This is a genomic window from Marinobacter sp. AL4B, from assembly GCF_019916045.1.
In the GTDB taxonomy this organism is placed as follows: Bacteria; Pseudomonadota; Gammaproteobacteria; order Pseudomonadales; family Oleiphilaceae; genus Marinobacter.
Genome location: NZ_JAILWZ010000013.1, coordinates 629,885 through 687,555 on the forward strand (window position 1 = coordinate 629,885; position 57,671 = coordinate 687,555).

49 protein-coding genes (2 of these 49 running past the window's edge) are annotated in these 57,671 nt (G+C 55.5%); 10 read left to right on the forward strand and 39 right to left on the reverse strand.

Annotated features, from left to right (window positions below):
- On the reverse strand, positions 1-1,258 hold the 5' end (the start) of the coding sequence (gene acnA, locus K5L82_RS13240; protein ID WP_223134460.1) for an aconitate hydratase AcnA. It extends 1,511 nt beyond the left edge of the window; only the first 1,258 of its 2,769 coding nucleotides appear in the window; the start codon lies at positions 1,256-1,258; the stop codon falls past the left edge of the window.
- Between the two features lie 265 nt (positions 1,259-1,523).
- Here acnA and K5L82_RS13245 point away from each other — a divergent pair, with 265 nt between their 5' ends.
- On the forward strand, positions 1,524-2,750 hold the full coding sequence (locus K5L82_RS13245; RefSeq protein ID WP_223134461.1) for a sensor domain-containing diguanylate cyclase: 1,227 nt from the start codon (positions 1,524-1,526) through the stop codon (positions 2,748-2,750).
- A gap of 82 nt (positions 2,751-2,832) precedes the next feature.
- On the forward strand, positions 2,833-4,287 hold the full coding sequence (locus K5L82_RS13250; RefSeq protein WP_223134462.1) for a hypothetical protein: 1,455 nt from the start codon (positions 2,833-2,835) through the stop codon (positions 4,285-4,287).
- A gap of 24 nt (positions 4,288-4,311) precedes the next feature.
- Here the strand turns inward: K5L82_RS13250 and K5L82_RS13255 are convergent, their stop codons facing one another.
- Entirely contained in the window at positions 4,312-5,763 is a 1,452-nt protein-coding gene (locus K5L82_RS13255) for a rhomboid family intramembrane serine protease (RefSeq protein WP_223134463.1), read from the reverse strand.
- Positions 5,764-5,993: 230 nt separating this feature from the next.
- On the opposite strand from K5L82_RS13255, the gene K5L82_RS13260 reads away from it, so the two are divergent.
- The gene (locus tag K5L82_RS13260) at positions 5,994-6,434 is read left to right on the forward strand and encodes an OmpA family protein (protein WP_223134464.1); all 441 of its coding nucleotides are present in this window, start codon (positions 5,994-5,996) and stop codon (positions 6,432-6,434) included.
- Between the two features lie 70 nt (positions 6,435-6,504).
- On the opposite strand, the gene K5L82_RS13265 is transcribed toward K5L82_RS13260, so the two are convergent.
- The 5 genes from K5L82_RS13265 to K5L82_RS13285 all read right to left on the reverse strand — a co-directional run bounded on the left by K5L82_RS13265 (position 6,505) and on the right by K5L82_RS13285 (position 10,703).
- On the reverse strand, positions 6,505-6,906 hold the full coding sequence (locus K5L82_RS13265; protein ID WP_223134465.1) for an MAPEG family protein: 402 nt from the start codon (positions 6,904-6,906) through the stop codon (positions 6,505-6,507).
- A gap of 1 nt (position 6,907) precedes the next feature.
- Positions 6,908-7,150, reverse strand: coding sequence for a GlsB/YeaQ/YmgE family stress response membrane protein (locus K5L82_RS13270; RefSeq protein ID WP_133007138.1), 243 nt, complete (start codon positions 7,148-7,150; stop codon positions 6,908-6,910).
- Between the two features lie 69 nt (positions 7,151-7,219).
- Positions 7,220-7,939 carry a lysophospholipid acyltransferase family protein gene (locus tag K5L82_RS13275; RefSeq protein WP_133007137.1) on the reverse strand — a complete coding sequence of 240 codons (720 nt, stop codon included), beginning with the start codon at positions 7,937-7,939 and terminating at the stop codon, positions 7,220-7,222.
- 47 nt (positions 7,940-7,986) lie between these two features.
- A complete protein-coding gene (locus K5L82_RS13280; protein WP_223134466.1) occupies positions 7,987-8,568 on the reverse strand; it encodes a class GN sortase in 582 nt (193 codons plus the stop codon).
- Complete coding sequence (locus K5L82_RS13285; RefSeq protein ID WP_223134467.1) at positions 8,565-10,703, reverse strand: marine proteobacterial sortase target protein; 2,139 nt, start codon at positions 10,701-10,703, stop codon at positions 8,565-8,567. Before K5L82_RS13285 ends, K5L82_RS13280 begins: the two co-directional genes overlap by 4 nt.
- A 179-nt stretch (positions 10,704-10,882) precedes the next feature.
- Between K5L82_RS13285 and pdsR the strand changes: the two genes are divergently transcribed.
- Genes pdsR through K5L82_RS13300 form a run of 3 tightly spaced genes read left to right on the forward strand, consistent with a single transcriptional unit; the run spans position 10,883 to position 14,925 of the window.
- Positions 10,883-11,584: a proteobacterial dedicated sortase system response regulator gene (gene pdsR, locus K5L82_RS13290; RefSeq protein ID WP_223134468.1), complete on the forward strand. Its 702-nt coding sequence runs from the start codon at positions 10,883-10,885 to the stop codon at positions 11,582-11,584.
- A 3-nt stretch (positions 11,585-11,587) separates the two neighbouring features.
- A complete protein-coding gene (locus K5L82_RS13295; protein ID WP_223134469.1) occupies positions 11,588-13,621 on the forward strand; it encodes an ATP-binding protein in 2,034 nt (677 codons plus the stop codon).
- Positions 13,618-14,925, forward strand: coding sequence for a DUF3422 family protein (locus K5L82_RS13300; protein WP_223134470.1), 1,308 nt, complete (start codon positions 13,618-13,620; stop codon positions 14,923-14,925). Before K5L82_RS13295 ends, K5L82_RS13300 begins: the two co-directional genes overlap by 4 nt.
- A gap of 6 nt (positions 14,926-14,931) precedes the next feature.
- On the opposite strand, the gene K5L82_RS13305 is transcribed toward K5L82_RS13300, so the two are convergent.
- Entirely contained in the window at positions 14,932-15,711 is a 780-nt protein-coding gene (locus tag K5L82_RS13305) for an ATP-binding protein (protein WP_223134471.1), read from the reverse strand.
- 104 nt (positions 15,712-15,815) lie between these two features.
- On the opposite strand from K5L82_RS13305, the gene cysK reads away from it, so the two are divergent.
- Positions 15,816-16,787, forward strand: a complete 972-nt coding sequence (gene cysK / locus K5L82_RS13310; protein ID WP_223134472.1) for a cysteine synthase A — start codon at positions 15,816-15,818, stop codon at positions 16,785-16,787.
- Positions 16,788-16,837: 50 nt separating this feature from the next.
- Here cysK and K5L82_RS13315 read toward each other — a convergent pair whose 3' ends face one another.
- From K5L82_RS13315 to K5L82_RS13325, 3 genes are all read right to left on the reverse strand, one after another.
- Positions 16,838-17,416, reverse strand: a complete 579-nt coding sequence (locus tag K5L82_RS13315) for a porin family protein (RefSeq protein WP_223134473.1) — start codon at positions 17,414-17,416, stop codon at positions 16,838-16,840.
- Between the two features lie 75 nt (positions 17,417-17,491).
- The gene (locus tag K5L82_RS13320; RefSeq protein ID WP_223134474.1) at positions 17,492-17,803 is read right to left on the reverse strand and encodes a hypothetical protein; all 312 of its coding nucleotides are present in this window, start codon (positions 17,801-17,803) and stop codon (positions 17,492-17,494) included.
- Positions 17,800-18,711, reverse strand: coding sequence for an esterase/lipase family protein (locus K5L82_RS13325; RefSeq protein WP_223134475.1), 912 nt, complete (start codon positions 18,709-18,711; stop codon positions 17,800-17,802). Before K5L82_RS13325 ends, K5L82_RS13320 begins: the two co-directional genes overlap by 4 nt.
- A 225-nt stretch (positions 18,712-18,936) precedes the next feature.
- On the opposite strand from K5L82_RS13325, the gene K5L82_RS13330 reads away from it, so the two are divergent.
- Positions 18,937-19,536 (forward strand): ATP-dependent zinc protease, encoded by a 600-nt coding sequence (locus tag K5L82_RS13330; RefSeq protein ID WP_133007127.1) that lies wholly within the window; start codon positions 18,937-18,939, stop codon positions 19,534-19,536.
- A gap of 10 nt (positions 19,537-19,546) precedes the next feature.
- Here the strand turns inward: K5L82_RS13330 and K5L82_RS13335 are convergent, their stop codons facing one another.
- The 9 genes from K5L82_RS13335 to trxA all read right to left on the reverse strand — a co-directional run bounded on the left by K5L82_RS13335 (position 19,547) and on the right by trxA (position 27,082).
- Positions 19,547-20,434: a DNA ligase gene (locus tag K5L82_RS13335; protein ID WP_223134476.1), complete on the reverse strand. Its 888-nt coding sequence runs from the start codon at positions 20,432-20,434 to the stop codon at positions 19,547-19,549.
- 50 nt (positions 20,435-20,484) lie between these two features.
- The gene (locus K5L82_RS13340) at positions 20,485-20,922 is read right to left on the reverse strand and encodes a YtoQ family protein (protein WP_133007125.1); all 438 of its coding nucleotides are present in this window, start codon (positions 20,920-20,922) and stop codon (positions 20,485-20,487) included.
- Positions 20,923-21,045: 123 nt separating this feature from the next.
- Positions 21,046-21,723: a type 1 glutamine amidotransferase domain-containing protein gene (locus K5L82_RS13345; RefSeq protein WP_223134477.1), complete on the reverse strand. Its 678-nt coding sequence runs from the start codon at positions 21,721-21,723 to the stop codon at positions 21,046-21,048.
- 50 nt (positions 21,724-21,773) lie between these two features.
- Entirely contained in the window at positions 21,774-22,802 is a 1,029-nt protein-coding gene (locus tag K5L82_RS13350; RefSeq protein ID WP_223134478.1) for an NADP-dependent oxidoreductase, read from the reverse strand.
- Positions 22,803-22,818: 16 nt separating this feature from the next.
- Positions 22,819-23,976 (reverse strand): iron-containing alcohol dehydrogenase, encoded by a 1,158-nt coding sequence (locus tag K5L82_RS13355; RefSeq protein ID WP_133007122.1) that lies wholly within the window; start codon positions 23,974-23,976, stop codon positions 22,819-22,821.
- Between the two features lie 168 nt (positions 23,977-24,144).
- On the reverse strand, positions 24,145-24,909 hold the full coding sequence (locus K5L82_RS13360; RefSeq protein WP_223134479.1) for a hypothetical protein: 765 nt from the start codon (positions 24,907-24,909) through the stop codon (positions 24,145-24,147).
- A gap of 176 nt (positions 24,910-25,085) precedes the next feature.
- Positions 25,086-25,679, reverse strand: a complete 594-nt coding sequence (locus K5L82_RS13365; protein WP_223134480.1) for a TetR/AcrR family transcriptional regulator — start codon at positions 25,677-25,679, stop codon at positions 25,086-25,088.
- A gap of 110 nt (positions 25,680-25,789) precedes the next feature.
- On the reverse strand, positions 25,790-26,725 hold the full coding sequence (locus K5L82_RS13370) for a LysR family transcriptional regulator (RefSeq protein WP_223134481.1): 936 nt from the start codon (positions 26,723-26,725) through the stop codon (positions 25,790-25,792).
- Positions 26,726-26,758: 33 nt separating this feature from the next.
- Positions 26,759-27,082 (reverse strand): thioredoxin, encoded by a 324-nt coding sequence (trxA, locus tag K5L82_RS13375; RefSeq protein WP_133007118.1) that lies wholly within the window; start codon positions 27,080-27,082, stop codon positions 26,759-26,761.
- A 260-nt stretch (positions 27,083-27,342) separates the two neighbouring features.
- On the opposite strand from trxA, the gene K5L82_RS13380 reads away from it, so the two are divergent.
- Positions 27,343-27,921 (forward strand): biotin transporter BioY, encoded by a 579-nt coding sequence (locus K5L82_RS13380; RefSeq protein ID WP_223134482.1) that lies wholly within the window; start codon positions 27,343-27,345, stop codon positions 27,919-27,921.
- Between the two features lie 16 nt (positions 27,922-27,937).
- Positions 27,938-29,032 (forward strand): rhomboid family intramembrane serine protease, encoded by a 1,095-nt coding sequence (locus K5L82_RS13385; protein WP_223134483.1) that lies wholly within the window; start codon positions 27,938-27,940, stop codon positions 29,030-29,032.
- A 59-nt stretch (positions 29,033-29,091) separates the two neighbouring features.
- Here the strand turns inward: K5L82_RS13385 and K5L82_RS13390 are convergent, their stop codons facing one another.
- The 19 genes from K5L82_RS13390 to tssB form a co-directional block, all read right to left on the reverse strand.
- The gene (locus tag K5L82_RS13390) at positions 29,092-30,414 is read right to left on the reverse strand and encodes a hypothetical protein (RefSeq protein ID WP_223134484.1); all 1,323 of its coding nucleotides are present in this window, start codon (positions 30,412-30,414) and stop codon (positions 29,092-29,094) included.
- A gap of 95 nt (positions 30,415-30,509) precedes the next feature.
- Positions 30,510-31,568 carry a hypothetical protein gene (locus K5L82_RS13395; RefSeq protein WP_223134485.1) on the reverse strand — a complete coding sequence of 353 codons (1,059 nt, stop codon included), beginning with the start codon at positions 31,566-31,568 and terminating at the stop codon, positions 30,510-30,512.
- Positions 31,558-35,604: a hypothetical protein gene (locus tag K5L82_RS13400; protein ID WP_223134486.1), complete on the reverse strand. Its 4,047-nt coding sequence runs from the start codon at positions 35,602-35,604 to the stop codon at positions 31,558-31,560. The genes K5L82_RS13395 and K5L82_RS13400 overlap by 11 nt, the downstream gene beginning before the upstream one ends.
- 39 nt (positions 35,605-35,643) lie before the next feature.
- Positions 35,644-36,183, reverse strand: coding sequence for a DUF4123 domain-containing protein (locus K5L82_RS13405; RefSeq protein WP_223134487.1), 540 nt, complete (start codon positions 36,181-36,183; stop codon positions 35,644-35,646).
- A gap of 18 nt (positions 36,184-36,201) precedes the next feature.
- On the reverse strand, positions 36,202-38,325 hold the full coding sequence (locus K5L82_RS13410; protein ID WP_223134488.1) for a type VI secretion system Vgr family protein: 2,124 nt from the start codon (positions 38,323-38,325) through the stop codon (positions 36,202-36,204).
- Between the two features lie 102 nt (positions 38,326-38,427).
- Positions 38,428-42,021, reverse strand: a complete 3,594-nt coding sequence (gene tssM / locus K5L82_RS13415; protein WP_223134489.1) for a type VI secretion system membrane subunit TssM — start codon at positions 42,019-42,021, stop codon at positions 38,428-38,430.
- Positions 42,022-42,045: 24 nt separating this feature from the next.
- Positions 42,046-43,485, reverse strand: a complete 1,440-nt coding sequence (tssA, locus tag K5L82_RS13420) for a type VI secretion system protein TssA (RefSeq protein ID WP_223134490.1) — start codon at positions 43,483-43,485, stop codon at positions 42,046-42,048.
- 10 nt (positions 43,486-43,495) lie between these two features.
- Positions 43,496-44,137, reverse strand: a complete 642-nt coding sequence (gene vasI / locus K5L82_RS13425; RefSeq protein ID WP_223134491.1) for a type VI secretion system-associated protein VasI — start codon at positions 44,135-44,137, stop codon at positions 43,496-43,498.
- Positions 44,134-45,699 carry a sigma-54 interaction domain-containing protein gene (locus K5L82_RS13430; protein ID WP_223134936.1) on the reverse strand — a complete coding sequence of 522 codons (1,566 nt, stop codon included), beginning with the start codon at positions 45,697-45,699 and terminating at the stop codon, positions 44,134-44,136. Before K5L82_RS13430 ends, vasI begins: the two co-directional genes overlap by 4 nt.
- Before the next feature lie 77 nt (positions 45,700-45,776).
- The gene (tssH, locus tag K5L82_RS13435) at positions 45,777-48,449 is read right to left on the reverse strand and encodes a type VI secretion system ATPase TssH (RefSeq protein ID WP_223134492.1); all 2,673 of its coding nucleotides are present in this window, start codon (positions 48,447-48,449) and stop codon (positions 45,777-45,779) included.
- Positions 48,415-49,236, reverse strand: coding sequence for a type IVB secretion system protein IcmH/DotU (gene icmH / locus K5L82_RS13440; protein WP_223134493.1), 822 nt, complete (start codon positions 49,234-49,236; stop codon positions 48,415-48,417). The genes tssH and icmH overlap by 35 nt, the downstream gene beginning before the upstream one ends.
- A gap of 3 nt (positions 49,237-49,239) precedes the next feature.
- On the reverse strand, positions 49,240-50,574 hold the full coding sequence (gene tssK / locus K5L82_RS13445) for a type VI secretion system baseplate subunit TssK (protein WP_223134494.1): 1,335 nt from the start codon (positions 50,572-50,574) through the stop codon (positions 49,240-49,242).
- Positions 50,574-51,107 (reverse strand): type VI secretion system lipoprotein TssJ, encoded by a 534-nt coding sequence (tssJ, locus tag K5L82_RS13450; RefSeq protein WP_133007103.1) that lies wholly within the window; start codon positions 51,105-51,107, stop codon positions 50,574-50,576. The genes tssK and tssJ overlap by 1 nt, the downstream gene beginning before the upstream one ends.
- Complete coding sequence (tagH, locus tag K5L82_RS13455; protein ID WP_133007102.1) at positions 51,107-52,396, reverse strand: type VI secretion system-associated FHA domain protein TagH; 1,290 nt, start codon at positions 52,394-52,396, stop codon at positions 51,107-51,109. Before tagH ends, tssJ begins: the two co-directional genes overlap by 1 nt.
- A 17-nt stretch (positions 52,397-52,413) precedes the next feature.
- Complete coding sequence (gene tssG, locus K5L82_RS13460) at positions 52,414-53,430, reverse strand: type VI secretion system baseplate subunit TssG (protein WP_133007101.1); 1,017 nt, start codon at positions 53,428-53,430, stop codon at positions 52,414-52,416.
- Positions 53,394-55,166, reverse strand: a complete 1,773-nt coding sequence (gene tssF / locus K5L82_RS13465; protein WP_223134495.1) for a type VI secretion system baseplate subunit TssF — start codon at positions 55,164-55,166, stop codon at positions 53,394-53,396. Before tssF ends, tssG begins: the two co-directional genes overlap by 37 nt.
- Before the next feature lie 81 nt (positions 55,167-55,247).
- Positions 55,248-55,685 (reverse strand): type VI secretion system baseplate subunit TssE, encoded by a 438-nt coding sequence (gene tssE / locus K5L82_RS13470; protein ID WP_223134496.1) that lies wholly within the window; start codon positions 55,683-55,685, stop codon positions 55,248-55,250.
- Between the two features lie 3 nt (positions 55,686-55,688).
- Positions 55,689-57,170 (reverse strand): type VI secretion system contractile sheath large subunit, encoded by a 1,482-nt coding sequence (tssC, locus tag K5L82_RS13475; protein ID WP_223134497.1) that lies wholly within the window; start codon positions 57,168-57,170, stop codon positions 55,689-55,691.
- A 63-nt stretch (positions 57,171-57,233) separates the two neighbouring features.
- On the reverse strand, positions 57,234-57,671 hold the 3' portion of the coding sequence (gene tssB / locus K5L82_RS13480; protein WP_223134498.1) for a type VI secretion system contractile sheath small subunit. Its footprint extends 60 nt past the window's final position; only the last 438 of its 498 coding nucleotides appear in the window; the start codon falls outside the window, past its right edge; its stop codon occupies positions 57,234-57,236.

Consider the following 57,671-nt stretch of genomic DNA (forward strand, 5'->3'; position numbering starts at 1 on the left):
ACTCCAGCTTGGAATCACGCTTTTCAGTCGCATCAGGGGCACCTTCGTTGGTCTCCATCAGCAGCTCAAACGCCGCTTTCATGTTCTTCAGAGCAACCCGGTCCTGCGGCCGTTTCGGCCCCGCCAAACTGGCTTCGACATCGCCCATGTCGAGCTCCAGTGTGGCGCTGTATACCGGTTCATGACCAGGCTCACGCCACAAACCTTGCGCTTTTGAATAATTCTCGACTAGGTCGATCAATTCATCATCTCGGCCGGTCAGGCGCAAGTATTTCAGGGTTTGCTCGTCTACGGGGAAGAAACCACAGGTGGCGCCGTATTCCGGTGCCATGTTGGCGATGGTGGCGCGGTCGGCCACCGGCATGTCTTTCAGACCATCGCCGTAAAATTCCACAAACTTGCCAACAACGCCCTTCTCACGCAGCATTTCAACCACGGTTAATACGAGGTCAGTAGCCGTAATACCTTCTCGCAACTTACCGGTCATTTTGAAACCAACCACTTCCGGAATCAGCATGGATACCGGCTGCCCCAGCATCGCAGCTTCGGCTTCAATACCGCCAACACCCCAGCCCAGGATGCCGAGGCCGTTGATCATGGTGGTGTGGGAGTCGGTCCCCACCAGCGTATCGGGATAAGCGATGGTCTTGTCGCCGTCCTGCTTCTGCCAAACGGTTTTACCGAGATATTCCAGGTTTACCTGGTGACAAATACCGGTTCCGGGCGGCACCACACGGAAGTTATCAAACGCTTGCTGGCCCCAACGCAGAAATTCGTAGCGTTCCTGATTGCGCCGCATTTCGATTTCGACGTTTTTATCGAACGACGATGCCGAACCAAAGTTATCCACCATGACCGAGTGGTCAATCACCAAATCGACCGGAGACAACGGATTGATCAGAGCCGGGTCGCCGCCCGCCTGCTTGACTGCTTCCCGCATGGCCGCAAGATCCACCACACCGGGTACGCCGGTAAAGTCCTGCATCAGCACCCGGGCCGGGCGGAACTGAATTTCGGTATCGGATTTGCGGTCTTTCAGCCACTGCACCATGGCGTCTATGTGGGAACGATCAACGGTCACGCCATCTTCATTGCGCAGCAGGTTTTCCATCAACACTTTTAAAGAGAAGGGCAGGCGCTGCAGATCGCCCAATGATTCTTCGGCCTTTTTCAGACTGTAGTAATGAAACGTCTTGCCACCGGCATCGAGGGTGGAGAGAGTACTCAGGCTGTTGGAACTCGACGATTTATTCGACATGCGTTGCCTCCTCTAATTACGCTCTCGATTTTGTCTTTATCCTTAACTATCGCATCGAAAACTCAGACTTCAACCATTGGTCGGTAAATACTCATACATCCGACGACAATAGCGACACAACAATAATCATCCTATTATTAACACCAAACGCTTTGATCAATACTGCGAGGTGTTAGCCTAAGCTAACGAACTCTTCGAAATGGTAAACACCTTGCGCCCAACGGATCCCCACAATCTTCCCGGCCTTTCCAGCCAGGATTCGCTCATGCTGTTACGGGCAACCGCTGAAATTTCGTTCAATTCCATCGTAATCACAGACAAGCAGCACAACATTGTGTACGCCAACCCGGCGTTCTGCCGGATGACGGGTTACTCGCTAGACGAACTCCGGGGCCAGAACCCCAGAATTTTGCAAGGCCCGCTGACAGACCCCCAAGTCATCGAAAAACTACGACATGGTCTGGAAGACAGAGGCTTCTTCTCAGGCTCCACGATCAATTACCGTAAAAACGGCAAACCGTACCTGCTGGAATGGACCATCACGGAAATTAGCGACGATGCCGATGAACCTCGCTTTTTCCTGTCCGTTCAGAAAGACATCACGCAACTGGATGCCGAACAAACCACCGGCAACCTATTCGCGAAAGCCATTGATGCAGCCTACGACGGCATTTTCATCACCGATGCCGAAGGCTTGATCGAGTTTGCCAACCAAGGTTTTGAAATCATTACCGGGTACACCCCAGCCGAAGTCATCGGCCACACGCCCTCAATACTGAAGTCAGGTAAACACGACGAAGCTTTCTACGAGCGACTGTGGCGATACCTTCATGAAGGATTACCGTTTCGGGCGATGGTGATCAACCGGCACAAAGACGGACGAGAAATCCACTGTCAGCAAACCATTACTGCGGTCAAAAGGGCCAACGGGACCATTAGCCATTACGTAAGCATCATCAAAGACATGACCGATCGAGTGTTTGATGAGCTTAAACTTCGGGAGCAAGCTTCACACGATGCGATGACGGGTTTGTTAAACCGCCGGGGCGGCGAACTCGAGCTAGAGGTTTCGTTAATCCAATGCGAGGAAACCAGTTCGACCTACTGCATAGTCATGGCCGACATTGATAATTTCAAAGCGGTGAACGATACCTATGGTCATCCCCGGGGCGACGAAATCATCAAAGCAGTCGCCGATATCCTTATCGAAAACACCCGTAAGTCTGATAAATGTATACGCTGGGGCGGTGAAGAATTCATCGTGCTATTGCCGTTCTGCGACATGGATAGAGCAACCAGGATTGCCGAAAACATCCGCACGGATCTAGCAGCTATGACGTTTGAAGAAATTGGCGGTGTTACCCTGTCACTGGGAGTCACTGACTACACGTCAGATGATACGCCGAAAACAATACTGGAGCGGGTCGATCACCTGCTTTACCAGTCCAAGCGCACTGGCAAAAACCGAGTATCCAGCGAGCAAATCGCTTAGTGATTTGAGAACAGAGCTGATGCGGGCTTTTAGCACATCTGTCATCATTACCACTGATTTCTGACGGACCAGGACGTTTGCCTTGAAACACGATTGTCATTACCACCCGGGCGACCCCGCCAAGTGGCACTGCGGCGAGTGCCAGATGCACTATTGCAGCCGCTGCATGCCCGATGCCGATACGCGCCAGCGCCAAGGCCTGTGCCCGAAATGTAGTAAGGCTATGCGCTACCTGGGGGCCGCCACGGAAGTCGTGCCCTTCTGGCAAAGAATTGGTGCCTTCTTCCGATACCCGTTCCATAGCGACCCACTGATCGTTATTGCCATCTGCACGCTGGTGCCGGTCGTTGCACCAGCCAACCTAATCGGATTGATCATTTGGGTGGTTTTGGCACTGGCTCTGTTCAAGTACACCTACGCGGTCATCAATCGAACGGCCGAAGGGCATTTGAAGCCACCCCCGGTGTCTGAAGCGTTTTCAGGCAGTGGTTTCAACATCGTGCTTCTACAGTTGCTGGTTTTTGTATTGATGGGTGCCTTGGTGGCCGCCGCTGCCATGCTCGGCGGCTCTATTTTAATGATGCTGGCCATCGCGTTTGTGGTCCTGGGGTTACCCGCCAGCATTATGGTTCTGGCCATGGAACGCTCGGTTGGCGCAGCGGTGAACCCGCTCAATCTGGCGGTGCTTATCTCCCGTGTCGGTACGCCTTATTTCTTGCTGTATGGGTATTTGATCCTGCTGACCCTGGCCTCGGGTGCCGCTCAGGATTTTGCGGTTACTCACTTTCCCTTGTGGGTTGCGCAGCCTTTGGCAGGCTTTTTAAACAGTACGTTCACGCTGATTCTTTTCCACATGCTGGGTTACCTGCTGTTCCAGTATCAGGAAGAGCTAGGCTTTGCTTCGGACATCCAGGATGAAGACGATCTGGCCGGCCATCAGCATCGGGACCGGTCCAGTCGACTGGATGCGGATCTGGATATGAACCTGAAAGACGGCAACTACGACCGCGTTCAGGCGATTCTCAAGGAAGCGCTCAAGAAAGACCGGAATGACCCACACCGGCTGGGGCAGCTGTACCAAATACTCACCGCTCGCAACGATGTGTCCGAATTGTACCGGTATCATCCGCGGTTGATGACCTGGCTCGCCGACCGTAATGACGGTGACGGACTGAACGAGCTAATCCGAACATTGCAATCACTGGAGCCGAACTTTCAGATAGACGATGCCGATCTGGCGTTGGCCTGCGCGACGGCCTTGTACCACCGGCAGCATTTCAAGCCCGCGCTTCGACTACTGCAAGACTTCCACAAACGGTTTCCGGACAGCGAGCAATTGGCACCGGCTTACCTGTTGGCGGCACAAGTGTTGGCGAACGGCCTACAACAATGGGAAAAGGCGAGTGCGTTCCTCAGCTATGTACAAAAACGCTGCAGCGGCCACCCGACCCACAAGCACATCGATGTCTGGTTAGAACAGGCGCAAAACCGAGAGCCGCTGAAAGGCCCGAAAGCCAGCTTTCAAATCGCTGAATAAGCCTGCGGAAGAAGAGCCTGACGCTTAGCTCAGGCCCTGAAGCAGTTGACGGTAGTGTCGGGCTTTCGGCCCCATTTGTAACTTATCAAACTCACTGACCAACAGCTGGCAGGCCTCGTAGACCATTTCAGGCTCAGCCCGCGTGCGCATTCGCTCAAACGCTTTCTCAGCCGCCTTCAGGTCATTGTTCTTCAGGCTAGCAAACAATACCCGATTGTGGTCTTCTCCGGCCAAAGGATGATGTGCTTCACCCTTGCTGAGATATTCCTGCCAAACCGATACCAGCTGTTCGGGTTGGCGGCGAGCCAGTGCATCCGACATCAACTCGGTGGTTCGATCCCGAAACGCCGGAAGATCTGGCCTAAGTTTGGCGAGCTGATAAAGATGTTCTAGCAAAACCGAGCGTTCAGGGTAATGCTCTCTAAGCGCCTCGAACTGGCGCCTGGCCTGATCAAATTCCATGCGGCCAAGGCTCGTCATCGCCTGCGAGTAGCCAGCGGTAAAACGGGCATCCTGTTCATCGGGCTCTGGCTCGTAGAATTCTTCTTTCACCTGCAGCCAGCTTTTGCCCAGCAGCCAAACCAAACCTGCACCGGCCACCAACCCGCCTGCGTGAGCCATGTACGCAACACCGGTGGCACCCGCAAACCAGTAATCGTAAACTTCTTTGCCAAGCCACACCGGCAACATTGCAATGGCGGGGGCCCGGAAGTAGTTGAAATAGACGCCGAGGAAATAGAAAAACCGGATTTTTTGCAGGCCGTAAATGGCCACGTACATGCCCATCAATCCGGAGATGGAACCCGATGCGCCAACCAGCGGTATCTGGCTGCCGGCGGAAAACGCGGTAAACACCAAACCCGACAGCGCACCACACACCAGATACGCCACCAGAAACCGCCCCGGCCCCAAGGCTCTCTCTACCGTGAACCCCAGCAAGAACAGGAACACCAAGTTACCAATGATGTGGCCCCATCCGCCGTGCAGAAACTGGTAGCTGATGAGGGTATAAAGCGACAACTCGGCGGGCACCAAACCCAGCTGAAACGCACTCATCTGACTGATCCATTGGTCTTCTATCGCCGTGCGCTGCTCCAGCCACAACCGACGTTCTGTTGGAGCCCAAATAATGTCGGTGTTGTCTTGCAGGTATTGGTAATACTCCCGGTCCATTAGCAGGGTAACGGCTTGCCAGAGTTCATTATCCTGCTCCCGCAGCTGTTGAAACTCCTGCAATTCCAGCACGCTTTGCTGATCGCCCTCGAAGCGAATTGCCCGTTGCAGATAGTCCTCATAAGCCGGAGCTTCAAGTTGAAGTAGTCCGCTATCGATGTACTGCTCGAGTGCGTATTCCAGTTTCTGGTCATCGCCGCCCTGATAGAAAAGAAACACCAGCAAGCACGCCATGATCAGGCTCAGCGTTACCCAAGGAGGGCGTTTCCAGTTAACGGCATTCTCGGCAGGGATAATCAACATAGGCGGTCACTATTCATCACAATCGGTCCTTGATAGGCTGCTTTTTACCACAGCGGTGCCTTATTTTCGCGGTGTAATGTCATCAGGCGGTCATACAAGCACTCTTCAATGGGTAGCCGTACCCGCGGATCTTGTATCGACTATTCGCCAATTGCTGTTATTGCTCTATAACTAAATAGTACCTGAGCAATAACAAAAAGAACCTGACTTTGATTGCAAGGATACTGCAGATGACGACTCTCGTTTTAGACAACCCTGAAATGCTGGCTCAAGCCGCGCTGCTTTCCGGACTTAACGCAGCCCAGCAGTGTCAGGAGGCAAGTCGCCCTCACCGCACTCGCTTTCACTACGGTTTTAACAAGCACACGCTGGATGAGGCAGATACCGAGATTCTCAAACAGCACGCAGCGTATTTGAAGCGCCACCCAGGCTCGCGGGTCAAAATCCACGGCCACTCTGACAACTTCGGCTCCGGCGACTACAACCAGTTTCTGGCCCGCTTGAGAGCTCATTCAGTGGCGAGATTGCTAACGCAGGAAGGGGTTTCCCCGTCAGCCATGATCATGGCAACTTGGGGATCTGACCGGCCTCTGGCAAGGCCCGAGGACCGCGCTGCCAATCGCAGGGTTGAATTGGAATACCTGTCGATGGACATCGCTCAAGCACTTTGAGACCTGAAATCGACCATCCCACGAACAAAAACGGGGCCTGACAGAGGCCCCGTTTTCATTTCAGTCAGTTTTAACCGTAGACCGCGCCCACATTCCACAACAGCAAAATCGCCGCGATAAGAATCGACAACCAGGTCAGCACCATACCAAGCACCCGTGCCGTGTGAGTTCTGCCCTTACCTTTTATCATGCCAAAGGCATGCAAGATTCGCCCTACCACCAACGCCATTCCAGTCCAGTAGATCAACGTTGATGACACGCCGTTCAATTCGGCAATGGCCAGCATGATCAATCCAACCGGAGCGTACTCCACCAGATTGGCGTGGGCTCTTACGGTGGCCTGAAACACGGGGTCATCGTTTACCCCCATGCCAATCTGATACTTCAAGCGGAATCTGACCGCCAGCACGGACAGAACCAACAACAAAATGCCTATGACCGAAGCAAAGACAGCCGTAACGGGTATGATCATGTCAGCCCTGCTTTATCTTGTTGACGACAGCAAGTAGCAGTACCGCACCAGCCGTCGCTGTTACCAGCTCTCCGACCATGCTTTTTACCGCAAGCCCCAGCAGGCCGAAAACCACCCCACCGATCACAGACCCCACAATACCGATACCAATATTCGCCAGCACACCAAAGCCTTTACCTTTCATAATCAGACCGGCTAGCCAGCCAGCAAGACCGCCAATAATCAGAAACCAGATCAGACTCATCTATCGGTTCTCCTGTCGTTTAGTCGTTCAACCGTATGTGCCAAAGACTGCCCTGTTTATTGAGGCGGTTCAAGCAGTTCCGGATGTACCTGACAACTCGCTTACCGCCTCTGCCATTTGCTTATGGCAACGCTCCATCAGCTCGGTGACATCAGCGTTAGTCAAACCGGCGGTTTCGATCGGCGGAAGTATGCGTACCGGCACGGACCCACGGCGGCCCAATACGCCCTCGGTTTTACCGTGGTAGTTGGCCACACACACCATGGTGATCGGCGCACCCGCAGCAATGGCCATGTGGAACGCGCCTTTTTTAAAGCGTCCTAGCCCTTGACCCCGGCTGCGGGTGCCTTCAGCAAACACCCAAATGCTTTTGCGGTCTTTGTTAATGGCATCGCTGGTGGCTTTCATGATGGCCACGGCTTTATGAGACTGGCGTCGGTTAAGAATGATGTTGTCGCCCAACCAAAAGACCTGGCCAAAGAACGGAATCCACAATAGATCGGATTTGCCCACGGCAACGGTCCGAGGCGGCAGCAGATCACCCACCACCATCAGATCGTCGTTTTCCTGATGGTTTGCCACAATCACGGTGGGCCGGTCTTGTGGCATGTTCTCGGCGCCATACAAAGGACGCTCCATGCCCAGCACACGCCGACAAAAGCGAGCAATAAACCCGGCTAACAAGCGATTGTTGTCCGGGTTAAAAGGACGTGCCAGATACAGCACCAATGACAATAAGCAGATAACGGCAACCGACAACCATGCCAGTATTTTTCGTACAACACCCATACTGTGCTTCCGGATCTCAAAATTTTGGCGTACAAGTGTACGCCAATTTATAAAATCGCAACAGTATTGCTTGGTTCCATTTGAGGCACAGACTGTGCCTTTACAACATAGCGCAAGGGTCCTCTGGCATCCAAGGTGTCAAAGGGGTAACAGGTAATTAGAAGCACCGAATCCTCTGGGAGCTGGTGCGTATCGATTGCCTCCGTGCGACTGTCCACAATGGTCACATCGGTCACCTCATATTGCCGCCAGCGCTGGCTCTGGTCTTGCACGCGAAGCTGATTGCCCGGCTGCACATTCTGCAGGTGACGGAAGTGGGTATCCCGGTGGCCCGCCAGAATAAGCGGGCCACGCTCGCCACCAAATACCCTGCCCGGGCCAAAAGCCAGGCTTTCGCCGTGGCCTCCCTCCAACACAATCATGGAAACCCCTAACTCCGGGAGTTCAAGCTTGGCCACTGGCCAGGTATCAGCCCAAGGCCAAGGCCTCAGCCTTGTTTGTTGTGCCTGACTATCAGACCAGGCTTTCTCCAACAGTTCCTGAGCCACCAAGGCCTTGAATGGTATCCATAATCCAAACATCAGCAGGATAAGCGAAGCACTCATCAACAGCGCCAGGAAACGTGTCATGCGATTGCCCTCCGGTTCAGCATCGCAACCGCCAGCGCAAACATCAGGCCCACCAAGCCCAATGCACTGAGCAGCGGCCAAACGGTGGCAGTCTGTGGATAACGCAACATGCCCGAACGACTGCCTGCGGGCAGCAAGGTCGGTAACTGCTCACTCTCCATATTCTCAGTGGCGGGTCGTACCGGTTGTTCCTCCACGGCAACAAAACTGGTGAACGGCGACATCACCTGATGTGCCACCGACAACTTAATGATGCTGGATTCGTTTGGCGACTCTCCATTCAGGCTGGCCGTATCCATCAGCTCGTCAATCCGGCCTCTGGCCCAGTGTCGGTTTAAGCCGGTCGCTGGTGCCGCATGGCTAAGGTTCAAACGTGTGCTCCAACGACGACCGCCCGGAAGTTTGCCTGACACTTCTAATTCGCCGGCTGCAGGCACTCCTTGAATCGCTTGCACCAGCGGTCGACCCCGAAACAAATCACCGGGTTTTGAGGGCACCGCATTCGGTTCTGCACCGTGGAGCGGCCAGCGCACGTTCATGTCGGTCATTACAGGCGCATCCATGGCCGAGAACAGCTTGTTCAACGCCTGATTCACCTCACCGCTGTTGTGGATAGCGGTGTACTCCCCCCGCCCCCAGCGGGCCGCTTCCCGCAGAAAGTGCATATTGGGTGCCGAGCCAATGCCCACCGTAAACAGACGACGATCATTCAGGCCCCGGCGAATTTTCTCAAACAAAGCCGTTTCATTGCCCACGGCACCATCTGTGATGAACACCATTTGCTGCACCAGAGCCTCTACCGGGGCCTTGTTCATACTCATCGCCAACGACAAAGCACCCGCCATTTCGGTACCACCGTCGGCCTGCAGGTTGTGCACATAGTGACGGGCACGAGCCAGATAATGTCGTTCCGCCGGAACCGGTTGAGCAAACAACGGGTGGGCCTGGCTGTTGAACTGGATAACATTGAAATAATCGCCCGGGCGCAGAGTATCGAGGCCACGCAACAAGGCATCCCGCGCTTGAACCATAGACTCGCCCGCCATGGAGCCCGAGGTATCGATGACAAATTGCAGTTCACGGCGCAAGACCGGACCGGTGCTTTCCGGCGGCAGCACCATCGCCATCAGAAAATCCTGCCCCTGCCACTGTTGGTGAAACACCGCCGCGGTCGGCTCCCGGCCTGCCACAGCACGCCAGCGCACGACAACATCCTTGTTCATCAACACCTGATCACCTTCAGGCGTCACGGTTACCCGGGTACCATCAATGTTTGTGTGCAGGCTATGGCTCGGACTGGTGACTTCTGCCAACGGAAAACCGCTTTCAATCTCCAGCGTCATAGTCGCTCTGTGGCTTTGAGGCGATACATCGTTTGCCCGTACCGTGAAAGGGCTGATCTCATTGGCATCGGGCACCTGATCGGTCGGCATGGCCCAGCCCGAGTGCCAGTTCTTCTGAGTATCGGCGACCGTCTCACCCGGCATGTAACGTGGTGTTAAGGTGGTGGGGAGGCGCAGTTCAAACTCGCCGAGCCGATAACTGACCGGCTGCTGATAGCTAATTTCTACCTGAACCGTTTCGCCCGGTGGGATGTTAGCAACTCGGCTGGTGAATACGTTTGGCCGTTGTTGCTCAACCGTTGCAGCATGCTGCCCCGCAGCTTTGGCTTTCTCATAGGTTTTGCGAGCTTGCGCTTTCGGCTCGAGCCGCCCGACCACCCGGCGCTCACCCACCGTCATCACCAAACCGTAGACCGTGGCTTTGTCCGGCAACGGAAACACAAAGACACCTTCTTGCCATTGATCGCTGGTGTTTTTAAATGCGCGGGTTAGGCGTGTTTGTGCCAGCAAACCCGACACCTGCACGTCAAAATCGCTGTCGAGAATCAGCGCCGGTTGTCGCCAGGCACTTTGCCCATTCATAAGGTACAGCTGCCCAGCCCCGTCTTCGCCGCCCTCATTGGCTTCGGCATACAGCGGGTGCACAAACAGCATCATCAAAACCGCCAGCCAAAGGCTGACACCTTCGGCGAAACGCAGCCTTTTTCGCGTATCCCATTTCGGCGTTAACCGGCGGGTGGCACTATAACCGGCTCTGGCGGCCGGATTCGCAAACAACGGTAGCAACATCATCGCGTCATCCTTTTTATGGCAGTGAGTGATGCCATTACAACAGCCGGATACGGCCTAGCCGTGGCAAAAGCAGGCAAACTGGCGGAAAACTATGATGAATTGTGGCAATCACGCAGCCCTTACTTGAACCGGTCCTTGAGCATGCTTTAATAGGGCGACATATCGCTAAACGACGGGTTATGAAAAAACACATTGCACTGATAGAAGACGAACCAGGCATCCGCGACAACTACCGGGCAGCGTTCGAACGCCGGGGGTATCACGTTTCTGCCTACGGCGACCGGCCCTCAGCCTGGCAGGTACTGCGCCAACGACTGCCTGACCTTGCAATCATTGACGTCGGGCTAGGCGACGAACCGGAAGGCGGTTTTGCTCTGTGTCAGGCACTACGTGACCAATCAGCAACCCTGCCTATTATTTTTCTGACCGCCCGGGACAGCGACATAGACACTGTTCACGGCCTGCGCCTGGGTGCCGATGATTACGTCACCAAAGACATGAGTCTGGACCACCTGCTGGCTCGGATTACAGCCCTGCTTCGCCGTGCCGAGGCTTGGGCAGAAGCCCTGCAAAAACCCGATGAGGTGGTGCAGCGGGGGCGCATGGAAATGAACGTAGACCGCATGACGGTTAGCTGGGAACAACAACCTGTTGACCTGACAGTGACCGAATTCTGGATGCTGCACTCGCTGGTGCAACACCCCGGCCATGTTCGAAGCCGTGAGCAACTCATGGAAGCGGCCAGCACGGTACTCGACGACAACACCGTGACCTCTCACATCAAGCGCATCCGGCGCAAATTCGTGCAACTGGACGCCAGCTTCGATGGCATCCAAACCGCCTACGGCATGGGTTATCGGTGGAACGCTCGTGAGGTTTGAACCGTGAGCCTCAAGCGCCAGTTATTTCTGGCTAGCGTGTTGATGTTGCTGATCCCGTGGGCCGGTCTGAAATTTGTGTTGGAGCTGGACAACGCTCTGCGCGCGCAAGCCCTGCAGCAACTGGAAGAAAAAGGCATCCGCCTGGCCGAATTGGCTGGCGATTTCATGTTGGGCGCGCCCGTAGTAACAAGCGGTGATGCACTTTATGCTGACAGCACCACACAGTTCCCGAAGGTGGACGGGTTCACTACAACCTGGCCGGGCTTCCGTGATCACGAAGAACAGCTACCCTGGCAATCCCGGCCCGGTCAGGAAAACCTGCGATGGCTGGCCACCAGCAATAATCGTTACCTCTATTTGCTGGTACAAAATCGGAATCACGGTCTGCGCCCCTTCAACCCCAGCCAGCCAGAACAACCTCATGACCGCGTTGAACTGGTGTTGGTACCTCCTCCGGGCCAACTGGAATCGAGCCAACCAAAGACATGGATGATCAGAACGACAGCCCCGGGCACCCACGTTCCCGCCTTGATCGACGGCAACCCCGCTCAAACCGATCGGCGGATCGAAGTGGCTTGGGAGGATCTCGGATCCCGTTGGCAACTGGAACTGCGGATGCCTATGCCCGCGCCGGGCAGCCGGTTGGGTTTCCAAACCGGACAACCGGGCGAAAGCGCTGACGGGGAAGGCACATCTCTTGCGCCACCACCGCTTTTGGTGCAGCGCAATACCGCCCTTGAGCGCGCGCTAGCACGACAGCTCAGCGATGGCCAGCAGGTAACCTTGCTAGAACCCGCCGGATGGATCGTGGCTAATAGCCAAGCAGAAACCCCGGCGCCAGCAACCGATTTCGATGATCTATCCACCAGCCAGATCCTGGAACAAATCACCCTTAACGCGCTGCGCAGCCTGGTCAGGCTGTACCAACCCCAGCCCAAGCCTTTGGCGACAACGCACCATCAACTGCACACCGGTGGTTTACCTGAACACCATTTGGTTCAGCAGGACGGCACCGTCTGGCTGGCCACGGAACACACGTTCTTCGGTGGTCGAACACTATTTCTCAAGCAGTCGATGGAACAACTTCTCAGCGTTTCCGGCTCTGCTTTGGGGAGTGTATTGGCTCGTAGCCTGCTGATCATCCTGGCACTGACACTGGCCTTGCTCGGATACGCCAGCTGGTTGTCCTGGCGTATCGCACGCCTGCAACAACTGGTCAGCGCCAGCGTTGACGACGATGGCCGCATTCTCGCCCCCCTTCCCCCAGCCCGATCCCGGGACGAACTGGGGCAGCTGCAGCAACATTTCGGGCACATGGTATTGCGCCTGCAGAGCTACAACCATTATCTGGAAAGCTTCTCTCGCAAACTATCCCATGAACTGAAAACACCGGTGGCCGTGGTTCGCTCATCGCTGGAGAATCTGGCGCACTGCCACGCCGAGCAAGAACGCCAACAGTATCTGGAACGCGCTTCGTCTGCCGCCGAACGGCTCAGGCGTATTCTGAACAGTATGAGCGAAGCGGCCCGGTTGGAGCAGAGCTTCGATCAGGCCGACAAGGAGCACTTCGATCTGGCGGAGGTCGTTAACCAGGCCTGCGCGTCATACCAACAAGTTGACCCACACCACCGGCATCATTGCGACGTGCCCGACACCCCCTGTCCGCTGCTCGGCTCGCCGGAAATGCTGGTGCAAATGCTCGACAAATTGGTTGATAACGCCCGAGACTTCACACCCGAAGACGGCCGAATTGCCGTGCGCCTGGAACAGAATCCGGAGCACTACATCATCGTAGTGTTCAACCAAGGTTCTAGCCTGCCGGTCAACCCCGGCGTGGACATTTTCGGGGCCTTTGTTTCCAAGCGAGAAGGCAAGGCTGAGGGTCACCTGGGCCAGGGGCTGCTCATCGTTCGTTTAATTGCCGAGTTTCATAGTGGCCGAATTGACGCCCAAAACCAGTACCTTAATGGCATTGACGGTGTCGCCTTCCGCGTTATCATCCCGAAACTTCCCAACGAACCAAGGACTGCCCCGTGACAGCCAAGCCCATCGCTTTGGATTTTCACCCCCTGCGAGCCGATCTCTATCAGGAGCTGCATTCACGGCCGTTTCAGGTGTTACCGCCTCAGGCGCGAGTGACCCACATCGCGGTCGTGACTACACCGGAGCAGCGCCAAAACCAGTTCAAGCATCTGCAAAGCCTGCACCGCATGCTGGGGGAGCCCTGGCCGGAAGAAGAAGTCACCTGCTACGAACAGACCTTTGATCAGCTGCGAATCCGCCGCGAAGTGCACATGGAATTTACCGCGTACACGTTCACCAATCTGGCGCCTTCGGACGCCGAGCCGTTCGAGGAGACCGGGATTAGCGCGCTGCCACATGGCTGGCTAAAACAACTGCAGGGGACCGTAGTTGCGGCCTTTCATATTGACGTGAGCCCCTCGTCGGCTCACGCCCGCGACGAGCCCGCGTTCATGCGCCGGCATTTTGAAGGCATGAGGCTGGTGGGCAGCAGTCCGCAGGAAGGTGCCGCGCGCGTGCTGGGGACCTTCCAACTGCACAGCGACAATTTCGGCCGCTTCATGGTGATCAATGACAGTATGTCGGACAGCCAGTTGGGCCGGCTGGTGCAGCGTCTGATGGAAATAGAGACCTATCGACTGATGTCGTTGCTGGCTTTGCCGGTCGCGCGAAAAATCACTCCAGACCTGAACGACATGGACCAAAAACTGGCCACCATCACCCAGGCTTTAGCGGATAACGAAACCCTGGATGAACAAACCATTCTGGCCAAGCTCACCCATATTGCCGCCAAAATCGAAGCCTTCCGAGCCCACTCGACCTTCCGGTTTTCCGCCACCAAGGCCTACCATCAACTGGTACTGACCCGGCTGGAAGAACTGCGGGAAGACGAAGTGTCCGGTCACCTCACCATTACCGAATTCATGACCCGGCGGCTTACTCCTGCCGTCAAAACCTGTGAATCGGTGAGTGTTCGGCTGGAAGATCTGTCGCGACGGGTTGACCGAGCCTCCGACATGATGCGTACCCGGGTGGAGCTGGCGATTCAAAGCCAGAATCAGGAACTGCTCAGCTCCATGGACCGGCGCTCGCGCATTCAGTTGATGATGCAGCACACGGTTGAGGGCTTCTCGGTAGTTGCGATCTCTTACTACCTGATTGGCTTACTCAGTCTCGGGCTGAGCGCACTGGCAGGGGCCGGCTATTCGATCAACAAACCTGTGGTGCTTGGCATCGCCATTCCGGTGGTTTTGGTGACGGTGTTTGTCGCCATCCGGCTGATCCACCATCGCTTTATTCGCATGGCAGACCGCCAGTAACACGCCTTAGCTGAAGCGCGGGTCGCCCGCGAACTGGCGGAAGAACTGCTGGGCCGAGCGGCCGTTGCGTACGCCTTTTCCGGTTGCGAAACGAACCGCTTCAAGATGCAATTGCTCGCGATCCGCCACCGAGGGAAACAGTGCATCCACCGCCTGCAAATAGATGTCCTGAGAGAAGGGATAAAAAGACAACTGCAACCCGAACCGGTCCGCCAGCGATACTTGTTCCTCAATGGCTTCCGCAGGGTGCAACTCACCGTCACGAACCCCGCTTTTCAGGTTATCGCTCATAAACTCGGGCATCAGGTGGCGGCGGTTCGAGGTGGCGTACACCCGCACGTTTTCCGGGGGCAATTCTAGCGAGCCTTCCAGCACGCTTTTCAACGCCTTATACCCCGATTCGCCCACATCAAAGGACAAATCATCGCAGAAAATCACGAACCGGAACGGCAGATCGCAAATGTCGTCGACAATTTCTGGCAGATTCACCAGGTCGTCTTTATCCACTTCGATCATCCGCAGGCCCTCGCTGTGATAGCGGTTCAACAAGGCTTTAATCAGAGACGATTTGCCCGTGCCACGAGAACCCCATAGCAACACATTGTTAGAGGGCTGTTTATTCAAGAAGCGCTCAGTGTTGCGCTCCAGAGCGGCCTTTTGCGAATCAATTCCCGTGAGGTCATTCCAACTGATAGGGTCTAGCCGGTGAATCGCTCTCAAGCCTGACCGATGACGACGCCAGAGGGCCGCTAGGGTATTTTGCCAGTCAAAAGAGGTCTCACTCATAACCTTACTCCATTTGGTTCTTAGGTTTGCTTGCTTACGGTCTGGCCTTTGCCAGACCCTCGGGGGTAGGATCTACGAATCTTACCAGACACCAGGAGCAAAGCATGGCACGTATCTACGACGACAATTCCCTTACCATCGGTAACACCCCGCTGGTCAAACTGAACCGGGTCAACGATGGGGCTACCATTTGGGCAAAGATTGAAGGCCGCAACCCGGCATACTCGGTCAAATGCCGAATTGGTTCAGCTATGATCTGGGATGCCGAGAAACGTGGCGTGCTCAAACCCGGCATGACCATTGTTGAACCCACCAGCGGTAATACAGGTATTGCCCTCGCCTACGTGGCCGCCGCCCGTGGCTACAAGCTAGTGCTGACGATGCCCGCATCCATGAGCCTCGAGCGTCGTAAGGTACTGAAAGCGCTAGGCGCAGACCTGGTACTGACCGAGCCAGCGAAAGGTATGCCCGGCGCCATTGCCAAGGCGAAAGAACTGGTGGAAGCCGATCCCGAAAACCACTTCCTGCCCCAGCAGTTCGAGAACCCGGCCAACCCCAAGATTCACGAAGACACCACCGGCCCGGAAATCTGGAACGACACCGACGGCGCAGTTGACGTGTTCGTTGCTGGCGTAGGCACCGGTGGCACCCTGACTGGAGTCTCCCGTTACATCAAAAGCACTCAGGGCAAAGCGATTACCACCGTCGCGGTGGAGCCGACCGACTCGCCGATTATTGGCCAAGTAAAAGGCGGACAGGAACCGAAGCCAGCGCCCCACAAAATCCAGGGCATTGGTGCCGGCTTTATTCCGGGCAACCTGGATATGGACTTGGTGGATCAGGTGGAAGCAGTATCCAATGAAGATGCCATGGCCATGGCGCATCGCTTGATGCAGGAAGAAGGCATCCTTTGCGGTATTTCCTGCGGAGCCGCTGTTGCTGCAGCCGTCCGTGTGGGGCAACAGCCGGAACACAAAGGCAAGAACATTGTGGTGATTCTGCCAGACTCGGCCGAGCGCTACTTGTCCACCGCTCTGTTTGCCGACACCTTTGGCGAACTGGAAAACCAGCAGTAACAAAAAAGGCGCAGCCGGTTTCGGCTGCGCCTTTTTTTAACGTTATCGGATCAGAACTGGAACTTCAGACCCACCCGACCGGTATCAAAGTCCGGACCACTGTTGTTCACTTGACCGTTAAAATCGTCTTTATCAATGTCTACGTTATAGCGGTTGTATTCCGCAAAGGCGGTGAGCTGTTGCGTCACACGGAAGTCCACACCAGCGCCCACAAACGGGTTCACTTCGTCATACGTTTCACTATCATCGAACGCGTCTACATCAAACGCGGAAGCAAAGGCACCGGCCTTGGCATACACACCAAAGCTCTGGGTTAAGGGCAAGCGACCTATAGCACTTAGCCCGACACCTTTGAGCTTACCTTCCACTTCGTCGTCACCAAAGTTACCAAAGTCGATATACTCGGCCTCCAGCGCGAAAAACTCGTTAAACTGGTATCCCAACCCGGCGCCCAGCATATCGTTTTCATCATCAAAGTCTCCGCCATGAGACTTGTAGCCACCGTAACTACCACTGATATACGGGCCGGAGCTGTCACGGCTGGCATTGTCTTGCGCCCAAACGGCCGGTGCGGTCAGTACAGCAGCGCTCAGAACTGTGACGCACATAACATGAGGTTTATAACTCATAACACGTTTCCTCCGTGGTTTGGTTCAGTGCTTTCACCCTACCAAGGAAAATCGCGTGCTTGGGTTACCTCCTGACTAAGTTTTATTCATACTCTCGTCACCTGTTTGAGCGGCGCTACCTGCTCTGGGCGTAACACCCGCCAGCCCAACCACCGCTCGCCCGGCCAGTGACACACTGGCATAACTCAGCGTAGAAATACCGTGGTGGCAAGCCCTGACTATGCGGCTTGCGGGGCGGGTCACCGGGATCGTGTCCAGCACCTGAAAGGTCTCATCCGCAACCGATAAATGCACACGTTTGAGCTGCTCCGCACCATGCTGCACACCGTGGCCGAGGACATCCGCCAAGCCACGCCACCATTGCAGGTTATCATTCATATGGGTCATACCAGCCACTCCTGTAGTTGTTTGCTCACTAACGGATGATGAGCCAGACGGACATGATCCACACCTGGGAAATTCGCGCTGGCGTTCAATTCCCAACCCTTCCTGCGAGCCCCATGAGCACTGGACCGATGCACCAGTGCATCGCCAAACCAGGTATTCACCGGATGACGTTCACCTTTCACTAACAACCCACTCACAGCGAAGTGGCGCGCGCCAGACAACAAGGGCTGTTCATCGGTGCCAGGTTCAAAAACCTCGCCACGCGAGAGGTTTCGAATACCTTCGCTGCGCAGGTCAATCACCTCACCCACCACCTTCACGTAATCTCTGGGGATTTTGTTCAACTGAGCCGCCGCTTTATGGGCACCAATCGCGAGCCAGGAACCATCATGGGGCGAACCTATGTAGACACAGTCCAGTGATGCTCCGACCCATCGGTGGCCTTTCGTCAAACCGTAATGGCAGGCACTACGGATCAATAAGCCGCCCATACTGTGCCCCAAAAGAATGAGGCGTTTTACGGCCACAGGCCAGTTCACCACCAACCGTTCTATCAGGTCAGCCAGGTCCTGACCATTGCGATAAATCGGTCGCCCTGAATTGAAACGCAACTTCACCGGTGTGGCATCTCCTATGGCGTGCGCCAGCTGAGTGCCGTAATGCTCATCGCCCCGGTCGGGGAAATCCCAAACTGATTCCAACTCCATCAAACCATGAATGGACAGGCACACCGTTGAGCCCGGATCAGCCACCTCCGGCTTAGACACATCCAACGCCTGGCCACCGGCAAACGCCGTCATGGGCACTGCCAGCCCATTACCACGAGCCTCCAGCCAATCGCCTAAAAACCCACTGGCGATGGCCGAAATGTGTTGTTGAACTTTTTCAGCTGACACCGATAACACCATGAACGTCTCCTCGTTATACTGCCAGTGTACGCTCTTCCCCAACTTCCGATATGGCTCATATGCGGCCTTTCTGCGCGCGCAAAGCAAACACTCGGACCGTAACGATCCAGCGACATCAACTATTATTAATAACGTCGCAACCTTCCTATCAGAACAATGCTGCTAGCCTTACAACGAGTCACTCACGAATACAATCTAATACCGTTCAAGCTCAGGAGTTGATGAATGCGTTCTGCCTTAATGATCACCACCCTGATGAGTATGTTCTCCATCACGGGCACTCTCGCAGCCACGTCATCGGATAGCTCAACGAATGACCCCGAAGTGCTTGGTTTTGTGGAATGGGTGGTGATGGACGACACCGAAGTCAAGCTGAAGGCAAGGCTCGACACCGGAGCTAAAACCTCCTCCCTGCATGCCGTCGATGTAGAACCTTTTGAAAAAAACGATGAGGAATGGGTCAGATTCAAGCTGCCTCTAGGGGACCATGAAGACCAGCCGAGCGAGGGTAAGCTAAACCACGAAGATGTGATTCTGGAATTCGAGCGCCCGGTGCACCGTACCGTACTGATCAAGCGCAAAGGCGCGCCTTCGCAACGTCGATACGTGGTGAACATGGAGTTCTGCATTTCCGGCAACTTGCACGAAACCCAGTTTTCCCTGACAGATCGAGGACGATTTTCCTACCCGGTATTGCTAGGCCGCCGGTTCATGCGCGACGACAACATCCTGACGGATTCAGCTCAGAGCTTTATGGCGACTAAGGCGTGTGAATATCGCACCTTAGAAGAGCTCGCCGAGCGTCCTGAAGCTTTGAAACACTGACGCCGGCAGTTTATTGAGCCGCTTCAGGCTCGTCTTTCCGAACCCTGAGGAAACTGGCAAAACGGGGCAAGCCGGTTGCAGTATGCCCGCGATAGCGAAAGGTCACCGTTGCCCCGAGCGACGGCGGGATCCGCCGGTCGGCATCGCTGAACCCTGTTCCGATACGAAATCGGCGGCCATTCGCAAGCACCACTTCCAACGCGCCCATCAGGCCCTGATACTTGCCTTTACCGGGCCAGTGGCCAACGACCACGGCTTCGGCATCTTGAAAGGTTTTCACCTTGAGCAAATCATCCGAACGACCGGCATGGTAGAGGCTAGCTTTTCGCTTCAGCATCAACCCTTCACCGCCAGCAGCAACGGTTGCCTCTAGCTGCGCCATCAAATCTCTATGGCGGGTGATTGGATTCTGCTCAACTAACACCAGAAAGCGCGAACGTGACTCTTCCACCAACCCCTTCAATCGCTGATAGCGGATAGTAAACGGAGTGTTCTTTATGGGAAGGTCAAAGGCATGGAAACGCACAGCCTGCCATTCTTCTGTAACCGGCTGCCGTTTACGAACCACGCCTGATAGATCCGCGAATTGCCCTCGCCCGCTCCATAACTCGCCGTCCAGAGGGTGATCCGGGAATCGCTCAGTAAACCACGGCGGGGCCGCGTAAACGTGCCCGCCCCGGGACCAGAATTGTTCACCATCCCAATAGGCACGCACGCCATCCAGCTTCTCGCTGACCCAATAGGCCTGAAGGTCAACGCCTTGCTGGTACACATTCGCCAACGGAATAGCCGGAGGCTGCGCTCTGGTTAACGAGGGGAATAAACACGAACCAAGAAAAACGATAAGACCGACTGCCAGCGCCCAAGCTCTGGCAGGTCGGATGGTGAAAAGTGGCATGATCCTTTGCCTCAAAACGTCCTGTTAGCATGGCTCCAAAGGAGCAGCAATTACGCGGTAACGTACTTCAACAACTCAACGACCTGCTCCGGCGTTTGCGCCCATGCCATAGCCGCGGCATCCACTTCTTTCAGCGGGTGCACAATGGTTTCATCGTGTAGCGTCACGTAAGGCGTACCCATGGCAGCGCAATAACCGGCATCAAACGCGGCGTTCCACTGCTTGTACTTGTCGCCGAAGCGAATTACCGCCAGATCACACTGCTCTAGCAGGGTCTTGGTGCGGATTGCATTCACCTTGGAAGACTGGTGATCGCGCCAGAAGTTGTTCTCTGGCTTGCCCAGAAAATCACCGGCCGCATCGCTGGATTCGTGGTCAGTATTGGCAGACACAAATTCTACCGGCAAGCCAGCGGCTTCAGCACCGGCGGCAATCTGCTCACGCCAGTCTGTGTGAATTTCACCAGATAGGTAGACAGTCCAGATCATTATGCTCTCCTGTAGGCATTGAAAGGCTTTGAACCGAGGATGATACGCCAATACCCGGCGATGTTCACTGCGGGTTACCCGGCACTGGCCGCCAACCCGCAGTCCGGTTCACAGAAGAGTGCGTCAGGCCATCAACTTCAACAAGGCTTCTGCAGCCGCCGCCGAAGACGCCGGGTTTTGACCGGTTACCAACCAGCCGTCGGTGACCACGTATGACTGCCAGTCACTTCCTTTACTGTACTGCCCACCGTTGTCTTTCAGCATATCTTCAACCAGAAACGGCACCACGTCGGTCAGACCAACGGCGGCTTCTTCGGTGTTGGTAAACCCGGTTACTTTTTTGCCGGACACCAAAGGCTTTCCATCTTCGCCTTTGACGTGGCGCAACACGCCCGGGGCGTGACAAACCGTCCCTACCGGCGTGCCCGCCTTGATCGCGTTTTCGATCAACGCAATGGACGTTGGATCTTCCGCCAAATCCCACAGCGGGCCGTGGCCGCCCGGATAGAACACAGCATCGAAGTCTTCGAGCGATACATCCGCCAGTTTGGCGGTCGAGGCCAATGCGGCCATGGCTTCAGCATCAGCTTCGAAGCGATCCGTGGCTTCGGTCAGCGCGTCTTCTTGATTGCTGTTCGGATCGAGCGGCGGCTGGCCCCCCAGGGGTGACGCCAGAACCACCTTGGCCCCCGCGTCTTTGAACACGTAATAGGGAGCTGCCAGCTCTTCCAGCCAAAAACCAGTCTTTTCACCGGTGTTGCCGAGTTGATCATGGGATGTCAGTACCATTAATACGTTCATAGTCTTTCCTCACCTGATCTGAATGGGTCTGTGGGTCGGAATAGTGAAGGCTAGGCCCCGAAATCCACCACCACTTTGCCGAAGTTCTTACCTTCCAGAAGGCCGATGAAGGCTTCCGGGGCGGCTTCAAAACCTTGCACCCGGTCTTCCTTGATACGGATCTGGCCCGCTTGCAGCCATGGGGTCATTTCTTTGGCGAAAGGCGCGTAGCCGGTTTCGTAATGGTCCATGATGATGAAGCCCTGCATCCTGATCCGCTTTCGCAAAATCATACCTGCAAGCATGGGCACGCGGTCCGGCCCCTGCGGCAGTTCCGTTGCGTTGTAGTGGGCGATCACGCCACAGACCGGAATGCGGGCAAAATCGTTGAGCAACGGCAACACAGCATCGAACACCGCACCACCCACGTTTTCGTAATACACATCGATACCATCCGGTGCCGCTTCGGCAAGTTCCGCCTCGAAATTCGGCGAATGCCTGTCGAGGCTCACATCAAAGTCCAAGGTATCTTTTACGTACTGCTGCTTGTCGCCACCACTGGTGATACCCACCACCCGGCAGCCTTTCAGTTTTGCGATCTGGCCAACCACCGATCCCACTGCGCCGCTGGCTGAAGCCACCACAACGGTTTCACCGGGTTTTGGCTCGCCAATGTTCAGTAAACCGTGGTACGCCGTGAAACCGGGCATGCCCATTAAACTCAAAGCGTAGGAAGGCTCGGGCAGGCCTTCAACAGACATCAGACCGGTGCCGTCGGATACGGCGTATTCCTGCCATCCGCTACCAGCCAGCACCCGGTCGCCTTTGGCGAACTTCGGGTTTCTGGATTCAACCACTTCAGAAACGGTGCCGCCAACAATCACCTCGCCAATGTTCAACGACGGCGCATAGGACGGCGCGTCGCTCATTCGGCCACGCATGTACGGATCCAGCGACAAGTAGCGTGTTTTCAGCAGTATCTCACCCTCGTTCAGGCTCGGGATATCGCTCTCTACCAGTTTAAAATCTTCGGGCGTTGGGGCGCCGTTCGGACGCTGGTTCAAAACCCACTGACGATTTTTCAACGATGCATTCTCCATGATCTTTTCTCCTCCGCTACAGGCTGGCTTCAAGGGCACGGCGGCTGATATCCGGCGTCACATCGCCGTGCTCACCGAGCTTCGTCATACCATGGCGTTCAAGCTGACCGATGATGTCGTCGATGGAGCTTTCATCGAGTCCGTAATCTGGCAGTCGGGTCGGAATAGACAAGCTTTCAAAAAACTGACGAGTCGCCTGAATCGTCTTTTCAATACGCTCTTCATCCGAGCCTTCGCGAATGTTCCAGACCCGCTCACCATACTGTAGCAACTTTTCAGCTTTGGACTCGCGACGCACATCCAGCATGCCTGGCAGCACAATGGCCAAGGTGCGGGCATGATCAATGCCATACAACGCCGTCAATTCGTGGCCGACCATATGGGTTGCCCAATCCTGAGGCACGCCAGCGCCAATCAAACCATTCAGTGCCTGCGTGGCCACCCACATCAGGTTCGCTCTCAGATCGTAGTTTTCCGGGTCTTCCAATACTTTCGGGCCGATCTCAACGAGCGTTTGCAGCAGACCTTCTGCAAAGCGGTCCTGAACCATGCCATTGGCCGGATAAGTCAGGTATTGCTCGACAATATGGGTAAATGCATCGGCAACCCCGTTGCTGATCTGCTTCGCTGGTAGCGTGAAGGTTTTGACTGGGTCCAGAATCGAGAACGCGGGATAAACTAACGGGCTGGAGAACGGCAGTTTGTCTCGCAGCGCCTTGTTGGTCACGACCGCGCCATTGTTCATTTCGGAACCGGTTGCCGGCAACGTCAATACAGAACCGTACGGAATGGCGTGGGTGATATTCCGCCCCCGCTTTTCCAGAATGCTCCAAGGATCACCGTCAAAACCAACCGCAGCAGCCACAAATTTGGTGCCGTCGATCACCGAGCCGCCACCAACGGCCAGCAAGAAGTCGAACTGGTCCTGCTCAATCACAGCGACCGCTTTCATCAGAGTTTCGTAGGTCGGGTTTGGTTCGATACCACCAAACTCGCCAATGTGTCGGTCGCCCAGAGCCTGTTTGACCTCGTCTATGGTGCCGGTTTTCTTGGCACTTTCACCGCCGAACAACAGCAACACCCGCGCGTTTTCGGGTACCAGCTTATCAAGACGTTGGATCGTGCCTTCGCCGAACACGATGCGCGTTGGATTGTAGAACTCAAAATTATTCATAACACCTCACTCTTAGACCAGTCGTCTAGTGGCCAAATAAATAAAAAGCTGATCAGGTCAGCCTATTCTTTTCAATGTTGATTTTCAGTCTAAACATGACTAGACCAGTCGTCTACACTCATTAAGAAAATATCATCACTCTGAAGCGCCCTGCAGCCTTCTCTCGGCTTAGAACATCGACACTAAGGCCATCAGCCCAAAAAACAACCCGAAAATAGCCGCCATCGGCAACGCATCTTCATACGCCCGGGCAGGCTTCAAAAAGCTCCGCTTCAACGCTTTCACAAAGCGCTTGGGTGTATAAATGTTTTTCCGGTAATTCGCTCGGTAGTAGGCCTGCGCTGTGCTGGGCATGCTGTCCCGATCAAATCGATACCAGAGCTTCAGTACACCCATCCGATCCTTCTTGCGAGCCCAGTCCCCGGCGATTCCTGGCAATAAACGGAAAAACACCGCAGACCCGAAATCGATGATCTTGGGGTCGCCTGATGCTCCACACAACACATTGCCCGAGTTACCCAGATCGAAATGAACCACTCCGCTTTTGTGCAGTTGCTGCACCGAGGCATCAAGCTTCACAAAGAAGTCTTCCGGAACACCACCTCGCTTCCCCAGCTCTTTTAGCGGCACTCCGTCAACGTGCCGATACTGAATGGCTCCGTGGCGGTCCGTGCACCGGTACACATCGTTGGGGGTAAACGACAGGCCTTCAACGGCCTTGAGCATTCTGTATTCGTGCCTGGCCAGCGCTCGAAAGTATTGCGTCAGTGGAAAAACAAAGGAGGGATAAGTTTTCACCACCTGTTTTTCGCCTGCCGGATTCTCGACGACAAAGGTTGCCGGTTTATGCCAACGCTGGGCACGCTCACTTTCTCCACCCTGTTGCGCACTGACATCGAGACAATCGAGAAAGTTGCCACTACGAGAACTCATGACGCATTCCTTTAAATGGATCTAACCGAGCAATATCGGAGGAATGGCTATTATTGGTGGGCAGGGGGATTTTGAATAATTCGGAGGTCGTATCCTTCACATCACTGCTGGTGATACGAGGGTCAGAAACCGGCCGTCTTCTGTATCTTCGGCAACCGGGTTAGATTCAACGCGACTTAAAGGCCGAGCATTTCTTTGGTTGCCGCCAGCGCGCACTCCATGGGCTCGCGATCGCGTGTTATCTTGCTGCGCAGACTCGCACCCAGCCATAACTGGTACAGAGTTGAAGCCGTTACCGTGGCATTCAGAGACGTTGGCAAGGAGCCATCAGCCATACCCTCTGAAACCGTCTGCGCTAACCTTGCAACGACCCGGGACGTTTCCCGAGCCAAAACAGCTCGCATGGCTTCGGACAAATCACTGACCTCGGCAGCCAGCTTAACGGTGAGGCATTTTCCTTTCGGGTCACAGGCCGATTGGGTTTCCAACCAAGTCTCCCAGTATCTGATCAAGCGCTCGGCGCCCGTCAGGCCCGGGCGTGACAGTACGGTATTCAGTGTCTCTTGGTAATCAGCAAAATAACTCTTGAGCAACTCTTCACCAAACGCTTCTTTGGAGCCGAAATAGTGGTAAAAGGAACCTTTCGGCACTCCGGCAGCCCGCAGAATCTGATTTAATCCCACAGCACTGAAGCCCTTGCCACTGATGATGACCTGGGCGGTGTCGAGAATGTGGCTGCGCACATCTTGAGTTGCTACTTTTGCTTCCATGGTGAAATTCTAAGGGGGATTAGACCAATTGTCTAGAAAGCGTAAATAAGGCCTGCCCAAGGTTTTCATAGCTCAAAAAACCGGCCTTAACCGACCCCAGAACCTGAAACTCACTGAGAAGAACACGGCGAGGCTGTCATAATTTCTTGCCAACGCTCCTGAAGGAGTCGCTCAAGGTGGCTCCTCATCCAGATGACCCCGGGGTCTCGATCGTGACGGGCATGCCAGATTAAGTAGAGGCTGGTGGGATCGACTTTGAACGGGAGCTCGCTCATCCACAGTCCGTTAATGAAGCCGCAATCCTGACTGATCAGTTCAGGCACTGCGGCGATGAGATTGGTTTCTCTTAACAGTTCAGGGGCAATCGAAAACTGGTTGACCGTTGCCGCAATTCGGCGGCTCTGGCCTTTCTGGTCGAGATAGCTGTCCACAAACCCGTGAACATCTCCGGACATAGTCACCAGCAAGTGACGGGCTTCCAGAAATTCCTCCAACGTGATGGGCCTTCCGGCAAGGGGGTGATCTTCGCGCATCGCCAGCACGAACCCACCTTCAAACAGCCAAGTGCTTCGCAAACTGTGGTCGTGCTGCTGCAACATCCCCACCGCCAAATCGACGTTCGCTTCCCGAAGATCGCCATGGGTGCCCTCGGGCGTATAGGGCACGGCATAGACATCGACACCCGGCGCCTCTTGTTCAAGCAGCTTGACCAGAGGCCGCCACACCATCTCTGCAATGACATCTGTCACCGCCAGCCGGAATTTCCGCTGAGAGGTTTTAGGGTCGAACTGCGTGGCACTCACGGCATTCGTCAGTGAAAACATGGGCCCGCCTACCTGGTCCCAGAGGCTCAAAGCGTAGGATGTGGGCTCAATATTTCTGCCTTTGCGAACGAACACCGGGTCGTTCCAGATCTGGCGCATTCGGGAAATCGCATTCGACACGGCGGGTTGGGTCATGGAGAGGCGGTCAGCCGCTCGAGTCACCGACCGCTCTGTCATGATGGCATCAAAAATATAGAGCAGCTGGAGCTCTTGGGTTTTCATTAACGGTAACCCCGGTTGGGTTTATGTAGACGTTTATAAATTACCTTTTACAAAGGTACGAAGCTCGCTCAGACTGCCAGCACCAGTTTGTCGAGCAATGGCTGCACCGTCTCGAAAGAGTGCCAGAGTCGGGATCGCCCGAACGCTTAATTTGGCAGCGGCTTTCGGGCTATCATCAACGTTTACTTTAGCAATGGTCAACTGCCCATCAAACTCCTCGGCCAGTTCTTCCAGCAGAGGCGCTATCGCTTTACATGGACCACACCACGGCGCCCAAAAATCCACCAACACGGGCTGGCCACTCTGCAAAACAGCTTGATCAAAATCGACATCGGTTACATGGATAATGTCAGTCATCGTCATTTCTCCTAAAGAATATACTGCAGACCGATACCTTGCGACTGAATGACCGGCAATACCAATTTCCCAAACGCATGATCCACATTCACAAATCTGATACCAGGTTTGCCCCTTAACAACGGCTGGCTACGTTTTTCTTTTGCATCTAGGCACCAAGGGCAGCGCGTCTTTTTCCTTCAATTTTATTGGCTCCCAAAAGCCGACTCCGCTAGAGTTCTAAACCAAAATCCCGCGCTCTAGATAAGGTAAGAAAAATAATGTCTGAATCCAGCCGTAATACCAGTCCCGCTGGCCTAAATACTCTGTCAGCAGGCTGGAAGCTGGCGCTTATCGGCATCGCCGTGGTGTGCCTTTCCATCGCCTCGTACATCGAAATCCCCATGGTGCCGGTACCTATCACCGCGCAAACCTACGTGCTGTTGACCGTTGCCGGGGTACTAGGCTGGAAGCTGGGCACTGTTTCGACGGTTTTATGGCTGGCGCTCGGTGCTGTGGGACTACCGGTTCTTGCGGGTGGCGGAAGCGGGCTGGATTACTTCTTCGGACCAACAGCAGGCTACCTCTTTGCCTTTCCCTTGGCCGTTGCTCTTGTTGGTTTACTCTTTGCACGTGGGTGGAACACAAAACACCTCAAGCTTGCGTTCCTCGCGATGCTGTTGGGCCACGCCGTATGCCTTGGCTTTGGTGGGATATGGCTCGCCTTTACCATCGGGCCAACTGCTGCATTCCTGAAGGGCGTTCTGCCGTTCTTGCTCGGGGGCGTTATAAAGTCTGCCCTTGCAGTTGCTACCGTCGTTGTTGTTAATCGTCTTACCGGACAGAGTGCTTCCCGCTAAGGGAAACAGGGACCTCATGCCTAGAACACGTGCTTATAACTGCCCTTCATGCTCCAACTCTGCTCTGGTGGCCACCGGTAATCCATCGATCTTTAACTGCCGGCACTGTCACGGCATGTGGTTTGAAGACGGTGCGCTGAATCAAGCCATTGCTAACCGGCATGACCACATCGACCACTACGACCATGAGCAACACTTAGGCTCTGCTTTACGAACCAGCGACCGACAATGCCGACGCTGCCGGGTTTCCATGGTCCATTACCAACTGCTGAAACACTACACGACCGAAATCGACTGCTGCCCGAGTTGCGACGGCGTCTGGCTGGATAAGCACGAAGTCGACCAAGTGATGCACTCCCCGGAACTGAAACGGGCTTTGAACAATCTCAATGAAAAAGTGAACTGGAAGTCTTGGCTATTTCAGTTTTTTACAGCCATGCCCGTGGAATACAACATCAAGCCCCACCGCACGCCTTGGGTCACCCGGGCATTAATTGCACTATGCAGTATCGTGTTTATCGCCGGCCTGCTCTCCCCTGAAATTAACGACTGGGTGTTCGCATACTGGGGATTCAATTCTGAAAATCAGAGCCCTGCACATTTTGCCGTCCAGCTCCTCACCTACCAGTTCATCCATGGCGGTTTCATGCATTTGGCCGGCAACATGTATTTTCTGTGGATCATAGGGGACAACCTGGAAGACGCCCTTGGTCACGGAGCCTTTCTGGCACTGTACCTATTCGCCGGCGTTATAGCGGCTTTGGCAGAATGGCTGTTCTTCAATAGTAGCCAAGGCCCACTGCTGTTGGTTGGGGCCAGCGGGTCTATCGCTGCGCTATTCGGCCTTTACTTAATGTGGTTCCGCCACGCCAGCCTGACCTTCATGTTCTTTGTCTACCAGAAGAAACTCGCGCCCCATTGGTACTTCCTGATCTGGAGCCTGATCAATCTGTTTGGCATGTTCTCTGGCCAAGGCGGTGTGGCCTGGGTGGCCCACTTGAGCGGCTTTGCGCTTGGTTTGTTGTTGGGTTATCTGTTGCGGGATTATGTGTTCAGGAAGAATCCGCTGATTGCGCTGCTGAATCGGCCGGAGGCTGAGTTGCGGCGTTAGGGTTTCGAGTGAGGAAATCGAGGCCCCTGTCAGCATGGTTCTCCTTGCGCGAGTGATATTCAGGCCCGGAAACGACCTCTCCCCCGCTTTTGTTGTTTCTTCTCCTCACGACCCGCTTGCCATTCAGACACAGGCCCCATCTGAGCAAACTTCAGACCACGATCGTAAGCACGGGTGAGCTGTTGATTCAGGCTCTGCAGCGCCTCGGATGATTTGGCCCATTGCTCTTTGGGCAAAGGCGCGGACCATGCCTTCAATTCTTCTGGCAAGCTCTTCAGGGCCAGGGTCTTGATGCGCCGTTCGGTGATGATGTGGGCCAGATAGCGCTGGAAGAACCAGTCGCCCACCTTCTTGCTCAGCCAAGGCAGCAGAGGCATTTCTTTTCGTGCCCGGCGGCATTTGGCTTTGTAATGGGCCAGGGTTTCATCTTCTTTCGGATCCGGGCAGGCCTCGGGGCCGTTTTCCATGAACTGGCGAATACACTCCCACTGGGCCAAGCCAGCTGTTTCATGACCTACGTTGATGCTGGCTGCGGCCAAGGCCGATTCCGGATCGTCGGGTTTTGGTATCGCCAAGGTGAGCACCGTGTGTGTGGCCATCAGGCTAGGGCCGATGTTTTGTTTCGTCTCAATATAGGCGACCAGTTTTTCCCAGGGGTAGATTTCGTAGACGAGTTTGGGGTCATGTTTTTTCTTTAGGTGGAGGGCAAAATAGAGGTAGACTCCGACCATTAAGACTTCGATTACCAAAGCTATTAGCAAATAATCTCGTACACTTTGGACATATTCTGGAGGATTGTTTTTGAGGCCCACAGGAGCATATAGAGTGGCGGCGATTGTGAAAGCAATTAGCATGTAAGCAAATCCGGCGGCATTTTCATTCCAAAGTGGTAGCTTGAATGCCTTCCCCTCTATCCAGCGTGGCATAGCCACTTTCCGGCGCTGCCGGTTCAGCCTCACCGGAGGCGTTTCTTTCACGGCTTTATTGCCCAGGAAATGCATGTACAGCCCCCAAGGCAGAGAGACCAGAAGGTTTCCGACAAGCATGAACAATGGCGCCTCCCAATCCCAGTTGCCCAAATGATCCGGTCCCACTGCGAACATAAGACCAAACCCCAAGAAACCAATGGATAACAAACTCAAGCTCAAGAACATCAAGGAAAACTCAGCGCCGAACAACAAGTTGCCATGCTGTAAATCCAGCCAGCCGTCGGTTTTTCGTCGAATCCAGGAATTCACGTCCACCGCCCGCTCACCTGTCGTTGCCGGTTCCGGACTCAAGGCCAGTAACCGACTGTCTTTGGTGGTTCGGCGTACACCAGCTTCCCAACTGGGCTCAGACAGCGGCTGGTTGGATAACGGGCTCTCGTTGGCTTTGGCCATAGTCATTGCTTCTATTCAGGAGCAACGAGCGCTGCCTTGCGCCCGTGTATTGTAAGCCCACTGGTTTTCATCGGACTTCCGGATGTTCGACAAGCTCACGAGGCGTAACTCAACTTCTCTTCCATCAAGTTCGGCCGCTGCGCCGTGTTAATGATGGTGACATCTGTAAACATCCGGTCCACTTTTTTCTTGAAGGTCTGCTCGTCCATGTCCCGCCAGTAGCGAGGAATACGGCCGGTTCGCAGGTCGTGTTCCGCAGTGACCGGATCCAATGGGCGGTACTTCTCCAGCATGGGCATCTCTGGCAGCGGTCGGGTCACATCCATGTAGTTCTGGATGAAGTCCCAGTAGGCGTAGCACATGGTGGCACTGCCGTGGGCACCCAGAATATCGCCAACCGTTACGTCCAGCATGCTGTAGCGATGAGACAGCACCAGATCAAACAAGGTGCCAAACCGGTCAGCGCGGGCACAGCACCAGGCGTCGAATTCATAGAAAGGTTTTTCGATGACGACTGGGGGTTTTCGGGGCAGGAAAGGGAGTTTCCGGGAATATTGCCAGACCTTGATCATGCCGGTGCGTCGATTGAACTCCCACTCGGGGCCTCGGCCGTTTTGGTGAAGCCATTTGGGGAAGAGGCGGAAGATTAAATCGGAGAAAAGCATTAAAGCCCAACCGCCCAACAAAAAAACAACTTCCATCGGGATTAAACTTTGCAGGAATTCCGTCCAAGCTTGCCCTCTCGCACCAAATAAAGGTGAAACCAAGATTAAAACAACCAAAACGATAGGGGACACGATGTAAGCCCACACTTTTCCTGAAACATATATCGTATCGAAAAAACGGGCTTGGAACGCCAAAGGCGCATGCCGAAAACACTCGTGACTGTTCTCAACGTATAGACCGAGCTTGTCGGCCAGGTCTTCTTTCTTCTCCAGCTTACGCAGTTTCTTAGGAGGGTCATCGGACATAAAGCAGGGTGGCATAACATCCCGAGTATTACCCCACGGCAGGCGCAAACTGGCAGACCGATCCAGGCCGGTGCGGTTCAATTCCTCCGTCTGATTTTTCTGTGGAGGAATGGAATCGGGACGGTAGGCAAAGGGGCCATAGTGGGCCCTGGTATTGGCGTCGCTGGAATGATTATTCAACATTTTCCTGAACTCTTTGGGTATACCAGTACGGCTGGCGTTTTTGCTTGAAATTCGGTTTGCTATGCAGGTCGTTGTCTTGGTCGAAAGTCAAAGGATCTTCCGGAGGTGGGGCTGGGAAAACCATCAATAAACCGTCGGCCGTCTTTCTTGCCTGAACCTGAACCTTGGCCTGCCACCGGTAGGTTTTGGTTTCCCATACATCGCGCTCCCAAAACCAACTATCGAGCTGCCGTCGCTCATTGGCAGGAGCGTTCAGGTAGATGTGCGCACCGGTTTCCGACTGCTCAGTCAACAGGCGATACTTCTTAATATCCTCGCCAGAGAATTTGTTCACCCACACCTGGCCCCGACCTCGTGTAACAGCGATCGTTTCAAACAGTTGCAGCTCAACCGTAACTTTGGCAAACATCCCGGAACTGAATAACCCCGGGATGGCACTGTTGATTACCAGGCGCTCACTGGCATTCGAAAGCGCGGCTATCCGCTCAGCCGTTTCGCCTTCCAGGCTTCCCTCACGAGCCTTTTGGCGAAGCGGGTTATATTCCATTCGCACAGACACGCCCATCAACAAGCTGATCAGGCGATGGTAGGCTATATCTGGTTCTTTCAGATATGGCTTTTCAGCCATCGACCCAAAAGGCCCGTGCCTCATCCAGATATCCAGCGGCTCGTCAGTGAATGCGAACACAGTAGCCAGGCCGGCCACTGCCAGCACCACACCAGCGACCAGCCAGCCTTTCGGTCCGAGCACCAACAGCAAGCCCGGTTTACCCACCAAACTGGCGAAACCGAAAGCTACGCCACTGCCAGCAATCAAACCATAGCCAACTGCCGTCGCGTTGTTACCCATGCGATATTCGTAGTAAGAATCGAATCCTGCATCCAGCGCCATCAAAAAGCCAGCTGCCGCACCCAGCCCACTTCTTATAGTTAAAGGGGCTCCCAAACGGCGCGTAAATGCTTGCCCAGGCTTGCCTGACAATTTTAAAGACAAAACTTTTGATGGGCCCAACATCCATCGTTCACTGATTGCGGTACCTGCAGCTATGAGATCCGTTCCGGCACTGAACATTTTGATATTGCCGGACCTGCTGCCCTTTACTCGTGATTGATAATTATATGCAGCCCAAACACTCGAAGCGTTATGAAGCTCCATCAACCCCACAAACAGTGGGAATACCGGCTTGTTCAACACACGGTACAGCCGACTAGTGCTTTTACTGTCAATTTCTGCCTGATCAATCTGGTTTGCAGCATCATTGGCCGCTTTCAAGTCACCTACGTATTGCTCTTTTTGGCGAGTCAGATCCCTTTGGTTGGCCGCGTCCTGCTCAAAAGCCTTCAGCTCCTTTTTCGCTCTTTCCATTTCTTCTCTGGCAGAGGCTAGTCTGCCAGTCGCGATCGCTGCCGCCGCAGCCGGGGTGTCAGGAAAGTTGTTAACCAGATTATCCAGCTCAGAGAGCTTGTGCACAGAGTCAAGGAACCGGGACTCTACAGCAGAGATCTCTGCAATCATTTTGGCGATCGCTTCGGTTTTCGGTATCACCAACACATAGACATCCTCTGCTACATCAGAGGCAATAGCCGCTGCCTGACTTCTCCTTTTGTTAGTAGACGCAAGGATTTCCTTGCTGCCTTCCTGCTGAATAAAATCCCCGAACAGTGCAATAGCCTTTCTATCACCAAAGGATCCCGGCCGATGCTTGCTGATTTCAAAAACGAAGTAATCTTTCTGCAGGGCTTTGGAAAAACGCATAAGCTCCATGTTGCCCAGCAGCTCCGGCAGCGATCGGCGCAGTTGCTCTAGAGAGTTTGAGTACAGTTTCATCCTCCCAAGAATCGCACTTTCTGCAAGTAACTGTTTCTGCTGTGCTAACCGATGATACTGAGTTTCCATCTGGCTCAGCTTATTGCGAATATCTTCAAGCTCAACCTTCTGTCCCTTGAGGTTAGTAATTCTCCGCTCAGTCGCCCAACGCTGGTTTTCAAGCTCGGCTTTTCGCAACCGCAGGTGTTCCAGCTCTTTGTTAACAACGGCAAGCTCTCTGTTTCTTGCCTGAATCCCGTGGCTGGCATGGTGGATTGCTGCCCACATATTGCCGTGGACGCTCATTAATACCTGACTGCCCATCCTAAGATTAGCGGTCAACAGCGTGGCGTAAGAACCCGCAGCCGCTTCAATGCTAATTTCCAGCCCATCTATGGTTTTGAGGTCATCGATTTCCAGCAGATCCGTTTCCGCCATGGCCGCAAGTTCTGTATCCCGGAATCGCCCATTTCCTCGGTTAGCCTGCGGTTCGGCTGGGGGCTTGTATGGTTTCTTCAGGTCTTCCGCGCTGTAACGTGGAAACAGCAGCGAACGCAACACTCTGCTGTGCTGGCCGTTACACAAACCTTCTAGCCACTGCTTACCCTTATCATCCACGGCACCTTCAACGCCTATGCTGAGGACATCACATTCGGCAGGCTCGGTAACCAGATTCATCATCAGAGTGGTGACAAAGTTGAACGCGCCCGCATAGTCATAACTATAATGCGTGAACAAATCCGTAAGCACATGATGGGTTCGTTCATCAGACAACCGGACCAGCAAATCGGTGTGGTTCTCTTCCAGATAACGTCGGGCCAAGGCGCGCTCAGACAGCGCAAGAGATCGTTCCAACTCCTTTCTTCCGTAACCCGATACTTCCGCCATGTGTTTATGAAGGGAATTCGGTTTGGATGCTACTGTTTCAGGCTCAAGAACCGAGTGGACCAATAGCGCCGAGTCGAAGTGCGGCCGTGCCTTGGCCCTACGCACTGCAGCATTCATGAACCAAGCTGCAACCTGTCGGCGCCGCTGATTGTAACGAAGTTGGTATATTGGATCATCCAGCCTTATTACACCGATACCACGGGCTTTGGCTTGCTCAGTGCAGTCAGCAACACAGGGCTCAACTTCTGCCCATGAAAAGGGCTCCGGTTCATTTGGCCTGCACTCTTGCAGACGCTCTGCAGCATCTTGATTTAGCTCTTCCAGCGTTTTGTGCAAGCAATTTGACAGTGCCGTCATCTCCGCGCGCTCATCGTTAGCAATGGGATCCTCTGGATCAGGATCCTCATGCCGCTGGTGTAGCAATAAAGCCGCTTGCTTTGCCGTATCCGCATAACTCCCGCTCAAATCCAGCAGGTAGTTCTCAGGTCGATCGAGCTGCCATTCAACCGCTGGTTTCCTCGGTCTTTGTGGTGCCAAGTGTTCTGTCAGGAATGCGGCAGTGTTGCCGTTTGATATACGAAGATTAGACGTATCCTCCCTACCATCGCTATCAAACTGCATACTGACGAGATTACAACGATGGCCCCGGTCATGATCTGACAGTTCAAGGTGGTTCACTCGCTCTCCCGGCCACTGGGATTCGCTGTAAGCCGCTTGCAGATTTAACCAGCTTCCGTTTATTCTCGCTGGAAGCCAGATTTCCTCAATCCCGACTCCAACAACATCCCGGTAACCGGCTTCCAGTTTTCCATTGCTCTGACGATAGTCATTGAGCCTGACATCGCAGTACTTGGTTACTCCACTTTCATCGATCCGTATCTCAAGCTCCCGCCACAACTTGCCCTCGTGGAACAGATAAAGAAATCCCGCTCTCGCAAGCACATGATGTACCGGGTTATTTCCCTGCAACTCAACGCCAGATATCAGAGTGGCGGGAATAATGGGGAGAATGACATGCTGTTGCTGGTCAATTTGACGATCAATGCTGCCCGCACTTTCAAGAAACGGCACTCTGATCGGGCCACCCTCAGCTTCGATTTCTATCCAAACATTTCTGTCGGGCTGCCCCTTCCAGGGCCAGACATGAAGAATGGAATTTTCAAGAGGTTCTATTTCAACCTGTTTCTCCAACCACTCTTGCTGTTCATAGTTGATTTCATCAAAGATTCGAAAAGCATGCCCCTCCGGGTGCTCTTTGCCGATAACCTCGATAATCAGCGATTCGTCCTCGCAAGTCGGGCTACAACCAGGCGCCGACTGCTTTGCACTATACTCAGACATCCCTGTCATTCCTTGCGTTCTAAACGTATTAATTCGGTCTCAGGCATCAGCCGTATTCAATGCCTGCCACTGAGTTTCTGACAGCGTTGGTACGGGCAACATGGTGAACGGATTTGGTCTGTCGGTGGTATGCCAACGTTCCTGACCACTTTCTCCGTACCAGTATATAACTCGCTCAATGACATCCGCTTGGTCCAGAGTCACCGAGGACAAGCGTTGCCATACCTCAGGGTCGTAAAGTCGAAGTAGACCCTGTCGCTCTCCGTCAAAGCGCACTTTCAAACGCGCCCTTAGCCAACTAGTCACAGACTCAAGGCTCTCAGAGGACTCCAGAATCAGACCGACAAGCCGCCCCTCCTTCAATCCTTTCAAAGCCCACTGATACTCCGGGCTCTGCTGTTTAGCTTCCAGAACAACGGGGCTTTCGGCCAAGTACTGTTGCCAGTCAGTCTCAGCAAATAGATAAAGCCACTTCGGAACGTCTGTTTGCTCATACAAAGACCGCAAAACCGTTGATTTCTGCTGCGCCTCCAGCACTAAAAAACGCAGCTTGTCAGTCGAGGTTTTTGCAAATGGCACAACCGGCTCCTTCACGTATCACGCTGTCTGATTCTTACCGCAAGGACAGTTCCCAAGCGGACAGGTACCATCAGATTGCTGTTGGCACTGCTCAACAATGGCTGTTCTTTGCATGCGGGCTTGCTTCAATCGATGGGCCAAAATCGCTTTGGGCTCAGCATCTTTCCTTTGCCCAACCTCCGCCAACGCCACCGGCGCCACAACCCCACCGGCAGCACCCACCAACCCCGGCATCTCCGGCACCTGCACCTTCTGTCCACTGCCCTTCCCGGCTGCCCCACCCGCATTCATCTTGATACTCGCGCCACCGATAGCCACACCGGCGGGGTCGATCTTTACGAAGCTGCCGCCGGCCTTCAGGGTGATTTCGGCGCCGGCTTCAATCACTGCTTTCTGGCCAGCCTTAATGTGCAGTTCGGTGCCGGAGTCACTGAGCCAGGCGGTGCCGGCTTTCAGGTGAAGGGTGCCGCTTACGTTGAAGCTGTGGTCTTTTCCTGTCAGCTCGCGCTTCTCGCCATCTACGGTGTGGTGGCTGTTACCTTTAGTGTGACTGAAGCGGTTGTTTTCGACCGTCAGGTGGCTGTCGTTTTTAACCACTTCCGTGCGGTTGTTTTCCGTGAGCAGGTCCAGATCTTTCTGGGCATGAACGTAGATCTGTTCTTCGCCGGCTTCATCCTCAAACCGCAGTTCGTTGCTGCCTTCGCCCTTGTGGGTTTTCGTTTTTAACGTGGTGCGGGTTTTGTGTTCCGGCAGCGCGTAGGGTGGCGTATTCGTAGCGTGGTAAGTGCGGCCGGTAATGATCGGCTGGTCCGGGTCGCCATCGAGAAAGCTGACAATCACTTCGTTGCCGATTCGGGGCAAGGCCATAAAGCCATACTGGCCGCCAGCCCAGCCTTGGGATACGCGCAGCCAAGCGCTGCTGTGTTCATCATTCTTTGAATAGCGGTCCCAGGGGAATCGCACTTTCACACGACCGTATTGGTCACAGTGAATCTCTTCCCCTTCCGGGCCGGTCACGATGGCCATCTGGGGGCCGTCCATCATGGGCTTGTGTTCACAAAGGGCGCGCCACGTTTTGTCGGCCGGAATGGCGGTAAATTCGTTGGCATAACTAGTGGGGTCGCTGCCGCCCTCTTCTTCCAGCGCTTGCGGTTGTTTGCCGGTGTGGGTGATGGCGGTCAGAAGCCATTCCCGGTTCAGGCTTTGGCTGTCATGGTCTTGCAGCTCCACTTTGGCTCCGGCGGTAAAATCCGGGCGGTTGCTTTTACCTGTGGCAACGGAAGCATCGTTTCTGAGTGCGTCTAATCGGGTCTGGGTAAACGGCTGGCCGCTGGCGTCGGCTTTGTAGCGGCCAGGATAGTCATAGTGTTGGTAGTCTTCCCGGTGGTTCACGCCACCGGCACTCTGTTCATGCATCAGAGCGTAAGCAGGGTTCTTGAAGGTGTAGTCTTTCATCGCCACCGATGAAGCCCGCACCCTTTCTTCGTAGGCGAAGCTGTAGATGCAGGCCTGCTGGGTACTGCCGCCGGCTTTGGTGTTGCATTCTACCGGGTCTAGTTTGGGCGCATCACCGTGATGGTCGGCGATGATTAACGCCGGTTGTTCTCCACCGTCCAAGCTGCCGTGCTGGTAGCGGTAGTGCCAGCCTTCTTCGACAGCGAGTCGTTCCAAGAATTTCAGGTCACTTTCCCGGTGCTGGACGCAGTATTCCCGTTCTTCAGGGGAACGCTTTAAATCAAACACCGTATCCACAATGCCCCGCTCTTCCAACAGCGTGCGCACAATGGCATCGGTGGTCTGTGCCTGGAAGATACGGCTGTTATGCATGATCCCCAAACGCCACACCGGGGGTTGGATCACCACTTCGTAATGGGTGCGGCGGTGGCCGGTGTCGCCCCGTACAAATTCGTTTACCACGCCGGTAAAGCGTCGTAGGGGCTGGCCGTCTTGCCAAACCACCAGATCAACCGACTGTTCCAGTACATCCGAAGCTTGCACGTCCGGGTCGGTGCTGGCCAGTTTCAAGCGGCCATGGGAGAGCGTGGACAAACCTTCGGTGAGCACAAAGCTGGCGACCACGAAGTGGTCTGAGGGGAATTCGCCAACACGGGCGGTGAACTGCAATCCGCTTGCCTGGGGCATAACTTCAGTCCCTGAAGAATGAACATTTCCTTTTCAGCCAACGCCATCCGGGTGCCGGCTCCCGCCAACCCGAGCGTTCATGCCCGGGCGACGGCACACAGTCTAATACAAGCTGCGGGGTATTCGGTACCCTGCAAGCATCTGCTGTGTGAACGGGTTGGTATTACTGGCCGCGTGCAGGCGGTAACGCATCTCGCCATCGTCCACTTTGAACATCACATCCACCGCATTACTGCTGACTCCGGTGATTTCAGCTTTGTTCAACAGCCGGAAGAGTGCCCAAGGGCCGCGTTCGGAAATGCTGCGCGGTGAGCGGTTCACCTGTATCGGCACCAGCGTAATACGGCTCTCGACACTGTCACGCAGCGTGTTCGGCCAGACCAGCGGGATGCTTTGGCGAGGGCCATGGGAGAACTCCACCAGTTGCCCGTCGATATTCACCACGGCGCGACGCTTGTTGTTGGTCAGGTTCAGCGGCTCTAACGCGAATTCAACATCCAGCGTGCCACTGCGGGTGAAGAACGCCTGGCGAATCTGGCGGGCCCGTTCCAAGGCTGCGCGTACGTCTCTGCGCACCAAGCTCGCGCGGCGGGCATCGCCCACCTGTTCGGGGTGGTCTTCCAAAAACAGTTTCAGGTTATTGTTGTAGAAGGCCTCCAGAATACCGTCCGGGGCGAAGAAACGCTCAAAGTCCTGCAACGCCGCGTCCCGGTTTGCGTCTGCCGCAAATGGATAATGTCGGGCAAGGGTTTGCTGAAACGGCTGGTACACTTCCCGGTACCACTCCCGCTCAAGCTGGGCCACGGCACGATCAAGCACCACTCGCCAGCTTTCAGTAGCCAGTCGGCTTAACAGGCGGTTCAGCGGCTCGGGCTGATGACCGGCCATACGCTGGAGCGTGAAAATGGGATCGGAGCCCTGCAGGGCCATACGAGCGCGGGCAGCACTCAGTGCGGCTTTGCCGGAATCCGGTGATTCCTGAATGCTGCGCATGTATTCGTGTAACTCGGCTACTACCACCATGACTTCTTCCAGACCACTGGGCTGATCGCTGTTTTCGCGAGTCAGCCGGTTCAGGTCGTCGAACTGGCGCTCGATATCCTGCAGCATTCGGTAATGCGGCGATTCTTGCAGTAGTTTACGGGCTACTTCCGCTTCACCTTCACCGGCAGGAATTAGCTTGGTGTTGGCCTGTATTTGACCCAGCAAACGAACCAAAGGCTGGTGGCCGCTCGTTAAGCTTTCAAGGATACGCACGCCGTGGTTCAGGTCTTCAAAACGATGCACATCGATACGGCTCAACGAGGTTCGCCACACGTTGGCGTAGTTCTCGGCGTACAAGGTCTGCAAGCTCGACAGCAATTCAGCCTCATCGGCTTTACTGAAATCCACGTCGTTCCTGCGCCCTAACACCCAAGCATCCACCAAGGCCAGTTCCGTCACCGAGCTTGATTGACGCAAGAACCATTTTTCCAGACCGTCCCGCGTCAACAGTGCCGGAATGGAGAGCGGATCGTCCTCTGCAGGCAAGGCATCACCCTGAGGCTCGCCGTAGGCATCCACCCGTGTAAACACGGTGGCGAAGGCCGGGCCTGTGCTACGCGCCAGCTCCAGCGGCGACTGGAAATCCCGGTCGGCTTCTACCTTCAGATCACGGTACACCCTGTCCGGGGTACTGATCCGCCCCAGCTCGTGCTGCGCCCACTGCACACGGCTTCGAAAAGGCGCCAGTGCCATAGTCGCCGCTTGATCACCTTCGGCGGCCATGCCCGCAAGATTGGTGTGCGCCATCGCGTACTGCAAATGACTGTGCAGTCGGTTCTGCACTTCCCGCTGCCCGGGGAAACGAGCTTGCCAATACTCGCGCATGTATTCCGATACGATGTCGCCACGGCGGCCGCTTTCGTCGTAAATCATGCGTAGAACCCGCAAATGCTCCAACCGCTCGGTGCTGCTATCCGGCGCTTGCCCCATCTCCTCCATAACACCGAACATCAGCGTCGGGAGGTATTGGTAGGCCAGCATATCCAAATAGGCGGCATCCACTTCCGGCCCCACTTTGTGACCCTGATATAGCCCCATATCGGTCACCAGCGGCCACTCTTTACGGTAGTCGCCGAACGCCAATGTGGCTTCTCGCAACTCATCCAGCGGCTGGAGCAGATTGCGGCCAGTTGTATCCGGCTCGTAGCCTACGGGCTGCCAATCGTTCAGGAATGCGTTAACCCGGTTTTCCACCTGCGCTGCTGCTTCGGCATTCTTGATGAAATAGTGCTGCCAACCGGCGGTCATGCCCGCACCGGCACACACAGCAATAATTGAAGCCATCGCGACTTTCCGGTGGCGCTTTTTGATCACCTTTCGGTTGTCACCCGCCAGACCGGCCTCCCGATAGATCACACCCGGGAATAGGTTTTTGGTGAACAAACTGACCGACTGGGCAGTTCGCTGGGCTGGTTGGATCGGACCGGTCATTTGATAATTGCGAGCAGCTGCTGCTACGAAGGCATCTTCAGGCACCCCTTCTTGCAGAACGGAGGTGAAATAGGTACCCCGTACCAAAGCCGGTGTCGAGAATGCGTCAGCGGACAGCAAGTCGCTGAGGAACTGTTCCACCGCCGGCTTAAGACCCGCCAGCTGGCGCGTGAAAGAATAAGCCGCTGCCCGTTCTTCAGCATCCCGGGTATCGGCGAGCACGTCTGGCAAACGCTGGCTTAGCTCGTCCACTAATTCGCTGTAACGCTCCGCGAACTGTTCGAGCCATTCGTCATGATCTTGCTGGCTATCCAGCTGGAAGGTGAAGCCGAGCGCTTGGTCTTTTTCGGCCTTCGACATGGCTCTAACAAACGAGGCAAAGCCGTACATCAAGTCCATTTTGGTAAAGGTGACGTACACCGGTAGCCGCGAGCCCAACTGCTCCATGAGCTCCCTTATCCGGGTGCGTAATAAAATGGCGTGGGCTTCTCGCTGTTGCTCATTGGCCGTGCTCAATCGCGCCAAGTCTACGGCAAGGATCAGGCCGTTCAGTGGTCTTTGCGGACGACTGCTTTCCAGCCAGCCGATGAAGTGGTTCCACAAACGGTTCTGGACTTCACCCGAGGCCCCTTCGCCCTGATTCTGACTCAACAATTCACCGTCTGGATCAATCAGAACACCGTTATCACCAATCCACCAATCGAAACCGAAGGGGTTGCGATCACCCCGGTTATTGCGGGTGACGTTGGTCAAGGTGTAAGTTTGCCCCGAGCGCTGAATCAGGCTTGTTTTACCGGCGTCTTCAAGCCCCATCACCAAATACCACGGCAGGCGATACAAACCTTTTCGGCCCGGCAAGTTGCTCTTGAGTGCCTGTAACTGGCGATCCAGCAACCGTTGTTGCCGGCGTGCCATGGGCAGGATCGGGTCTTCTTGCTCTTGTTGCTCGGCCGCTTTGGCCTTATTGACCTTGCCCAACCGGCGAGCCAGCACCAGACCCCAGAATATGACCACCAGCAGAACAACGCCGAGAGTCACCAGCGCCCGCATCTGCCAGGCCACCAACGGGTACTCGCCGTTAATTTCCAGCCGTGGCCCTAACCACCAAGTCGCAACTAACAGCGCGATCACGCCCAAGGTCAACGTGACCGGGGCGGCGTTACGAAGGTATGGCAGCAGCCATCGGCCAATGAGTAATGCTTTTCTCCACATGGTTTCCATTCCTGCGTTTAATGCGTGTGGCGGTTACGCCAGCCGTTCCATTTGTTTGATCAAAGCCGGCTCCCAGTCTTCCAGAATCAAGCCGTGAACCTGCCCTTGTAGGTCCTGTATCTGTTGTGCCGCCATGGCTTTCAGGCCGCTTTCTTTCATTAGTTTTGCCGTCGTCAGGCGCCAGTAGAATTTCTCTCTGGGCTCACGGGCGTCGGCCAAGCCTTGCTCCAGTAGTTCCAAAGCAGACGACAACTGATTCTGCTGCACCAACTCCAGTGCGGTTTCCAGAGCCTGCTCCCAAGGGTTTGAACTGCCCCCACCGGCTTTGGCAGAAGCCGGGGCGGTATACATCCACTCCGTCGCTTGTTCACTGAGAAACGATGTTTGGTCGTTGAAGGTCAACTCGGCGAGTTGGGGCAATTGCTCCACAAATTGTTTTAAAGCGTCTCGGATTGCTTCTGCGCAGCGGTTATGGCCCAAAGCTTGAGCGGCGCGGGCGCTCAGCCAATGGCCATCGAGCCAGAAAGGACTCACCGACAAGCTTTGCTCAATGCGCTGCCACAAGTCGTTATCAGGTGCTCTTTCCAGGGCTTCTTTGTAGTCCGCAACCCGGTCTGCACTGACCGCGGCCAAGTCGGTACGAATGCCATCCCGTGTCGGCGGTAGGCTGGTGATGCTTTGCCAAATGGCATAGCGGCGCAGTTGATAGCCCAAGGGGTTACCCGGCTCGGTGCTGGTCAATAACTCCGATACTTTCAGCAAGCTTTGGCGGGTTGCTCGTTCGTTGCCCGGGTCCAGAGTGAGATTGCCCAAGGCCGCCGGAGCCGCAGTTGACTGTGCCGGCGATTGAGCAGATTGCGGTTGTGCGGGACTTGCCGGCGCAACCGTTGAAGCCAGTTGCTGGCTGCTGCTGTGATCCGGCTTTGGCAACTTATCCAAAGCCCGTTTCAACTCGAACAGCGGGTCATCCGGTAAATCCCGGTTCCGCGCCTGCTCATCCAGCTTGGCAATCAGGTCCAGACAGAACTGCCGTCCATCACCCACGCTGGCATCAAAACCCAGACCGTCCACGCTTTTAACCGCACGCTGCACAATCTGGGTGAACAGCATTTTGCGGGCCCGCTGCCCCTTGGCACCCGGATAGGGCCACGCATTTTCCCACCAGTCATCCAACACCCGATGCAACAGATACAAGGACAGGGCGAAGTGCTCGCCATCTTTTCCCTGCTGCAAACTCAACATGAAAAAGCCAAGCACTTTCAGGTCCTTGCTGCGGTCTGCCAGCAATTGCAGAGATTCGCTCTGCACTTTCTGCCAATTGATGTCGTTGTGAGCCAGCGAGCCCACTTTCATCACTTCGTCTTCCAGAAATTCCAGTACGGAATCATCGGCAAGGCTATCACCCACACCGGAGTCTCCTGGAATGGCGGTGAGAACCTGATCAACGTATGGATGCTGTTCAATCACTTGCATAGCACTCTCCTCACCAGCCACAGGCTTGTCGCAGAGGGCTAATGGCGTCGCGGTAACCGGTCAGGTCAAACAATAAGCCATCCAGCTCCGGTACGTCTGCCTGAATACGAACATCTGGCTGGTGCACGATTTCAAGCACCGAACGTATTGCCGGCAGGCCGCGGCCAGCACTTACCACTAGGCCTTCATCCCGCACCCGCCACTGGCTGGGTGCCGATGCCAGCGCCACGTCTACACGCTCCCGGCTGATCGGTTTGGGCAACATCACCGTCAGTTCCGTGATGTTGTTGTGGCACTGAAGTGTCAGTACCGGCCTGGGAGGCTGAGCCCCCAAAGCGGCTACCGTGACCATGTGCCCGGCGGCCGAGCCGGTATTGCGGTAGATCGGACCACTGGCATCGTTTTGACCCGCTTGCGAAAAGGCCTGGCGCCAACGTTCGGGCTGGCGAATCACCGCACCGCTGGTGCCGGTTTCGTATCGCGCCAGGGGGGTAGCAAACACCTCATCAAAACACGCCAATCGAGCCAATCGATTGGGCTCCTCGGTACAGGCCTGAGCATCACTTAGGCGGACGTCCGCTTGCCCGACACTGCTCATCAGCAGAAGCACAAGGCCGGTAAGCCCGGCTCGAGTTTGGTCTTTCAGGGTCATAGGTCGGTTACCTGATACTTCAGACATTTATGGGCCAGCGTGCGCTTGGGTAACCCCAAACTCTCGGCAGCTTGGGCCCGGTTGCCCCGGTATTGCTGCAGGCGCTCGCGAATGATGGCCGCTTCGAATGCCTGCGCGGCGGCTTTCAGATCTCGAATTTCTTCGGCCATGGGGATCCCCGGAATCGTCACCGGCTCCGCTACCGCAGGGGCTGCGGGCCCGGCGTCCATCAGCAGGTCATCCAACCGCAAGGTCTCGGGCTGGATATCGCCGTTGGCGGCGGTTTGCAGACACGCCAGTTCAATGATGTTGCGTAATTCCCGCACATTGCCGGGAAAGTCATAGCCTGCCAGTCGCTTCAATGCGTGGCTGCTGATACCCAGCGGCCCACTGCCCTCCCGTTCAACGTAGAGCCGGATGAAATGCCGGCTCAGCGCTTCGAGATCGTCGGTACGTTCGCGAAGGGGAATCACCCGCAGCGGGAACTGATTGAGGCGGTAGAACAGATCCCGGCGGAACAGACCTTCATCGATGCCTTGCTGCAGCGGTTGGTGAGTTGCAGCCACCAGGCGGAAGTCGGAAAACCGCTCTTCACGAGCGCCTAGGGGGCGGAACTGTCGGCTTTCCAGAACCCGCAATAATTTGGACTGCAGGGCTATAGGCATGTCGCCGATTTCATCGAGGAACAGGGTGCCGCCATTGGCTTGAGCCAGTAGCCCTTCTTTGGCTTGATCGGCACCCGAGAACGCGCCTTTGGTGTGGCCAAAGAGTTCGCTTTCCAACAGGGTGTCCGGGATAGCAGCGCAGTTCACCACGACCATCGGGCCCGTTGCGCGTTCGGATAGCTCGTGAATGCCTCGGGCGACCACGTCTTTACCACACCCGGTTTCTCCTTGGATCAGCACCGAAAGCTGGCTGCTGGCAGCGCGCACGACTTGTGCCCGGAGGTTAGTCATAGCTTCGGAGTTGCCCACCAAGCTGCGGGATAGTTGCTGGCAGCGCTGGCGCACGCTTTCGGCATCGTGCAGGTGGTCCAGTGAGCGTTTGAGCATGCGCCGCTGCCAAACCTGGTCGCGGGTTTGCAGTTGGCTGATCCATTGATGCACCAGCAGTTGTTTCAGGCCGATGTACAGGGATTGACCAACGATGGCTTGCCAGTCGTCGTGGTCGCCGCACAGGGCGAGTACGCCGAGGGTGCGGCCGTCTGCGCCGGTGAGCGGTTCAAGCCAGAGGCTTCTCGGGCGGTCGCTGTGTTCGAACAGGGTTTGGAAGCCGGTGTGGTCAAGCCGGTAGCTGGCAGCGCGGGTGAGTTCGCGCGGCTTTCCGGTTTGCAGTACGTGAGCGAAGGGGTGGCTGAAGTCGCCACAGTCGAATTCGCTGGCATCACCTAACTGGCCACAGTGGAGTGTTCGGCCACTGAGGTCGAGTTCTAGGGCCCAGCATTTGCTGAGGCCAAAGGCGTTTTCGAGTTGGCGGGTGGCTGTGTCGAACAAGGCAGGAAGTGTGTCCTGCTTGATCAGTGCTACCGCTAGTTCTATGCCGGTGTGCAGTTCCCTCTGCATCCGTCCCATTGCTATCGTTCCTTCTAAATGGAGATCGCTGCCCGCACACCGTGGGGTTGAGCTACTTCACAGTTAACCTAAGCCACTATTCCCGTGAACTTTCCGTCGTTCACGCCCAAGGTGACCTTGGTCACCGGCTCTCTTGCCGCCAGTTTTTCCAGCAGCGCCAAGGATACCGGTGGCAGCAATTCACCTTCGATGATCGATTCCAGCATCCGTGCACCGTTTTCGCTTCGGGTGGCGCGGCTTCGGATGGCTTCTACCAGGCCGTCGTCCAACTCTACTTCGGTGTGGTAACGGGCCGTGATTTGGTCAGCCAGGCGCTGGAGTTTATCTCCCACGATGCGGTTGAGGGTGTCTTCGCCCAACGGCAGGTAGGGCACCACTTCCATGCGCGCCAGCAGGGCCGGTTTGAAGAAGTTGGCCAGTTCCGGGTAGAGCGCTTCTTCGATCTTTTCCGGCTCTTCGGCGTGGTTAACGATGGTCTGGTAGCCAAGGTTGGAGGTCAGGAAGAAGACCACGTTTTTGCAGTCGATCAACCGTCCTTCCCCATCTGCCAGTTCGCCTTTGTCAAAGGCCTGATAGAACAGGTTGAGGACTTCCGGGTGGGCTTTTTCGACTTCGTCCAGCAACACCACCGAATAAGGTTTCTGGCGGATGGCTTCGGTAAGGATGCCGCCTTCGCCAAAGCCAACGTATCCCGGGGGTGAGCCAATCAGGCGGGAAACGGTGTGTTTTTCCTGGTACTCAGACATGTTGATGGTGGTGAGGAACTGTCGGCCGCCGTAGAGCAGTTCGGCCAGCTGCACCACGGTTTCAGTTTTCCCTACACCACTCGGGCCAACCAGCAGGAAGGCACCCATGGGGCGGCCGGGCCGGCGCAGGTCGGCGCGGGCGGTCAGCAGGTGCTGATGCAAGCAATCGATGGCGGTGTCCTGGCCTTTGATGTGGGCCTGCAGGTATTCCGGCAAGTGGGTGATTTTTTCCAGCTCGTCGGTGGTCATGCGGTTGACCGGAATACCGGTCCAGTCGGCGATGACTTCGGCCACTTGGCGAGCATCAACGCGGGCGTGAACCAGCGGTTCGTCGGCTTGGAGTTCAGCCAGTTCCTGTTCAATGGCTGCGGCTTCGCTTTTCAGATCCGGGCGCTCTTCGTTGTCGGCATCGGTCGTTGCTTCCAGAACTTCCGACACTTCTCCAGTCAGCAATTGTTCGCGGATTTCGACCAAACGAGCCACCAGCTCTCGCTGGTCGTTCCAGCTTTGCTCCAGGGCTTCGGCCTCAGCGGTAAGCTCGTCAATGCGCTGTTCCAGCGCCTGCTCTCGTTCGCTATCAACCGCTTGACCAAGCGTGTGTTCCCGACTCAACAGCTCTTGCTCCATAGCCATTTGGTGCAGTTCGCTGCGCACGTGGCTCAATCGGCGAGGCGGGGTGCTCAGATTCAGGCTGACGCGGGCGCAGGCGGTGTCCAATACGTCGATGGCTTTGTCCGGCAACTGGCGTCCAGCCAGATAACGGGCCGACATTTCGGCTGAGGCTTTTAACGCACTGTCGACTACCAAGACTTTGTGGGCTTTTTCGTAGACGGTGCGCAAACCACGCAGGATGTGAACAGCCTCACCCGGCGTGGGCTCATCCAAAGCGACCGGCTGGAAGCGCCGGCTCAGGGCCGGGTCTTTTTCGAAGTATTTTTTGTACTCGCGCCAGGTAGTGGCGGCGATGGTGCGCAGCTCACCGCGAGCCAATGCGGGTTTCAGCAGATTAGCAGCGTCTGAACCACCCTCGCTGTTACCCGCGCCAATCAAGGTGTGGGCTTCGTCGATGAACAGGATGATCGGGGTGGCTGAGCCTTTGACCGCTTCGATGACGCCTTTCAGACGTTTCTCAAATTCGCCTTTCACCGACGCGCCGGCTTGCAGCGCGCCCATGTCTAGGGTCCAGAGTTCGACGTTTTTCAGGCGGTCAGGGACGTTGCCACTAACGACTCGCAGGGCCAGCCCTTCGACCACAGCGCTTTTGCCCACACCGGCATCACCTACCACGATGGGGTTATTCTTACGGCGACGGCATAGGATGTCGATCATCTGGTCAATTTCGGCATCCCGGCATACCACAGGGTCAAGTTTTTCGTCCCGGGCCAGTTTGGTGAAGTCAGTGGCGTAACGCGTGAGCGGGTCCATGTCGGCATCGGCGGCTGGTTTGACCGAACCATTCTCTGCCAGCTGCGGGCGCTCCACCGAACCGTCGGTGAGCCGGTCGAACTGCTTACGCAGTTGTTCGCGATTGATGTCCACCAAGGCCTGTGCAACTCGCGGCATCAGATAGCGATCGGCGTTCATCAACAACGCCAAAAACAAGGCACCAGAACGCAAATCGCTGTGGCCGAGTTCGGTTGAGGCCAGCAGCCAAGCATCCTGCATCAGTTCCACCAGCAAGGGTGAAAAGGATGGGTATGGCTCAGCGCTTTGTGGCTCGCCGTTCAGGCTGTCGCCTACCAGCGGCTGCAGTCCCTGATAGTTGATGCCGGTTTGTTCCAGAATCTGACGCACATCGGAAAACGGCGTTTCCAGCAGTTTGAACAGCAAGTGTGCCGGCGTAATTTCCGCCCCTTGTCGGCTGATGCACAGCGCGGCAGACCCTTCCAGAGCCTGACGGGAAATCTCGTTAAGGCGCCCGATCAGCGCCGGTAGTTCTACCCGAATCACAGTGATGTCCTTATTTCGGTAGTTGTTCCAGTACGCTGAGCACATCCCTGATGCGTTCGTTCAGCGCTACGTTATACAAGTGATAAATTCCGACCATGGCCGCCGTTAAAGCGCCGGTGATAAGCCAAATCGGCATGCCTGTCCGCAAGCGGTTACGTGCTGGGACCACATTTTCCGAGGCATCGGCCAGTGGCTTTGGATCACGATCTCCGCGCAGGTCGCGCAGCTGTTCGTACAAGCCGCGAAGGATTTGCTGGTACTCGTCACGGCCACTTTCCATGACCTTGTAGCGACCTTCAAAGCCTAGACACAGGCACAGATAGATGAACCCGAGCATGTCGCGGTAGCGTTCCGGCTCTTTCTCCATGCGAGCCAGAATGGCGAACACTTTTTCGCCGCCCCAGGTTTCGTTATGGAAACGCGAGAGTAACGAGTGCTGCGACCACACGCTGTGTGCGCCCCAATCCGTGCCCAATACCGCTTCGTCGATAAAGGCACAGAGCACATACCGATAAGCCACCACGATGGGCCGTTCATGGCCTTGTTCGATCAGTTCGCGGTCAATGGCCGCCACCTCATCAACAACCTGCTGGTACAAGTTTTCCACATCGTGAAAATCGGCCAACCGGCGAACCCGGATAACCAGCCCCAACAACGGTGTACTGGCATCAATCAAGCGATTTTCTTCCAGCCCGCGAAGCTGAAAATGGGTATCCCCCACTTCGGCACGGCGACCTGTGTTATCGGGGTCCGCGAACAACAAATCACTGAATGCACTATCACCTGAGCCCGTGGTGGTGTTTGGTCGATCCATTACCGGTGCATTGGTCATTATTTAGCTCCTGATTGCCCAGAACTGCATTTCCAGCCCCGGATAACTGCCCGCTACGTGGAACGCAAAGCCGCTGGCGTTGTCGAGCATTTGCCAAGCTTGGCTCTGGTCATCCAATCGGAAGTACACAAAACCTGCATGATAGGGCAGCTGGCGCGGTGCCACGGGCAAAGCCGACAGCGGAATACCCGGCAGCTGCAAGCTGATGAGATCCCGTATTTTTTCCACCGACGCCACTTTGCACTGCTGAGTGAACTGCTTACGCAGATCGTCCAGTGGCATGTCGGCTTTGACCGCCAGGATGAACTCGGCATCCTTGATCAACTGACCGTCCTGAACCGGTGCTACCGTCAGCCCGTACTGGCGCTGTTGCAGTGCAATAGACAATGCTCGCGGCTCCAGCACGGTGCTCAGGGCTTGTCGCAGCACCTGCATCAGCGGGCTGAAACAGCCTTCCGGCAGGTCGTGATCGTAGGGGGTATATTCCCGCGGCATCCGACTTTCATCAGTGAAGGTCACCAATTCACCACACAGCTCCAGCAACGCTTCGTACAGCCGCTCGGGATGCAACTGGCGTAAACGCGCCAAGTGCATGAACTTTGGATGCGCTCGGTTTAGCATTTGCAGCAGCATGAAGTCCGACACGTCGGCCACACCGCCCTGCCCCGGCGCACCCACCCGCTCGGCAATGTTGCGGGCGCGTTCCTGCATCAATCCGGCCATTTCACCCACAAATCGTTGCAAACGAGATGCTGCGCGCACGCTGAGCATGGTGGGCAGGAAGTTAGGGTCCATCACCAGGCTGCCGTCTGGCCGTTTTTCCAGAATTCGACCAATGGCCAAAGCCGCGTAGGCGCTGCGATCTTCCCGCTCTAGCATCAGACGCGGTGCCACTCGTCCAACATCAATGCTGTGGGCATCGCCATCAATGGAATGCAAATCGCGAATTTCGACAGACAACGCCCGGAATCGCCCGGCAACCGGTGCCTCGGGCCACTCCACTTCCGCCAGAGAATCGCTCCCAAGCGGCAACGCCAGATACACGACCTGATTGGCCACCGACGCATCGGTAATTTCCAACGGCTCAGGCATCACATCGTCTTGAGGCAAATTGAAGCGCGTGCCGTCCGGGAACAATCCGGTAGCCCGGACCAGACCCACTCGGCCAAAACTCAGGTATTCCGCATTCAGCTCCAGATCGCTGAAGCCGTAAAGGTGGTCGGAAACCGCCAATGCGCGCTCGTTGATCTGATGTTCCAAATACCGTTGTTGTTGCTGGAAGTGCTGGGGTTTGATGAATAGCCCATCACTCCAGACCACTCGATTGCTAACAGCCATCAGCTTTCATCCGAACGTGTCAGTTTTACTTCCCGCTCGCGCAGGTTGACCAGCAAATGGTAGGTGCCACCAATGGGGTCTACCTTCACCACCTTCTTCCATTGCGATAAGTTAGGGTATGCGTAGAAAGCAATCACACCGATAAACCGGGTGTCTTCGCTGATCTCGAACGACTCCACAAACTTGAACTGGCCGGGCACCAGGGTGTAATCGCTGTGGTCCACATAGTTGCGGCCCAACGAGTCTTCAAGGTTATTCAGTAACTGATCGAAATCACCCGCCATCAATAGCGAACTGTCCCGAAGCTCAATAATCTGAAACGCGATCGGCGTGGGAGCCAGTGACTGATTCGGGTTGACACTCGGTTCGGCCAGCATGGTCAGATCCACCCGGCTTGGCTGATCTTCCGGATAGCCCACAGGGATGTCAGGGTCCCACAGCACTTTTGCGGTTTTAGTAACCGCGTCATAGGGGGTGCTGCACCCCACCAGCAACATAACCATCGTCAGCAAGCTCCATTTGCAGTACTTCACTAGCCATTCTCCCTCTGTAATTGGCGCAAGTGTTGGTCGTAAGCCTGGTCGAACACCTCTTGGAAAAGGCGTTCAAAACCCTGCTGGCGACTGGACCGTAGTTCTTGGTAATAATGTTGGTACATGTCCCAGGCCCAAAGGCCCTCGTCTTCGTTGTCCTTGAGCCCACGGCGATATCCGTGGAACCTTCTCAGCAAGGCCTCCGGCGAGAAGGCATGCAGAATGGCGTCCAAGGCTTCGCGAATCGCTTCCTGCGTGGCCCGCTGGTGGTGGTTCAAGCTGTCGAGGCTCTCTCTCACCGCAGCGGGCGCAGATAGATGAACCGGGCTGCGCTCAGCGGCAAACAAGGTTTGAAGGGTGGCGTGATAATCATTTCCCAGTCGCAGCGGGTTGTCTTCAAGGGGCTGCAAGCGGGTACGCAGCGCCTGGTGCCGGGTATCTTCGCTCTGATGTAGCGTAAGCAGGCCATCCACCACAGCTTTCAGGGTTTGCCCGGCCTCTTCCAGAAACAGCTGCATGTCTTCGCTGTCGGTAAATTCAATATCCGCCTGCAACCCTCGCAATAAGGGCGCTCCGCTGATGTGTTGACGACTGGCATCTCGGGCAGGTGCTCTTGTATCTGACATTCCCTGTCGCTCCTTTTCCTGATCACTCTGATTGCGGGCGGTGCGGTTCACCGGCAGCCCCATCGCCACATCCCGGTTTTCCCGGTATTCCTCGTCCACATCGGTAGAACGAGCAAGCCATTGATCACCCGCCACCTCAGGCTTCTGCCAAGGGGCCAGTGGATCGTTACTGTGCAGCTCGTTGTCCGGATTCTTCAGGCCGACCAAAGGTTCGCGGCCTTCCGGCAAAGTTTGACGCTGGCTTGAACGCAATAACTCGCCGTCATCCGCATTCACCAACCGATGGTCTTCCGCGTTCGGCTCACTCAACTCGCATTGCCCCACAAAGCCACCCTGCAGTTCCGCCCGGATCTGATACCGGCCAATGGTGACGGTATCGCCATGGCTCAAACGCGCCCGCCGTCCACGGCCCACAGGTTGGCTGCTGCTGTTGATATAGGTTCTGCCGCTGCGGTCAATCAGGCAGAAGCCGCCGTCTAGAAAGCGCACTTCAGCATGCCCCGCCACGGCACCGGTGCGGTGGGGCGATAAACGCCAGGTATCGTTAGCCGCAGTACCAATCGAGCCCCCGTTTGCGCTGAAACGATGCTCAAGGCTGGCGCCACCACCCGCTTCCGTGGGGTTGGTGATCACTAAGTTCAATTCTGCTGTTTGCGTGGTCACACTTCTGGCTCCTTGCCTTAACGTCGGATCTGGATCCGCACCGCCGGTCGCTTGCTGGCGCGCTCCGGTGTCACGAATGAGTTCCAGCCCAAACGTAGCTCTTCCCCCATTCGCATGGGACGTATGTCTTTGGGGCGCATTTCCAGCTCCAGGTCGTAAGCCAGTTGCTCCCGGGTGGCAAACTCAACCAACTTCACCAACCGTTCATGCTCAGCACCGTTGGGCAAAAAATCGGCAAAGCGCTGTCGGCTTAGATTGCGCAGCCGAAGTATGAATTTGCCACTTCGGTCCCGGATGCTCGATCCAATCAGTGTGTTATGGCCGAGATTGGCATTCGCTTGCCCTAGGCGGGTTTGTTGGTCTTCAGCAATGGCCACCTTCCTTAGTACCCATTGCTCAATGCTGACATCTTCTAGATCGAAGCAATGGGCAACTATCCCGCTGACCACTTCCGGCGACCGGCTACGCCCCGCCATCAAGCCGGCATAGGCCAGCATTTTCGACCAATTAACGGGTGTCGCTTCCCGCAAACGACGATCACCCAGTCCAGTTAGGGAGAACACCAGTTCCGAAAAGCCGTCACTGGCACCAGGCTGAAATCGTATGTAGTAGCGGTACTTACGCCAGGCCCGATGAAACAGGGTCACCAACCGGTGGTTAAAGAAATCCAAAAAATGCCGCCGCACGCCCAGATTCTGGCCCGCTTCCCACGCCAGATCTTCCAGGTAATAGCCGGGTAACGGCGACTGGGAACCGTGCAACCCGAGAAAGCTCACTTCCATTTGGTAAGGTGCGTGCTCGTGCTGCGGCGACAACGCCGACACCACGTCACTGCCCGGAAACCCCAAGCCGGCAGAGGCCGAAAACCGAATGCGTTCCTGTACCGGATCGCCTGAGCCAGAACCTTCCAAATCATCGCCATGATGCCGGTGAATCAGGTCCACCAGCTGAAAAAAACTGTAGCGCCGCGCATTGCCCAGAACGGGTTCGAGCCCGGCTACATCAGCGGCTGCTGACCTTGCTGTAACGTCCATGTGTACCGTTCCTGATTCTCTGTGTTCACCACTTCCAGCTGGTGAAAGGCGTTAATGCTGGCGTAGAGCGCAAAGAACTGGCTCAACACCGTGCCAAACAGGTACAGATCGCCTTCGCTGGCGAAATTCTGTTGGTCGAGTTTTAGCACTGACCGGATACCCCGCACCGGCAAACCGCGCACCATGCGGTCAACCGGTTGCGTGTTAATGTCGCTGATGCCCGCCAACCGCTTCTGAGACACACGCTCGGCCTGGCGATCTACCAAAGCCCGAAAGTCATACACCCGCAGCACAGTGCGCAATGCATCCACATCGAGCATCGACAGATAGTTCAGTGACAGGTTCGAGATCAACGTCCATAACAGGCTGCCATCCAGTGTGGGTCGCAGGGTGGCGGTGGGTCGAGTAATGTTGCTAAACGAGGCGAAGGCCGGTGTGGTTTCTGTGGCCATGCATATTTCACCCACCGCCAGCTGTTGCGGCAATTGTCGGTTCGTGCAGGTGAGTGTCAGAGACACGGCCTCTTGCCGGTTCATGCAGTCAGATTCGTCGGCACGTACAAAAGAAATATAGTGATCGAAGCCATCGCCCCGAACACTTTCGCGGGTACGCACCCGGTAATACAAGGCGGTGCGGCCACGGTCCCGCTCCACTTCGTGCTGGAAACTCTCAAACGCCGTATATAAGCGGGGCTCGCCCCGGCCCGAACGACCTTCCAGCCAGCCTTCAACTTGTTCAATGCTAAACACTTCGTAGTGTTCAGGGCAGCGGCTGGACGGCGAAATTCGGTACTCGGTTTCACGACCGTTCAGATCCACCGGCTCGCCTTCGTGACTGAACAGGTTCACTGCTGGCGTGCAATATAGTTGCAGGGAATCCCGGGTGACGCGGGTATCCGGCGGCAGAATGCGGCTGAAGTGGAAGCGCAGGCTGATCTCGTCTGCCTGGATCCCCGGTAGGCGTTGTTTCAATCCGGTGACGTCGATAAACCGGAAGGCCTCGGGAAAGCTCAGATATTCCTGAATAATCCGGTAGCCGGAATAGGCATTTTTCGGATACGGCAGAATGGCTTCATCGGCGGCAAAGCCCACGGGCTTGAGCAACGATGTGGGCAGGCTGTATGCGCTGTCGCCCACCACCAATTCCATGCGGCTTAGATAGTGGTTCAGCCATAGGTATAGGGTTTCGGCGGTGTGGTTGTCGCCCCCCAAATAGAAACGCAGGCTGTCCATGCCCAGTTGGTTCAATGGCTGGTCGGTGTGCAGGGCCAGATCGACTGACACTGAAGATACTTCGCGGGAATGCTCGGCGTGGGCTTCTGCCACACTGACAGGAAAGATATCCACAGCCCGGCAAGTACGGAATCGGCACTGGGTTTGGCGGGTACTTTCACCCACTGGCCGGCTTTTGATTTCGGTGTGGCGCTCTACCCGCTGGCGTTCGCTGATCGCGTGCAGCTGAGGGTCGAAACGCATGATGGTGCAACTGGGCACTGGCCGCAGGTAATTGGGCCAGAGCATGTTCAACAGGGAGTGTGTCAGCTCTGGAAATTCGTCTTCCACTTTTTCGCGCAGCTTGCCGGTCAAGAAGGCAAAACCTTCCAGAAGACGCTCTACGTCTGGGTCGGTGCTTTGTTCCGATAGAAATCGGGTGAGCTGCGGGTGTGCATCGGCAAATTCCCTGCCTTGCAGCCGCAAAAAGCTCAATTCATCCCTGTAGAACCGATTCAACTTCATAAATACTGCACCAGTCTGGCTCCGAGCGGTTGGTCGGGGTGCTGTCCAACCGCTCTCATCCTTGCCTTTAACTACTCGAATTTATGCTATCCGGTAGTACCGCTTTTCATCTAAGACCAAGTCTATTGTGGTTCTGTCATCACTACCTGTGACGCTCAGATAAACCGTGACCTGAAACTTCAACTGCAACGGGTTCGGCCCCGGTGGCAGCGCCACCACGTCCACCCGTTTCACTCTGGGCTCAAACTTCTCGATACACTGACGAATCGCCCCGCGAATCTGGATACTCAGGTCGTGAGTACCCAAGGTAGCGTCGTTGAAATCCAGCAATCCTAGGTCCGGCACGCTTGCACTGTTGCCCGGATGAGCGTTCAGCAAACGCACCAAATGTCGTTTGATGGATTCCACTACATGGGTCACTTCTCCCATGCCATGCCCTGCGGGAGCCGCCGCCTGCTCGAGTCGTTCGAACAGGCTGCCGGTGTTGCGAACGCCGTCAGTCGCAGTGTCGCTGAACACGGATTAATCCTTGTCCAATCGACCAACCAGCGAGAGCTCGAAGTTCGCACCCATGTACTTAAAGTGCGGGCGGACCGCCAGCGAGATCTGGTACCAGCCAGGATCGCCTTCAACATCGGAGACCACCACCTGCGCGGCGCGCAACGGGCGACGACTGCGAACTTCTGCCGGTGGGTTTTCCTGATCGGCTACGTACTGGCGAATCCAGGTGTTCAGCTCACGCTCCAGATCCTGACGTTCTTTCCAGGAGCCAATCTGCTCACGCTGCAGCACTTTGATGTAGTGAGCCAGTCGGTTCACGATCATCATATAAGGCAGCTGGGTGCCTAACTTGTAGTTGGTTTCCGCTTCTTTGCCTTCTTTGGTGTTCGGGAACTGCTTGGGCTTTTGCACAGAGTTGGCCGAGAAGAAGGCGGCGTTGTCGCTGCCCTTGCGCATGGTCAGTGCGATGAAGCCTTCTTCCGCCAATTCGTATTCACGACGGTCGGTGATTAACACCTCGGTCGGGATCTTGGCTTCCAGCTGGCCGAAGGACTCGAAGGTGTGCACCGGCAAATCGTCCACCGCACCGCCACTTTGCGGGCCGATGATGTTCGGGCACCAACGGTATTTAGCAAAGCTATCGGTCAAACGAGTACCTAACAAGTAAGCAGTATTACCCCACAGGTAGTGCTCGTGATCGCCGGATACGTTTTCTTTGTAATTAAAGCTACGCACCGGGTTTTCAGTGGGGTCATACGGTGTACGCAACAAGAAGCGCGGCGCGGTCAGGCCCAGATAGCGAGCGTCTTCGGATTCACGCAGAGAACGCCATTTGGCGTATTTCGGGCCTTCAAAAACAGCACTCAGCTCCTTAATGGCCGGCAACTCCTGGTAGCTGTCGACACCAAAGAACGACGGTGCAACGGAAGACAGGAACGGGGCGTGAGCCATAGCGCCTACGGACGACACATACTGCAGCAGCTTCATATCAGGCGTAGAGGGACTGAAAGCGTAGTTGCCAACGATGGCACCGACCGGCTCACCACCAAACTGGCCGTATTCGGCCGAGTATACATGCTGGTAGAAACCGGTTTGGGTCACGTCTGGGGCAAATTCGAAGTCTTCTAGCAGTTCCTGTTTGGTGGCGTGCAGGATGTCTACTTTGATGTTTTCGCGGAACTCTGTGCGATCGACCATGAGTTTGAGGCCGCGCCAGGACGACTCCAGCTCTTGCAGTTTGGGGGCGTGCAGAACTTCGTCCATCTGCGCGCTGATCTTGCGGTCCAGCTCTACCACCATCTGGTCTACCAGAGCCTTATTGACCGGTTGGCCTTTTTCGTCGCTTTGTAGCAGGTTGGCAATAAATGTTGCGACACCTTTGCGCGCGACATCGTAACCTTCGTCAGCCGGCGCCATGCGGCTATTGGCCATAACCTGATCAAGCAGAGAGCCTTCTGCCACGGATTCGGAGGCAGCAGATTGCTGCACAGCAGTATCAGACATACCACATCCCTTCAGTACGTAATTGATAATTGGTGTTAGGTGTAACCGATTTCCGAAACGCGCTTATTCGTCGTTTTCGGTCGCCAGTTCCAGTTCCGTCAGCAGCGATTCCCGTGCGCGTTCATCATCCAGCAACTCTTGGAGCTTAGAGCGGAATGACGGCACATTGCCAAGCGGCCCCTTTAGAGCAACAAGCGCTTCACGCAGTTCGATCAGTTTTTTCAGCTCCGGAACCTGGCGGGCGATGCTGTCAGGCGAAAAGTCTTCCAGACTTTCAATCTGCAGATTCACCGGAAGATCATCCGCGTCATCTTCAAGCTTGTTGGACACGGAGGTTGATAGAGTAAGGCCAGCTTCCTTCATCACAGAACGGAAGTTGTTCTTATCCACAGAAATGGCTTTGCGGTCTTCAATGGGGGTTTCTTCAGCATGGCCCTTGAAATCGCCAACCACAAACATCTTTAGCGGCAGTTCGGTTTCAGCCTGCTGGTCGCCAGTGGC

What these genes read in the sequence shown, in the direction of transcription:
- tssA (WP_223134490.1), bottom strand. Translation starts at nt 43,485, where the DNA reads ATGCAAGTGATTGAACAGCATCCATACGTTGATCAGGTTCTCACCGCC.
- K5L82_RS13330 (WP_133007127.1), top strand. Translation starts at nt 18,937, where the DNA reads ATGCGTTCTGCCTTAATGATCACCACCCTGATGAGTATGTTCTCCATC.
- K5L82_RS13380 (WP_223134482.1), top strand. Translation starts at nt 27,343, where the DNA reads ATGTCTGAATCCAGCCGTAATACCAGTCCCGCTGGCCTAAATACTCTG.
- K5L82_RS13275 (WP_133007137.1), bottom strand. Translation starts at nt 7,939, where the DNA reads ATGGGTGTTGTACGAAAAATACTGGCATGGTTGTCGGTTGCCGTTATC.
- cysK (WP_223134472.1), top strand. Translation starts at nt 15,816, where the DNA reads ATGGCACGTATCTACGACGACAATTCCCTTACCATCGGTAACACCCCG.
- K5L82_RS13315 (WP_223134473.1), bottom strand. Translation starts at nt 17,416, where the DNA reads ATGAGTTATAAACCTCATGTTATGTGCGTCACAGTTCTGAGCGCTGCT.
- K5L82_RS13245 (WP_223134461.1), top strand. Translation starts at nt 1,524, where the DNA reads ATGCTGTTACGGGCAACCGCTGAAATTTCGTTCAATTCCATCGTAATC.
- K5L82_RS13345 (WP_223134477.1), bottom strand. Translation starts at nt 21,723, where the DNA reads ATGAACGTATTAATGGTACTGACATCCCATGATCAACTCGGCAACACC.
- vasI (WP_223134491.1), bottom strand. Translation starts at nt 44,137, where the DNA reads ATGACCCTGAAAGACCAAACTCGAGCCGGGCTTACCGGCCTTGTGCTT.
- tssF (WP_223134495.1), bottom strand. Translation starts at nt 55,166, where the DNA reads ATGAAGTTGAATCGGTTCTACAGGGATGAATTGAGCTTTTTGCGGCTG.
- K5L82_RS13385 (WP_223134483.1), top strand. Translation starts at nt 27,938, where the DNA reads ATGCCTAGAACACGTGCTTATAACTGCCCTTCATGCTCCAACTCTGCT.
- K5L82_RS13335 (WP_223134476.1), bottom strand. Translation starts at nt 20,434, where the DNA reads ATGCCACTTTTCACCATCCGACCTGCCAGAGCTTGGGCGCTGGCAGTC.
- K5L82_RS13325 (WP_223134475.1), bottom strand. Translation starts at nt 18,711, where the DNA reads ATGGTGTTATCGGTGTCAGCTGAAAAAGTTCAACAACACATTTCGGCC.
- K5L82_RS13270 (WP_133007138.1), bottom strand. Translation starts at nt 7,150, where the DNA reads ATGAGTCTGATCTGGTTTCTGATTATTGGCGGTCTTGCTGGCTGGCTA.
- pdsR (WP_223134468.1), top strand. Translation starts at nt 10,883, where the DNA reads ATGAAAAAACACATTGCACTGATAGAAGACGAACCAGGCATCCGCGAC.
- tssM (WP_223134489.1), bottom strand. Translation starts at nt 42,021, where the DNA reads ATGGAAACCATGTGGAGAAAAGCATTACTCATTGGCCGATGGCTGCTG.
- K5L82_RS13360 (WP_223134479.1), bottom strand. Translation starts at nt 24,909, where the DNA reads ATGAGTTCTCGTAGTGGCAACTTTCTCGATTGTCTCGATGTCAGTGCG.
- tssH (WP_223134492.1), bottom strand. Translation starts at nt 48,449, where the DNA reads ATGTGCTCAGCGTACTGGAACAACTACCGAAATAAGGACATCACTGTG.
- K5L82_RS13395 (WP_223134485.1), bottom strand. Translation starts at nt 31,568, where the DNA reads ATGTTGAATAATCATTCCAGCGACGCCAATACCAGGGCCCACTATGGC.
- K5L82_RS13410 (WP_223134488.1), bottom strand. Translation starts at nt 38,325, where the DNA reads ATGCCCCAGGCAAGCGGATTGCAGTTCACCGCCCGTGTTGGCGAATTC.
- K5L82_RS13400 (WP_223134486.1), bottom strand. Translation starts at nt 35,604, where the DNA reads ATGTCTGAGTATAGTGCAAAGCAGTCGGCGCCTGGTTGTAGCCCGACT.
- K5L82_RS13280 (WP_223134466.1), bottom strand. Translation starts at nt 8,568, where the DNA reads ATGACACGTTTCCTGGCGCTGTTGATGAGTGCTTCGCTTATCCTGCTG.
- trxA (WP_133007118.1), bottom strand. Translation starts at nt 27,082, where the DNA reads ATGACTGACATTATCCATGTAACCGATGTCGATTTTGATCAAGCTGTT.
- K5L82_RS13305 (WP_223134471.1), bottom strand. Translation starts at nt 15,711, where the DNA reads ATGAGTGAGACCTCTTTTGACTGGCAAAATACCCTAGCGGCCCTCTGG.
- K5L82_RS13390 (WP_223134484.1), bottom strand. Translation starts at nt 30,414, where the DNA reads ATGGCCAAAGCCAACGAGAGCCCGTTATCCAACCAGCCGCTGTCTGAG.
- tssK (WP_223134494.1), bottom strand. Translation starts at nt 50,574, where the DNA reads ATGGCTGTTAGCAATCGAGTGGTCTGGAGTGATGGGCTATTCATCAAA.
- K5L82_RS13355 (WP_133007122.1), bottom strand. Translation starts at nt 23,976, where the DNA reads ATGAATAATTTTGAGTTCTACAATCCAACGCGCATCGTGTTCGGCGAA.
- K5L82_RS13370 (WP_223134481.1), bottom strand. Translation starts at nt 26,725, where the DNA reads ATGAAAACCCAAGAGCTCCAGCTGCTCTATATTTTTGATGCCATCATG.
- icmH (WP_223134493.1), bottom strand. Translation starts at nt 49,236, where the DNA reads ATGACCAATGCACCGGTAATGGATCGACCAAACACCACCACGGGCTCA.
- K5L82_RS13320 (WP_223134474.1), bottom strand. Translation starts at nt 17,803, where the DNA reads ATGACCCATATGAATGATAACCTGCAATGGTGGCGTGGCTTGGCGGAT.
- K5L82_RS13265 (WP_223134465.1), bottom strand. Translation starts at nt 6,906, where the DNA reads ATGATCATACCCGTTACGGCTGTCTTTGCTTCGGTCATAGGCATTTTG.
- K5L82_RS13365 (WP_223134480.1), bottom strand. Translation starts at nt 25,679, where the DNA reads ATGGAAGCAAAAGTAGCAACTCAAGATGTGCGCAGCCACATTCTCGAC.
- K5L82_RS13255 (WP_223134463.1), bottom strand. Translation starts at nt 5,763, where the DNA reads ATGTTGATTATCCCTGCCGAGAATGCCGTTAACTGGAAACGCCCTCCT.
- K5L82_RS13350 (WP_223134478.1), bottom strand. Translation starts at nt 22,802, where the DNA reads ATGGAGAATGCATCGTTGAAAAATCGTCAGTGGGTTTTGAACCAGCGT.
- tssC (WP_223134497.1), bottom strand. Translation starts at nt 57,170, where the DNA reads ATGTCTGATACTGCTGTGCAGCAATCTGCTGCCTCCGAATCCGTGGCA.
- K5L82_RS13285 (WP_223134467.1), bottom strand. Translation starts at nt 10,703, where the DNA reads ATGATGTTGCTACCGTTGTTTGCGAATCCGGCCGCCAGAGCCGGTTAT.
- K5L82_RS13260 (WP_223134464.1), top strand. Translation starts at nt 5,994, where the DNA reads ATGACGACTCTCGTTTTAGACAACCCTGAAATGCTGGCTCAAGCCGCG.
- K5L82_RS13340 (WP_133007125.1), bottom strand. Translation starts at nt 20,922, where the DNA reads ATGATCTGGACTGTCTACCTATCTGGTGAAATTCACACAGACTGGCGT.
- tssG (WP_133007101.1), bottom strand. Translation starts at nt 53,430, where the DNA reads ATGGACGTTACAGCAAGGTCAGCAGCCGCTGATGTAGCCGGGCTCGAA.
- K5L82_RS13430 (WP_223134936.1), bottom strand. Translation starts at nt 45,699, where the DNA reads ATGCAGAGGGAACTGCACACCGGCATAGAACTAGCGGTAGCACTGATC.